This window comes from Tessaracoccus lubricantis (assembly GCF_039544535.1).
Classification (GTDB): Bacteria; Actinomycetota; Actinomycetes; order Propionibacteriales; family Propionibacteriaceae; genus Arachnia; species Arachnia lubricantis.
Genome location: NZ_BAABLV010000041.1, coordinates 57153 through 114206 on the forward strand (window position 1 = coordinate 57153; position 57054 = coordinate 114206).

General features: G+C 70.4%; 51 protein-coding genes, 1 tRNA gene and 1 pseudogene (2 of these 53 running past the window's edge). 17 read left to right on the forward strand and 36 right to left on the reverse strand.

Annotated elements, in window-relative coordinates:
- Positions 1 to 586 carry the 3' portion of an ATP-dependent helicase HrpB gene (gene hrpB / locus ABEA30_RS13825; protein WP_345583845.1) on the forward strand. The gene continues 1901 nt to the left of window position 1, outside the view, so 586 of the gene's 2487 nt are visible here — the last part of the coding sequence; its start codon lies off the left edge, out of view; its stop codon occupies positions 584 to 586.
- A gap of 380 nt (positions 587 to 966) precedes the next feature.
- On the opposite strand, the gene lepA is transcribed toward hrpB, so the two are convergent.
- Positions 967 to 2796, reverse strand: a complete 1830-nt coding sequence (gene lepA / locus ABEA30_RS13830) for a translation elongation factor 4 (protein WP_345583847.1) — start codon at positions 2794 to 2796, stop codon at positions 967 to 969.
- Positions 2797 to 3000: 204 nt separating this feature from the next.
- Between lepA and rpsT the strand changes: the two genes are divergently transcribed.
- Positions 3001 to 3261, forward strand: coding sequence for a 30S ribosomal protein S20 (gene rpsT / locus ABEA30_RS13835; RefSeq protein WP_345583849.1), 261 nt, complete (start codon positions 3001 to 3003; stop codon positions 3259 to 3261).
- 77 nt (positions 3262 to 3338) lie between these two features.
- On the opposite strand, the gene holA is transcribed toward rpsT, so the two are convergent.
- Entirely contained in the window at positions 3339 to 4307 is a 969-nt protein-coding gene (gene holA, locus ABEA30_RS13840) for a DNA polymerase III subunit delta (protein WP_345583851.1), read from the reverse strand.
- Positions 4308 to 4563: 256 nt separating this feature from the next.
- Between holA and ABEA30_RS13845 the strand changes: the two genes are divergently transcribed.
- Positions 4564 to 5562, forward strand: coding sequence for a Gfo/Idh/MocA family protein (locus tag ABEA30_RS13845; protein WP_345583853.1), 999 nt, complete (start codon positions 4564 to 4566; stop codon positions 5560 to 5562).
- Between the two features lie 105 nt (positions 5563 to 5667).
- On the opposite strand, the gene ABEA30_RS13850 is transcribed toward ABEA30_RS13845, so the two are convergent.
- The 4 genes from ABEA30_RS13850 to ABEA30_RS13865 all read right to left on the reverse strand — a co-directional run bounded on the left by ABEA30_RS13850 (position 5668) and on the right by ABEA30_RS13865 (position 12549).
- Positions 5668 to 7965 carry a ComEC/Rec2 family competence protein gene (locus tag ABEA30_RS13850; protein ID WP_345583855.1) on the reverse strand — a complete coding sequence of 766 codons (2298 nt, stop codon included), beginning with the start codon at positions 7963 to 7965 and terminating at the stop codon, positions 5668 to 5670.
- A gap of 78 nt (positions 7966 to 8043) precedes the next feature.
- Complete coding sequence (locus ABEA30_RS13855; RefSeq protein ID WP_345583857.1) at positions 8044 to 8997, reverse strand: ComEA family DNA-binding protein; 954 nt, start codon at positions 8995 to 8997, stop codon at positions 8044 to 8046.
- Positions 8998 to 9101: 104 nt separating this feature from the next.
- Complete coding sequence (leuS, locus tag ABEA30_RS13860; RefSeq protein WP_345583859.1) at positions 9102 to 11570, reverse strand: leucine--tRNA ligase; 2469 nt, start codon at positions 11568 to 11570, stop codon at positions 9102 to 9104.
- Positions 11571 to 11625: 55 nt separating this feature from the next.
- On the reverse strand, positions 11626 to 12549 hold the full coding sequence (locus ABEA30_RS13865; protein WP_345583861.1) for a carbohydrate kinase family protein: 924 nt from the start codon (positions 12547 to 12549) through the stop codon (positions 11626 to 11628).
- Between the two features lie 115 nt (positions 12550 to 12664).
- Here ABEA30_RS13865 and ABEA30_RS13870 point away from each other — a divergent pair, with 115 nt between their 5' ends.
- Together ABEA30_RS13870 and ABEA30_RS13875 are read left to right on the forward strand one after the other, a co-directional pair.
- A complete protein-coding gene (locus ABEA30_RS13870) occupies positions 12665 to 13567 on the forward strand; it encodes a DUF4192 domain-containing protein (protein ID WP_345583863.1) in 903 nt (300 codons plus the stop codon).
- 28 nt (positions 13568 to 13595) lie between these two features.
- Entirely contained in the window at positions 13596 to 14204 is a 609-nt protein-coding gene (locus ABEA30_RS13875) for a hypothetical protein (protein ID WP_345583865.1), read from the forward strand.
- A gap of 64 nt (positions 14205 to 14268) precedes the next feature.
- Here ABEA30_RS13875 and ABEA30_RS13880 read toward each other — a convergent pair whose 3' ends face one another.
- From ABEA30_RS13880 to ABEA30_RS13890, 3 genes are all read right to left on the reverse strand, one after another.
- Positions 14269 to 15489, reverse strand: coding sequence for a L,D-transpeptidase family protein (locus ABEA30_RS13880; RefSeq protein ID WP_345583866.1), 1221 nt, complete (start codon positions 15487 to 15489; stop codon positions 14269 to 14271).
- Between the two features lie 123 nt (positions 15490 to 15612).
- The gene (locus ABEA30_RS13885; protein ID WP_345583868.1) at positions 15613 to 16512 is read right to left on the reverse strand and encodes a 3-methyladenine DNA glycosylase; all 900 of its coding nucleotides are present in this window, start codon (positions 16510 to 16512) and stop codon (positions 15613 to 15615) included.
- Entirely contained in the window at positions 16509 to 17204 is a 696-nt protein-coding gene (locus ABEA30_RS13890; RefSeq protein ID WP_345583870.1) for a M48 family metallopeptidase, read from the reverse strand. Before ABEA30_RS13890 ends, ABEA30_RS13885 begins: the two co-directional genes overlap by 4 nt.
- A 159-nt stretch (positions 17205 to 17363) precedes the next feature.
- Between ABEA30_RS13890 and ABEA30_RS13895 the strand changes: the two genes are divergently transcribed.
- From ABEA30_RS13895 to ABEA30_RS13910, 4 genes are all read left to right on the forward strand, one after another.
- On the forward strand, positions 17364 to 18614 hold the full coding sequence (locus tag ABEA30_RS13895) for an inorganic phosphate transporter (protein ID WP_345583872.1): 1251 nt from the start codon (positions 17364 to 17366) through the stop codon (positions 18612 to 18614).
- On the forward strand, positions 18611 to 18901 hold the full coding sequence (locus ABEA30_RS13900) for a hypothetical protein (protein WP_345583874.1): 291 nt from the start codon (positions 18611 to 18613) through the stop codon (positions 18899 to 18901). Before ABEA30_RS13895 ends, ABEA30_RS13900 begins: the two co-directional genes overlap by 4 nt.
- Before the next feature lie 53 nt (positions 18902 to 18954).
- The gene (locus ABEA30_RS13905) at positions 18955 to 19860 is read left to right on the forward strand and encodes an SDR family oxidoreductase (RefSeq protein WP_345583876.1); all 906 of its coding nucleotides are present in this window, start codon (positions 18955 to 18957) and stop codon (positions 19858 to 19860) included.
- A 118-nt stretch (positions 19861 to 19978) separates the two neighbouring features.
- On the forward strand, positions 19979 to 21373 hold the full coding sequence (locus ABEA30_RS13910) for an FAD-binding oxidoreductase (RefSeq protein ID WP_345583878.1): 1395 nt from the start codon (positions 19979 to 19981) through the stop codon (positions 21371 to 21373).
- A gap of 66 nt (positions 21374 to 21439) precedes the next feature.
- Here ABEA30_RS13910 and trxA read toward each other — a convergent pair whose 3' ends face one another.
- A complete protein-coding gene (trxA, locus tag ABEA30_RS13915; protein WP_345583880.1) occupies positions 21440 to 21817 on the reverse strand; it encodes a thioredoxin in 378 nt (125 codons plus the stop codon).
- A gap of 108 nt (positions 21818 to 21925) precedes the next feature.
- Here trxA and ABEA30_RS13920 point away from each other — a divergent pair, with 108 nt between their 5' ends.
- Positions 21926 to 22672: a formylglycine-generating enzyme family protein gene (locus ABEA30_RS13920; protein ID WP_345584056.1), complete on the forward strand. Its 747-nt coding sequence runs from the start codon at positions 21926 to 21928 to the stop codon at positions 22670 to 22672.
- A gap of 141 nt (positions 22673 to 22813) precedes the next feature.
- On the opposite strand, the gene ABEA30_RS13925 is transcribed toward ABEA30_RS13920, so the two are convergent.
- From ABEA30_RS13925 to hemE, 8 genes and pseudogenes are all read right to left on the reverse strand, one after another.
- A tRNA-Ala gene (locus ABEA30_RS13925) sits at positions 22814 to 22886 on the reverse strand.
- A gap of 165 nt (positions 22887 to 23051) precedes the next feature.
- Positions 23052 to 24731, reverse strand: coding sequence for a hydroxymethylbilane synthase (hemC, locus tag ABEA30_RS13930; protein ID WP_345583881.1), 1680 nt, complete (start codon positions 24729 to 24731; stop codon positions 23052 to 23054).
- Between the two features lie 35 nt (positions 24732 to 24766).
- The gene (gene hemL / locus ABEA30_RS13935) at positions 24767 to 26050 is read right to left on the reverse strand and encodes a glutamate-1-semialdehyde 2,1-aminomutase (protein WP_345583882.1); all 1284 of its coding nucleotides are present in this window, start codon (positions 26048 to 26050) and stop codon (positions 24767 to 24769) included.
- On the reverse strand, positions 26038 to 26961 hold the full coding sequence (gene hemB, locus ABEA30_RS13940) for a porphobilinogen synthase (protein WP_345584058.1): 924 nt from the start codon (positions 26959 to 26961) through the stop codon (positions 26038 to 26040). The genes hemL and hemB overlap by 13 nt, the downstream gene beginning before the upstream one ends.
- A gap of 41 nt (positions 26962 to 27002) precedes the next feature.
- A complete protein-coding gene (locus ABEA30_RS13945; RefSeq protein WP_345584060.1) occupies positions 27003 to 27707 on the reverse strand; it encodes a uroporphyrinogen-III synthase in 705 nt (234 codons plus the stop codon).
- 45 nt (positions 27708 to 27752) lie between these two features.
- Positions 27753 to 28637, reverse strand: a pseudogene (gene hemC, locus ABEA30_RS13950) (hydroxymethylbilane synthase); the annotation flags it as partial.
- The gene (locus ABEA30_RS13955; RefSeq protein ID WP_345583884.1) at positions 28634 to 29923 is read right to left on the reverse strand and encodes a protoporphyrinogen/coproporphyrinogen oxidase; all 1290 of its coding nucleotides are present in this window, start codon (positions 29921 to 29923) and stop codon (positions 28634 to 28636) included. The gene ABEA30_RS13955 and the pseudogene hemC (ABEA30_RS13950), both read right to left, overlap by 4 nt.
- Positions 29920 to 30927: a uroporphyrinogen decarboxylase gene (gene hemE / locus ABEA30_RS13960; protein WP_345583886.1), complete on the reverse strand. Its 1008-nt coding sequence runs from the start codon at positions 30925 to 30927 to the stop codon at positions 29920 to 29922. The genes ABEA30_RS13955 and hemE overlap by 4 nt, the downstream gene beginning before the upstream one ends.
- A 57-nt stretch (positions 30928 to 30984) precedes the next feature.
- On the opposite strand from hemE, the gene ABEA30_RS13965 reads away from it, so the two are divergent.
- The 3 genes from ABEA30_RS13965 to hemQ are packed head-to-tail and all read left to right on the forward strand — an operon-like array spanning position 30985 to position 34015.
- Complete coding sequence (locus ABEA30_RS13965) at positions 30985 to 32253, forward strand: glutamyl-tRNA reductase (RefSeq protein WP_345584062.1); 1269 nt, start codon at positions 30985 to 30987, stop codon at positions 32251 to 32253.
- Complete coding sequence (locus tag ABEA30_RS13970) at positions 32250 to 33287, forward strand: ferrochelatase (RefSeq protein WP_345583888.1); 1038 nt, start codon at positions 32250 to 32252, stop codon at positions 33285 to 33287. Before ABEA30_RS13965 ends, ABEA30_RS13970 begins: the two co-directional genes overlap by 4 nt.
- Positions 33288 to 33301: 14 nt before the next feature.
- The gene (gene hemQ / locus ABEA30_RS13975; protein ID WP_345583890.1) at positions 33302 to 34015 is read left to right on the forward strand and encodes a hydrogen peroxide-dependent heme synthase; all 714 of its coding nucleotides are present in this window, start codon (positions 33302 to 33304) and stop codon (positions 34013 to 34015) included.
- Positions 34016 to 34021: 6 nt separating this feature from the next.
- On the opposite strand, the gene ABEA30_RS13980 is transcribed toward hemQ, so the two are convergent.
- From ABEA30_RS13980 to ABEA30_RS14030, 11 genes are all read right to left on the reverse strand, one after another.
- Positions 34022 to 34618, reverse strand: coding sequence for a histidine phosphatase family protein (locus ABEA30_RS13980; RefSeq protein ID WP_345583892.1), 597 nt, complete (start codon positions 34616 to 34618; stop codon positions 34022 to 34024).
- On the reverse strand, positions 34615 to 35001 hold the full coding sequence (rsfS, locus tag ABEA30_RS13985) for a ribosome silencing factor (protein ID WP_345583893.1): 387 nt from the start codon (positions 34999 to 35001) through the stop codon (positions 34615 to 34617). Before rsfS ends, ABEA30_RS13980 begins: the two co-directional genes overlap by 4 nt.
- Positions 34988 to 35656, reverse strand: a complete 669-nt coding sequence (nadD, locus tag ABEA30_RS13990; RefSeq protein WP_345583895.1) for a nicotinate-nucleotide adenylyltransferase — start codon at positions 35654 to 35656, stop codon at positions 34988 to 34990. Before nadD ends, rsfS begins: the two co-directional genes overlap by 14 nt.
- Positions 35653 to 35790: a hypothetical protein gene (locus tag ABEA30_RS13995; protein ID WP_345583896.1), complete on the reverse strand. Its 138-nt coding sequence runs from the start codon at positions 35788 to 35790 to the stop codon at positions 35653 to 35655. The genes nadD and ABEA30_RS13995 overlap by 4 nt, the downstream gene beginning before the upstream one ends.
- Before the next feature lie 44 nt (positions 35791 to 35834).
- Positions 35835 to 37076, reverse strand: coding sequence for a glutamate-5-semialdehyde dehydrogenase (locus tag ABEA30_RS14000; protein WP_345583898.1), 1242 nt, complete (start codon positions 37074 to 37076; stop codon positions 35835 to 35837).
- Positions 37077 to 37104: 28 nt separating this feature from the next.
- Positions 37105 to 37713, reverse strand: a complete 609-nt coding sequence (locus ABEA30_RS14005; RefSeq protein ID WP_345583899.1) for a SemiSWEET family sugar transporter — start codon at positions 37711 to 37713, stop codon at positions 37105 to 37107.
- A gap of 607 nt (positions 37714 to 38320) precedes the next feature.
- A complete protein-coding gene (proB, locus tag ABEA30_RS14010) occupies positions 38321 to 39421 on the reverse strand; it encodes a glutamate 5-kinase (RefSeq protein ID WP_345583901.1) in 1101 nt (366 codons plus the stop codon).
- The gene (obgE, locus tag ABEA30_RS14015; RefSeq protein ID WP_345583902.1) at positions 39411 to 40910 is read right to left on the reverse strand and encodes a GTPase ObgE; all 1500 of its coding nucleotides are present in this window, start codon (positions 40908 to 40910) and stop codon (positions 39411 to 39413) included. The genes proB and obgE overlap by 11 nt, the downstream gene beginning before the upstream one ends.
- A gap of 79 nt (positions 40911 to 40989) precedes the next feature.
- Entirely contained in the window at positions 40990 to 41241 is a 252-nt protein-coding gene (rpmA, locus tag ABEA30_RS14020; RefSeq protein ID WP_345583903.1) for a 50S ribosomal protein L27, read from the reverse strand.
- Between the two features lie 11 nt (positions 41242 to 41252).
- Entirely contained in the window at positions 41253 to 41561 is a 309-nt protein-coding gene (rplU, locus tag ABEA30_RS14025) for a 50S ribosomal protein L21 (RefSeq protein ID WP_345583904.1), read from the reverse strand.
- A gap of 123 nt (positions 41562 to 41684) precedes the next feature.
- Positions 41685 to 43361, reverse strand: coding sequence for a ribonuclease J (locus ABEA30_RS14030; protein WP_345583905.1), 1677 nt, complete (start codon positions 43359 to 43361; stop codon positions 41685 to 41687).
- 82 nt (positions 43362 to 43443) lie between these two features.
- On the opposite strand from ABEA30_RS14030, the gene ABEA30_RS14035 reads away from it, so the two are divergent.
- Positions 43444 to 43980: a GNAT family N-acetyltransferase gene (locus tag ABEA30_RS14035; RefSeq protein WP_345583906.1), complete on the forward strand. Its 537-nt coding sequence runs from the start codon at positions 43444 to 43446 to the stop codon at positions 43978 to 43980.
- On the opposite strand, the gene dapB is transcribed toward ABEA30_RS14035, so the two are convergent.
- Both dapB and ABEA30_RS14045 read right to left on the reverse strand, forming a co-directional pair.
- Positions 43981 to 44721, reverse strand: a complete 741-nt coding sequence (dapB, locus tag ABEA30_RS14040; RefSeq protein WP_345583908.1) for a 4-hydroxy-tetrahydrodipicolinate reductase — start codon at positions 44719 to 44721, stop codon at positions 43981 to 43983.
- Between the two features lie 132 nt (positions 44722 to 44853).
- Entirely contained in the window at positions 44854 to 47061 is a 2208-nt protein-coding gene (locus ABEA30_RS14045) for a polyribonucleotide nucleotidyltransferase (RefSeq protein ID WP_345583910.1), read from the reverse strand.
- Positions 47062 to 47310: 249 nt separating this feature from the next.
- On the opposite strand from ABEA30_RS14045, the gene ABEA30_RS14050 reads away from it, so the two are divergent.
- Entirely contained in the window at positions 47311 to 50658 is a 3348-nt protein-coding gene (locus tag ABEA30_RS14050; protein WP_345583912.1) for a bifunctional proline dehydrogenase/L-glutamate gamma-semialdehyde dehydrogenase, read from the forward strand.
- 72 nt (positions 50659 to 50730) lie between these two features.
- On the opposite strand, the gene rpsO is transcribed toward ABEA30_RS14050, so the two are convergent.
- Positions 50731 to 50994, reverse strand: coding sequence for a 30S ribosomal protein S15 (rpsO, locus tag ABEA30_RS14055; RefSeq protein ID WP_345583914.1), 264 nt, complete (start codon positions 50992 to 50994; stop codon positions 50731 to 50733).
- Positions 50995 to 51209: 215 nt separating this feature from the next.
- On the opposite strand from rpsO, the gene ABEA30_RS14060 reads away from it, so the two are divergent.
- Positions 51210 to 51689, forward strand: a complete 480-nt coding sequence (locus tag ABEA30_RS14060) for a GNAT family N-acetyltransferase (RefSeq protein WP_345583916.1) — start codon at positions 51210 to 51212, stop codon at positions 51687 to 51689.
- A 100-nt stretch (positions 51690 to 51789) separates the two neighbouring features.
- Positions 51790 to 52386, forward strand: coding sequence for a TetR/AcrR family transcriptional regulator (locus ABEA30_RS14065; protein WP_345583919.1), 597 nt, complete (start codon positions 51790 to 51792; stop codon positions 52384 to 52386).
- Here ABEA30_RS14065 and ABEA30_RS14070 read toward each other — a convergent pair.
- The 4 genes in view from ABEA30_RS14070 to infB are tightly spaced (at most 20 nt apart) and all read right to left on the reverse strand, a layout consistent with a single transcriptional unit that may run on beyond the window.
- Positions 52371 to 53279 carry a bifunctional riboflavin kinase/FAD synthetase gene (locus ABEA30_RS14070; RefSeq protein WP_386086197.1) on the reverse strand — a complete coding sequence of 303 codons (909 nt, stop codon included), beginning with the start codon at positions 53277 to 53279 and terminating at the stop codon, positions 52371 to 52373. The genes ABEA30_RS14065 and ABEA30_RS14070 overlap by 16 nt on opposite strands.
- Before the next feature lie 20 nt (positions 53280 to 53299).
- Complete coding sequence (gene truB / locus ABEA30_RS14075) at positions 53300 to 54178, reverse strand: tRNA pseudouridine(55) synthase TruB (RefSeq protein WP_345583923.1); 879 nt, start codon at positions 54176 to 54178, stop codon at positions 53300 to 53302.
- Entirely contained in the window at positions 54175 to 54621 is a 447-nt protein-coding gene (gene rbfA / locus ABEA30_RS14080; RefSeq protein ID WP_345583925.1) for a 30S ribosome-binding factor RbfA, read from the reverse strand. The genes truB and rbfA overlap by 4 nt, the downstream gene beginning before the upstream one ends.
- Positions 54621 to 57054, reverse strand: the 3' portion of a protein-coding gene (gene infB / locus ABEA30_RS14085) for a translation initiation factor IF-2 (RefSeq protein WP_345583927.1). 404 nt of this gene lie beyond the right edge of the window; only the last 2434 of its 2838 coding nucleotides appear in the window; its start codon lies beyond the right edge, outside the window — the gene reads right to left on this strand; its stop codon occupies positions 54621 to 54623. Before infB ends, rbfA begins: the two co-directional genes overlap by 1 nt.

Here is a 57054-nt window from a genome sequence, read left to right on the forward strand (position 1 = left end):
GCGCGGCCTCAGTGTCATCGGCTGGTCCGACGGCGCCGACGCCCTGCGACGGCGGCTCGCGCTGCTGCGCCGACATCTTGGCGAACCGTGGCCGGACGTCTCGGACGAAGCACTGCTGGGGCGGCTCGACGAATGGCTCGGGCCGGAGCTGGCGGAGGCCGCCCGTACCGGCCGGCTGTCGGGCATCAATCTCGCCCAGCCGTTGCGCCGGTTGGTGCCCTGGCAGGAGGCGGCGCGGCTCGACGAGCTCGCGCCGGAACGCCTGACCGTCCCCAGCGGGTCGAACATCCGCCTCGACTACCCGCCGCATGACGACGACGCCCCCGTCGTGTGTGCCGTGAAGCTCCAGGAGTGCTTCGGGCTGCCGGAGTCGCCGACGATCGCAGGGGGACGCGTCCGAATCCTGTTCCACCTGCTCTCCCCCGCCGGCCGCCCGCTGGCCGTCACCGACGACCTGGCCTCATTCTGGTCGGGCCCCTACGGGCAGGTGCGGGCCGAGATGCGGGGACGTTACCCGAAGCATCCGTGGCCGGAGGACCCGTGGACGGCACAGGCCACGGCGCGCACCAAGCGTCGCGCCCCCTGAGCCAGCCGCCCGCGGCTGGTCGAAGGGCCCCCGGCGTCTCAGCGGCCGGGCTTGGCGCCGCCGCACACGGGGCAAGAAGGACGCGAGTGTGACCCCCGCGCTTGCAGTGCGACGAGACGTTGACGGGAGCCGGTGTGGACTCTGAACTCGCGTCCTTCATGCCCCGTATGCGGCTTCATCGTCCGGGTCTCTCATGGCTTCGAGCCGAAACCGTGCCCACCCCCGGTGCCGGAGCGCCCAGCCCCGGGGTGCGCTCGTCTTCTGGTCACCGATTCCGGGCAACAACTACCTGAGCGCGGGCCGGGTCCGCCTCACACACTTGCGACCCCCCGTGACCGGCCGCCCCTTGAACCCTCGGCGGCCGACTTGGGGGTCGGGCTCTACTTCGCGTTGGACTCGCCGGTGGACAGCGCGGCGACGAAGGCCTCTTGCGGCACCTCGACGCGGCCCACCATCTTCATCCGCTTCTTGCCTTCCTTCTGCTTCTCGAGCAGCTTGCGCTTGCGGGAGATGTCGCCGCCGTAGCACTTGGCGAGGACGTCCTTGCGGATGGCGCGGATGGTTTCGCGGGCGATGACGCGGGAGCCGATCGCGGCCTGGATCGGTACCTCGAACTGCTGCCGCGGGATGAGTTCCTTGAGCTTCGACGCCATGGCGAGGCCGTAGGAGTAGGCCTTGTCCTTGTGCACGATCGCCGAGAACGCGTCGACCGGGTCGCCGTGCAGCAGGATGTCGACCTTCACGAGGTCGGCAACCTGTTCGCCGGCGGGTTCGTAGTCGAGCGACGCGTAGCCCTTCGTGCGCGACTTCAGGGCGTCGAAGAAGTCGAACACGATCTCGGCCAGCGGCAGCTGGTAACGCAGCTCGACGCGGTCCTCGCTGAGGTAGTCGAGTCCCAGCTGGACCCCACGTCGGTTCTGGCACAGCTCGATGATGGTGCCCAGGTATTCCGACGGCGTGAGGATGGTGCCGCGGACCACAGGCTCGTACACCTCTGAGATCTTGCCCGCGGGGTACTCCGACGGGTTGGTCACCGTGTGCTCCGAGCCGTCCTCCATCACGACGCGGTAGACGACGTTGGGGGCCGTCGAGATGAGCGACAGGTTGAATTCGCGTTCGAGGCGTTCCCGGACGATCTCCATGTGCAGCAGGCCGAGGAAGCCGATGCGGAAGCCGAAGCCGAGCGCGCCGGACGTCTCCGGCTCGTAGGTCAGGGCGGCGTCGTTGAGCTGGAGCTTCTCGAGGGCCTCGCGCAGCTCGTTGAACTCGTCGCCGTCGATGGGGTACAGACCGGCGTAGACCATCGGGTTGGGGTGCCGGTAGCCGCCGAGGTCCTGCGTGGCCGGCCGCGACTCCAGGGTGACGGTGTCGCCGACGCGGGACTGGCGCACGTCCTTCACGCCGGTGATGAGGTAGCCCACCTCGCCCACGCCGATGGCGTCGGACTTGACGGGCTCCGGCGAGATGACGCCCACCTCGAGCAGCTCGTGGGTGCCGTGGGTGGACATCATCCTGATGCGTTCACGGTGGTTGAGTTCTCCGTCGACCACTCGCACGTAGGTCACCACGCCGCGGTAGGTGTCGTAGACGGAGTCGAAGATGAGGGCACGTGCGGGCGCGGCTGCGTCGCCGACTGGGGCCGGGATCTGCTCGACGACCGCGTCGAGCAGCTCGGGCACTCCCGCGCCGGTCTTGCCGGAGACCTTCAACACGTCGTCGGGGTCGCAGCCGATGATGCCGGCCAGCTCCGCCGCGTACTTCTCCGGGTTGGCGTTGGGGAGGTCGATCTTGTTGAGCACGGGGATGATGTGCAGGTCAGCCTCGATGGCCAGGTACAGGTTGGCCAGCGTCTGGGCCTCGATGCCCTGCGCGGCGTCGACCAGCAGGATGGCGCCCTCGCAGGCCGCCAGCGAGCGCGACACCTCGTAGGTGAAGTCGACGTGGCCGGGGGTGTCGATCATGTTGAGGACGTATTCCTCGCCGTCCTTGGTCCACGGCATGCGCACTGCCTGCGACTTGATGGTGATGCCGCGTTCGCGCTCGATGTCCATGCGGTCGAGGTATTGGGCACGCATCTGCCGGTCGTCGACGACCTTCGTCAGCTGCAGCATGCGGTCTGCCAGGGTGGACTTGCCGTGGTCGATGTGCGCGATGATGCAGAAGTTCCGGATGATCTCCGGACGGGTCTTGCCAGGGCGGGGTGCGGGCATCAACATTCCTCGTTGGTGGGCAGGGACAGGCCATCCTCTCACGGAGTGCGACCCGATGGACAATGTTACCTGTGGGGGCCTGCGCGCCCGTCAGTCATCGGGCGCCCCGGATTTGGCGACGGGGGTGGGCCTCAGGTAAGGTTGATCGTCGCGTGCAAACGCATGACCGAGTACACCCCCTTTAATCCGTAAAGAGGCTGCCCAGTGGCGAACATCAAGTCCCAGATCAAGCGCAACAAGACCAACGAGATCGCTCGTCTCCGCAACAAGGCGGTCAAGTCCCAGCTGCGCACCCACATCCGCAACGTCCGCACCGCCGTCGCCGAGGGCGAGGCCGACAAGGCCGCCGAGCTCCTCGTCGTGGCGAACCGCGCGCTCGACCGCGCCGTGAGCAAGGGCGTCATCCACAAGAACCAGGCCGCGAACCGCAAGTCGAAGATCTCGCTCGCCGTCAACGCCATCTGATCCAGCACCACACCTGCTGCTGTTGATTCGCGACAGCGCCTTGGCCCTCGGTCGTCAAGGCGCTGTTTTGCGTACCGTCACCGACGACGCTGCTGCAGCACGCCGAGCACCATCCGCTCCAGCGCGAACGCCGCGTCGGTCGCGGCGCCCTTGACCTCTGCGTCACCACGCGCGATGAGCCGGATGGCCTCGGCCACCCCACCCACCTGCCACGTGGTGGAAGCCTTGGCGTAGTCCTTGAGCTTGAACGGCGGCACGCCGATCTCCCGCGCGAGGTCAGCGCCGCGCAACCGGCTGTTCTGCGCATCCAGGTACTTCGCCAGCCCCCTGAACGACCCCGCGAGCGCGCTGGTGATCAGCACCGGCGCCACCCCCGTCTCCAACGCCCAGCGCAGCCTCTCCATCGCGACGGTGGCGTTGCCGGCCACGACAGCATCCGCCACCGCGAAGCCGGAGACCTCGGCGCGCCCCGCGAAGTAGCGGCGCACAAGGGCTGCGTCGATCTCATTGGCACCCGAATCGGCGATGAGCTGGTCGATCGCGGAGGCCAGGGCGCGCAGGTCGTGACCGACGGCGGCCACCAGTTCCTCTGCGGCGTCCGGCTGCATCCGGATGCGCCGGCGCTTGGCCTCGGCGGTGACGAAGCCCGGCACCTCCCACGGCTTGAGGGCCGCCACGGTCTCGACGGGCACCTTGGCCTTCTTCAGCTTGTCGATGAGGCCCTTGCCCTTCACGCCGCCGGCGTGCAGCAGGATGAGGCACAGGTCCTCCGGAGGGTTCGAGGCGGCGGCCACGAGCTGGTCCACCACGGACGCGGGCGTGGAGCCCACGTCGTCGATGACGGCGATGGTGTGGCTCGAGAACAGCGAGCCGCCGATGACCTCGGACAGCATCGAATCCTCCAGCTCCGTGGCGGCGATCTCGTTGACGCCGGCGTCGGGCTGGGCCGCGAACGCCCGAGCCTTCGTCTCCGCCACGATGCGCTGGGCCAGCAGCTGTTCCGGCCCGGAAATGAGCAGGGCGGTACCGAACGGTGAGGAGGTCATGGGGTGATCCTGCCAGTTGGGCCCGACATTGTCGCGCCGCGGGCACCCGAATCTGGCACCTCCCCGCCGTCCCCTGAGCCGGGCGCCGCGAGGAACGAGCGCGCGCTCCCAACCAGTCCCCTGAGCCGGGCGCCGCGAGGAACGAGCGCGCGCTCCCAACCAGTCCCCTGAGCCGGCCGCCGCGAGGAACGAGCGCGCGTCCGGTCGAAGGGCAGCACTAGACTTTGCGTGTCCACTCAGTGAGGAGTTCCGTTCCATGAACCATCCCATCCGCTTCGGCATCCTCGGTGCTGCCGGCATCACGCCCCAGGCCCTCATCGCGCCCGCGCAGGGCAACCCAGACGTCGACCTGTTCGCCGTCGCAGCGCGGAACCGCGGCCGGGCGGAGGCGTTCGCGGCAGAGCACGGCATCGGGACGGTGCACGACTCCTATGAGGCGCTCCTGGCCGACCCGAACGTCGATGCCGTCTACATCCCGCTGCCCAACTCTGAACACGGGAAGTGGACGGTCGCGGCGCTGGAGGCGGGCAAGCACGTCCTGGTGGAGAAGCCGTTCGCCTCCAACGCCGAGGAGGCAGAAGCCGTGGCCACACGGGCGGCGGAGTCCGACCGCGTGGTGATGGAGGGCTTCCACTACCGCTACCACCGCCTGATGGCCGAGACGCTCAAGCTGATCGCCGACGGCGCCATCGGCGACGTCACCGAGGTCGAGGCGCACTTCGACATCCACCTCCCCGACCGCACCAACATCCGCTACATCCAGGACCTGGCCGGCGGTTCCACGATGGACCTGGGCTGCTACAGCCTCCACTTCGTGCGCAGCGTCGTGGGCGAGGAGCCCGAGATCGTCTCCGCCGAGGCCCGGCCCTCCGACGACCCCAGGCTCGACGAGGCGCTGAGCGCCGAGCTGCGGTTCCCCGGCGGGGTGACCGGCCGGATCTCCAGCTCACTGCTCGAGGACGAGGAACGCCAGAGCGGGCTCATCACCGGCACGAAGGGCGTCATCCAGGTCGAAGGCTTCGTCAAGCCGCAGGAGGGCAACAGCCTGACCCTGACCAACGACGAGGGCGTGACGACGGTGGAGGTGCCCGCCCTGCCCACGAGTTACGCGGCGCAGCTGGCGGTGTTCGTCGACGCGGTGCGCAACGGCACCCCGCTGATCACCGACCCGGCAGACTCCGTCGCGATGATGCGCGCGATCGACGCGATGTACCGCGCAGCAGGGCTCGAACCCCGCGCGACCACCGCTTCCTGAGGGTGATGCCGATCGGTTCCTGAGGGGATGCCGATCGGTTCCTGAGGGGATGCCGGTCGGTTCCTGAGGGGATCGTGAGCCCTGGCGAACATCCCACGAAGGACCTCACCCGCGCGACGTCCTGACCCCCAGCTGCCCGTCGCCCAGTGAGACGGCGATGGCGCCCTGGTTGTCGGTCCGGACCACCTGCATGCCAAGGGATCGCGCAAGGTCCAGCGCACTGACGCTCGGGTGTCCGTAGGAGTTGCCCTCGCCGGCGCTGGCCACGGCCAGCGCGGCCCGTGAGGCGGCGATGAAGCGTGGGTCCTGGCGCGACGAGCCGTGGTGGGGCAACTTCAGCACGTGGACGGCGAGGTCGATGGCGTGCTCCTCCGCCGCCCGGAGCGCCACGGCCTGTCCGGCGGGTTCGGTGTCCCCGGCGAGGAGGACACACAAGGCCCCGCTGGAGCCCACCCCCACCACTGACGCATCGTTCTCGGCTGAACCCTCGCCCTCCCCCTCCGGTACGGCGGCACCGGCCGGTTCCCATGCCGATACGCTCCGCCACGCGGCCGAGCCCACCTCGATGCGCTCGCCTGGGACGGCCGAGCGCAGTTCGGCGCCTGCTCGACCCGCCGCCTCGGCGAGCCAAGGCGGCGCCTCGCCAGCCCGGACCAGCACCGTCGAGGGCTGATAGCGCCTGATCAGTTCCTCGGCGCCTCCCACATGGTCCGAGTGGTAGTGCGTGAGCACCAGGAGGGGCACGGAGCGGACGTGGAGCGACTCCAGGCACGCGATGGTCGGTGCCGGCTCCGGGCCGGCGTCGACCACCACAGCGGCTCCCCCGCCCGCGTTGAGCACCGTGGCGTCACCTTGGCCGACGTCACAGAAGACTGCCTCCCACGGACCCGGCCACCCCACCTGGACGGGTCTGACGAAGGCCAGTGCCACGAAGAGGCCCACGAAGCCGACCCCTCCCCAGCGGAACCGCAGCACCCACAGGAGCACGACCGCAAGGGCCGCGGAGCCGATGGTCACCAGGACCACCCCGGCCGCCGACCCACTCCAGGCCCACGACGCAGCGGGCAGGACGGCGCCGAGCTCCGCCAGCCACAGGATGGGCTGCGCGCACCAACCCGCCAGCCAGCCGGGGCCGGCGGCCAGCCAAGGCAACGGACACAACAGCGCCGCCGCGAAGCCCAGCACCGTCGTCGGACCGACGAAGGGACCCGCCAGCACGTTGGTGAGCACGCCGACGACCGACACAGACTCGCTCAACCAGGTGATGATCGGCTGTGTCGCCAGCTGCGCCGCCAACGGCACCGCCAGCGCCTCCGCCGCCCACCGGGGAGCCCATCTCGACAGGGCCGAGACGAACAGCGGCCCGAGCAGCACGATGCCCGCACACGCCGCCACGGAGAGCGCGAAACCGATGGAGCGGGCCATCCAGGGGTCGAGCCACACCAGCCCCAGGACCGCGACGCACAGTGATCGGACGGTACGCCGACCGGCACCGACCCCGACCGCGGCCAGCGCGACCAAGCCCATGGCGGCGGCTCGGTGGACCGACGGTTCCTGCCCACAGATGAGGACGAACGCCGCCACACCGCCGACCGCCGCCGCCCTGACGGCCCATCCGCGCAGGCCGAGACCCCGCACCGCGGCCAGGACCACCCCCAGCATCAGCGTCAGGTTCGCACCCGAGACGGCCATCAGGTGCGTAAGCGCCGTCACCTGGAACTGTTCCCGCATCGTCGCGTCGACGGCAGAGGTGTCGCCGACGACGAGGGAAGGCACCAGCGCAGCCTGTCGCGGTGGCGAGTGGGCCACGGCATCGCGCAGCCCCTGCCGCATGGCGTTGACCGCACTGTCCACGACGTTCGGCCCGGCAACCCCGCCCCTGACCTCGCGGAGGCTGAGGACGGCCGCAGCGGCATCATCGGCTTCGGGTGCGGCGATCCTGGCCCGCACGTCATAGGTGGCGCCGGCCGTGAGCCCCAACAGTTCCTCGCCCAGCCCGCCCGAGGCCAGGATGACGACCGGAACCCTTGCCTCGACCCTGGTCTGCCTGGCCTCCGCCCACACCAGCTCCGCCCGCCCGACCACCACCCGCTCGGCCGGCTGGGGTTCGGCGAGTAGCCTCAACCGCACGGTGCCGACAGCCCCTGACTCCGCGAGTTCCGACAGTGGGGACGCATGGCGTTGCCAACTCTGCAGCCCGGACATCACCAGGGTGACCGAGAACGTGGCGATGACCATCGCGGTCCAGAGGTGCCGCGCCCGAAGTGCGACCACCGCGAGCAGGGCCAGGCCCATCAATACGGCTACCACCCCTCCGGCCTCGGGCCGCCACCCGGACGAACCCATCCACGCCGCCGCCCACGTCGCGACGGCGAGGGGCGCCAACCTCCAGTCATGACCCATGCCTTCCACTGTGGCCGGTGGCCCCCTCGATTTTCGACGAAGCCGGGCGGGTGTGGACAACCCCCACGCGGTGGCTTGTCAGCCGACCGTGACCAACGGCTGGAGCTTCTGAAACGTCTTGGGCCCGATTCCGCTGATCTCCTGGAGGTCCTCGACCGCGCTGAAGGGACCGCTCTCCTCCCGCCACGCGATGATCGCGCCTGCAGTCACCGGACCGATCCCCGGGAGGGCCTCCAGTTCGGCAGTAGTGGCGGTGTTGAGATTGACCAGCCCGCCGGCGCCGCTGCCACCCGCCGTGCCCGCGGCCGGAGGCTCAGCGCCGACGACCTCGCCCTTCGGCTCCCCCACGGTCCCGATGACGATCTGCATGCCATCGGTGACCTGGGCCGCGAGGTTCAGCGCAGCGGGGTCGGCGTCGGGTGCCAGGCCACCGGCGGCGAGGATCGCGTCCTGGACGATGGTGCCCTCGGGCAGCGACACGACGCCTGGCTCGACGACCGCACCGGCGACATGCACGCGGAGCATCACGACCGGCGGAGGGGGCGACGGCGGGGGCGGCGCCGCACTGACGGTGACGGGCTTCAGCGGCACCTCCGTCGCTGCGCTGCGGCCGAGGGCCGCCACCGCGACTCCGACGCCGCACAGGAGCAGGACGGCCACCACCACGAGGTGCTTCAGGGTGAGTCGCGGCCGTTCACGCGAGGGCTGCGGGTCAGGAGACTGAGGGGCCGCCAGGGGCGAGGTGGGCGGATCAGCTTGCGGGTCCTTCGACCAGCCACGGTGCTCGTCCCTCGCACGCGGCTGGCTCAGGAAACGATCTCCGGGCCCCGGCGCCTCGTCCCCCGCACGCGGCTGGCTCAGGAAACGATCTCCGGGCCCCGGCGCCTCGTCCCCCGCACGCGGCTGGCTCAGGAGGCGGGTCTCGTCCTCGACATCGGGCAGCGCACGGCGCGGCGCGCTCAGGGCCGGCCTGCCCGCGCTCACGTAGGCGAGCCGGGCGCGGGCCAACTCCTCCGCGTCGGTGTGCTGCATACCCCCATGGTGGTCAACGCACAGGGCCAGCCACCACAGATTCGCGGGCCTGTGGACAAGTCCATCGCGGGAGCCGGGCGCAGGGCGCCCGACTCAGCCGCGGATCACTTTCCGGGGACCAGGCTCAGCATCTTCGGCAGCCGCGCGATCACCTTGACCACCTCACGCCCGGCCAGCGAACGCTGCACCGCCTCGTCGGCGAGGGCCGCCGCCAGGGCGTCCTCCTCCGTGATGTCGGCGGGCACCTCGAGCTTGCCGCGGATCTTGCCCTGGATCTGCACCACCATCGTGACGGTGTCGTCGAGGGTCAACGCCGGGTCCGCCGTCGGCCACGTGCTGTTGGCGACCGACGGGGGCTGGCCCAGCAGCTCCCACATCTCCTCCGCCACGTAGGGCGACACGACGCTCAGGGCCTGAGCGACGAACTCGACGGCCTCACGGACGGCGGGGTCTGCCCCGCCGGCGCCGGAGTCGATGGTCTTGCGCGTGGCGTTGACCAGCTCCATGGTGCGGGCGACGGCCACGTTGAAGCGGCCACCGTCGAGCAGCTGGGTGATCTCGATGATCGCCTTGTGCGTGGCCTTGCGCAGCTGGGCATCGCCCTGCGAGTAGTCCACGCCGGGCTGGGAGGCGACGTCGGCGGCCAGCCGGTACGCGCGCTGCAGGAACTTCAGGCTGGAGCCGGGCGACACCTCCGCCCAGTCGATGTCGTCCTCCGGCGGGCCGGCGAAGATCATCGTGAGGCGTACCGCGTCGACGCCGAACTCGTCGATCTGCTTGCCCAGGTCCACGCCGTTGCCGAGCGACTTGCTCATGGCCTTGCCCTCGTTGATGACCTGGCCCTGGTTCAGCAGCCGCAGCATGGGCTCGTCGAACGAGACCAGGCCGAGGTCGCGCAGCACCTTCGAGAAGAAGCGCATGTACAGCAGGTGGAGGATGGCGTGCTCCACGCCGCCCACGTACTGTGCCACCGGCATCCACCGGGCCACGTCGTCGGGGTTGAACGGCCCCTCGGCGTAGCCGGGCGAGCAGTAGCGGAAGAAGTACCACGAGGAGTCGACGAACGTGTCCATCGTGTCGGTGTCGCGCTTGGCCGCGCCACCGCACGTGGGGCACGTGGTGTTGACCCAGTCGGTGGCCGACGCGAGCGGCGACGTGCCCTTCGGCGCCAACGCGGAGCCACGCAGGTCGGGCAGGCGCACCGGCAGCTGGTCGTCGGGAACCGGCACCTCGCCGCAGGTCTCGCAGTGGACCACCGGGATGGGGCAGCCCCAGAAGCGCTGGCGCGACAGCAACCAGTCGCGCAAGCGGAACTGCACGGTGCCGGTGCCCTTGCCCTCGGACTCGAGCCGTTCGACGATGCGCGCCACGCCGGAAGCCTTGTCCGTCAGGCCGTCCAGGATGCCGGAGTTGAGGTAGGCGCCGTCACCGACGGTGGCCACCCCGGTCTCCTCCGGGTTGGTGCCGTCGACGTCCAGGACCGTGCGCACGGGCAGCCCGAACTTGCGGGCGAAGTCGAGGTCGCGCTGGTCGTGCGCGGGCACGGCCATGATCGCTCCGGTCCCGTAGTCGGCCAACACGTAGTCGGCCGCCCAGATCGGCACCAGTTCGCCGTTGACGGGGTTGGTGGCGTGGACGCCGAGCCACACACCGGTCTTCTCGTTCTCGGTGGACTGGCGCTGGATCTCGGTGGTCTTCTTGACCTGCTCGAGGTAGGCCTCGAACGCGGGACGCTGCTCGCCGGTCACCAGTTCCTGGGCGAGTTCACCGTCGGGTGCCACCACCATGAAGGTGGCGCCGAACAGCGTGTCGGGGCGGGTGGTGAAGACGGTGATGGGCTGCTCGCGGCCCTCGACGGTGAAGTCGACGTGGGCGCCCTCGGAGCGGCCGATCCAGTTGCGCTGCATCGCCAGCACGTGGTCGGGCCAGCCGTCCTCGAGCAGCGGCATGTCGTCGAGCAACTGCTGGGCGTAGTCGGTGATCTTGAAGTACCACTGGTTGAGCTTGCGCTTGGTCACCTCGGACTTGCAGCGCTCACACCGGCCGTCGATGACCTGCTCGTTGGCCAGCACGGTCTGGTCCGTGGGGCACCAGTTGACGAACGAGTCCTTGCGGTAGGCCAGGCCACGCTCGTAGAAGCGGTTGAACAGCCATTGCGTCCAGCGGTAGTACTCCTCGTCGGAGGTGTGCAGGCGGCGCGACCAGTCGAGGCTCAGGCCGTAGCGCTTGAAGGAGCGCACCTGCGTCTCGATGTTGTTGTACGTCCAGGTGGCGGGGTGCGCGTCGGCCTTGATGGCCGCGTTCTCCGCGGGCAGGCCGAAGGAGTCCCAGCCGATGGGGTGCATGACGTCGAAACCGCGCAGTCGCCAGTAGCGCGACACCACGTCGCCCATGGCGTAGGCCTCGGCGTGGCCCATGTGGAGGTCGCCGGAGGGGTACGGGAACATGTCGAGGACGTAGCGACGCTCGCGGCTGCCGTCGTCGAGCGGCCGGAAGGTCTCGTCCTCCTCCCAGAACGCCTGCCACTTCTCCTGGGCCTGCACCTTGTCGTACTGCACAGCCTCTTGGCTCACGACTTCTCTCCTGATTGCACAACGAAAACCCGCGCCGAGACGGCGCGGGTACTCACTATATCGCCAGGAACGCGTCGACCTCTGCGGCGGTGGGGGGCTGGGCCCCCTTGCGGGTGCACACGATGGCGGCCGCGGCCGTGCCCCTGTCCAGGGCGCCCGCCACGTCGTCGGGATCTGCGGCATAGGCGGACAGGAAACCGGCCATGAAGGTGTCGCCGGCGCCGACGGTGTCGATGACGCCGACGGAGTGCCCGGGCACCCTGATGACCCGCCCGTCCGGCTTCACCGCGGCGGCGCCGTCGGGGCCCAGAGTGACGATGAACATGGCAAGGCCGAACTCCTCGGCCCACGCCTCGGCGTAGGCCAGCGGGTCGGAGTCGTCGTCGACCAGCCAGGCGATGTCCTCGTCACTGGCCTTGACGATGCCGCCGTTGCGGCCCACGGCGGTCATGAGGTCGGACACGAGCCCGAAGTACTCCGCGCGGTCAGGGAGCGTGGAGGGACGCACGTTGATGTCGAAGCTGACGGCCGCCTCGGTGCTGCGCACGAAGTCGAGGATGTGCTTGGCTCCGGGGCCGATCACGGAGCCGATGGAGCCGAAGTGCAACCAGTCCTCCGCCGCGATGACGGGGAACTCGTCCTTGCGCCAGTTGAAGTTCGACGTCTGGTCGAAGTGGAAGAAGTAGTTGGCCTTGCCCTCCGCGTCCAGGGAGACGACGGCCACCGAGGTCGCCTCGTCGGTGGCCACCGCCAGGTCCAGTTTCACGCCCGCGGTCGTCAGGTGGCTGCGGAGCTGCCTGCCGAACGAGTCGGTGCTTAGCCGCCCGAGGAACTCGACGTCCTCCCCCAGCTTCGCCAGGGCCGTGGCCGTGTTGAAGGGGCCGCCGCCCGAGCGGGCGATCCAGCGGCTCTCCGCCGGCGAGATCTGTTCCTCGGGCATCAGATCGATGAGGGCTTCCCCACACACCACGAAACGCATGCCCGCAATCTACGCCACCGCGACCTTTCGACGACTCGGCGACTCCCGAACCGAGTTGTCCACAACCCGATGCCTCCGTGGTGATTCCGGGGCGGCGCTGGCCAGAGTGGTGGCCATGACAACGATGCCTGTCCTCCGTGGCACCACCCGTGCCGATCTGCTCGCCCTCCCCTCCTTCATGTTCGGCTTCCACCCCCAGGACTCGGTGGTCCTGCTCGGCATGCAGGGCAAGGTGGTCTCCTTCTCCTGCCGCCTCGAGGCGCACTGGTTCCACCACCACTTCGAGCAGGTGGCCGAACAGATCCTCAACGCCGCGTCGCAACTCAGCGACGTCCGGTTCATCCTGATGGGCTACAGCCACGACGTGGACCTCGCCTGGGCCTCCGTCATGGAACTGGCCGACGTGTTGGGCCCGGAACGGGTCACCGAAGCCCTGGTCACCGACGGCACGCACTACTGGTCGTTGACCGACGACGAGGGCCCGGTGCAGTACGACTTCGACGCCAGCCCCGTGGCCGCGCACGCCGTCTACAACGGTGTCGTCATCCACGCCTCGAGGGAGGAGGCCGTCGCCCCCGTCCACCTCTGGGAGCCGGCGGAGCGTGGGGCCGTGGAGGCGGCGCTGGCGGCGGTAGCCGATCTCGACGAGGACGGCGCCATGGAGGAACTGGCCGGCCTCGCCGAGCAGCAGCCCCCCATCGAGGACCCCGACTCAGCGCTCAAGCTGGCGTGCCTGCTCCTCGACGCGGACCGGGCCGCCGCACTGTTGACCAGGCTCAACAGCACGACGGCGGAGGTGATCTGGCCCAACCTGCTCGCCGCCCGGCAACTCGCCCCCGTGTCCGCGCAACCGACGACGGTCGCGCTGCTGGGGATGGCCTCCTGGCTGGCCGGGCGCGGCGCGCAGGCCACGGCCTGCCTTGAACAGATGGCCACGCTCGACCCGGACAACCCGGTGGGGCAGGTGCTCTCCACGGTCCACCGCAACGGGATTTCGCCCCGCGTCTGGGACGAGTGAGTTTCCCCCGCCCAGTACGCTCTGCCTCATGAGCAACGCGCAGTGGCCAACGGCACCGCAGGGCAGGGATCCTCGGCAGCCGTTCGGACAGCCGCCGCAGGGCAGGGACCCGCGGCAGCCGTTCGGGCAGCAGCCGCCGACGCCACCCTCCCTCGAGGACCTGGAGCCGCCGAAGCGGTCCAACCGGGCCATGGTCGCCGTCCTCGGCGTGGTCGCGGTCATCGTGGCCATCGTGCTCGGCATGCAGTTCATCGGTGGGGCAGACCCGCAGGACGGGGCCAGCACGGCGCCCTCGGCCACAGCCGAGCCCAGCCCCGAGCGGACCGGCAACTTCATCCCCTTCGAGGGCAACGGCGACGGGATCTTCGAGATCGTCGGCTACTCGTGGGGCGCGGACCGGCTCAACGTCCGCCTCCGCGTCGAGGTGACACACGGCGACTACGCGTTCTCCGTCTTCGCGTTCACGAACGAGACCCGCGCCAGCTACGAACCGGTGGACCTGCGCGCCTTCAGCGCCCGCGAGGGCGAGCCGTTCGAGGGCAACGTGACGTTCCTCATGCCGCAGGCCGACGCCACCATCGTGCTCAGCACCCCGTCAGGGCGCGTCGCGCTGAACGCGCTGCCCATCAAGGGCTGATTGGGCCCCCATCCGCGCGCGTGGGCTCCTCGGACTCGCCCCTTGCTGTCTAGATCTGCGTCGATCATCCGACGTAGACCACCACCTTGTCCCCCTCCCTCGCGGCGTCGAACAGGGCCGCGACCGCAGCCTTGTCGCGCACGTTGACGCAGCCGTGGGAGGAACCGTTGTACCCGCGGGCGGCGAAGTCCGCGGAATAGTGCACGGCTTGGCCGCCGCTGAAGAACAGGGCGTAAGGCATGGGCGAGCCGTACAGCTTGCTCACGTGGTTGCGCGACTTCCACCCGACCGAGAAGGTGCCTTCTCGCGTGGGCGTCAGCTCCGACCCGAACCGCACGTCCATGGTCATCCTGATCTCGCCGTCGATGACCCAGGCCAGCTTGCGCTGGGTCTTGGAGATGCAGATGACCCGGCCCTGCAGGCAGCGGTCGTCGAGGGTCATCGGCGCATCGGACGGCGCGGCGACGACGTTGTTGAGCTCGTTGGCGGTGGGCGTGCGCGTCATCGACACGAGGCGGTCGAGCGTGCGCTGGTCCACCTCTCCGGTGACGGGGATCTCGCGCTTGGCCTGGAAGCCCTCGACGGCCTCGAGGGTCTTGGGGCCGAACTCGCCGTCGATCAGTTCGAAGTACCACTGGAGCTGCTTCAGCCTGGCCTGCAGGTCCTTGACCTGGTCTCCGGAGCTGCCGGTCTTCAACAGCGCGGGGCCGGGCGTGAGGATGTTGTGCATCTCGTCATGGGTCGGGGTCCGCGTCATGTCGACAAGTCGATCCCAGGTGGCCTGGTCGACCTCGCCGGTGGCGGGCAGGCCGCGCTTGACCTGGAAGCCCTCGACCGCGAGCCGCGTCGCGTCGCCGTACGAGCTGGTGATCTTCCCCGACCACCAGTTGAGCTGTAGGAGCCGGTGCTGGAGTTCGCGCACCTCGTCGGAGTCCTCGCCGGGCGCCATCAGCGGCGGCACCGTGGGCACCACCGTGGGCGTCTCGGAGGTCTGGGGCTCGGGTTCGGGCGTCTTCGACGGCTCCGGCGACGGCGACGGGCTCGCCGGCACCGGGTCGGGCGACTGCGTCGGTGTGGCGGGCGGTTCGGACGGGTCCCGTGGCTCCGGCGAGGTCGTGTTGACGACGGGTTCATCGACGACGGCGCCCGCACCCGGGTTGGCCACGGTGGGCGCCGCGGGCCCGGCCTGCGGGCCGAGCGCTGCGGGCGCGCAGGCGACGGAGAACAAACTCAGGGCGGCGGTGACGGCGACGCCGATGCGCCGGAGCCGGGGCACGGTGACCATGGTGAACCTCAGAGGGGGAAGAGGGGTTCGGACTCCTGAAGGATAAGCGGCGGCGGGGCGTGTGCCGGTGTGACACGCGAGACGACGAGGCATGGGGTGCTCCTGACGGGTGGTTGCTCACCCTTAGTACGCCTCGGCGTCCCCCTTGGTTTCGTCGGATGTGCGGGGACCTGTCATGGCCTCGATGGCCCGGAGGATCTCGCGCCTGATCGGCACTGCCCGTTCGGCGAAGGCTCGCTGCCTGCTGGCGTACTGCGCCCTGCCCTCGGCCGTCTCCACCTTGATGGGCGGGTATCCCCACTCCGTCAGGTCGTAGGCCGAGGCCTGCATGTCCACCTCGCGGATGTCGCGCGCCAGGAGGAACGCCTCGAACAGCACCTCCGAACCCACCGCCGGTGAGAGCTTGCCCGCCCAGCGGTACAGGTCCATGTTGACGTGGAGGCAGCCGGGCTGGTCGAGTTCGGGCTGTGTCTCCCGGGTGGGCTGCAACAGGTTGAGGGGCCGCGCGGGCCCGGTGAAGAAGCGGAAGGCGTCGAAGTGGGAGCAGCGGCAGCCCACCTCCTCGACGACGCGGGCAATCTCCTCCGGCTCGAAGCGCAGCTTCAGGTACGGATGCCGCGTCTCGCCCGGCTCGAGGCCGTAGACCATGGCCCATTCGTGCATCCCGAAACAGCCGAAGCGCGGCACCTTGGCCGCCGTCGCCGACAGCAACCGGTGCGCCGTCTCGACGGTGGCGCGTCGCTTCGCCAGGAACGCCGCAGCGTCCAGGGCCGTCACCGAGCCCTCCGTCGAGTAGAACGGCCGCCCCTCGAATGCGTGGGCGTCGCGCAGGCCGACCCCCACGCCTGGGTGCCACTGGGCGAGGTGGCCGGGCCTCAGGTTGTAGTAGTGGAACAGGAAGTCGTCGACGGGGTGCTTCAAGCCCCGGTCACGGCGCCACACCACCTGCGCCAACTCCGCCCGGACCCGCTCTTCATGAGCCGCGACGCTGGCCCGCCACTCCGCCGGGGCGAGCACTTTCACGGCTGGCCCCGCAACGCTGCGCGGCGCTGGCGCCAGTCCGGCATCAGCTCGTCCATGCCTGCGACGAAACGTGGGCCGTGCCCGCGCTCGACGAGGTGCATCAGTTCATGCACCACGACGTACTCCAGCGCGGTCTGGGGACGCTCGGCAAGGGCGGTGTTGATGGTGATGGCGGCTGTCCGCGTGTTGCAGGTGCCCCATCGCGACGTCATCCGGCGCAGCCTGAGCGACGCGTGCCTGCGCCCGACCAGCGGCTCCCACGCCGCGAACAGCCCCGGGACTACGGCCTGGAGTTCGCGCCGATGGAGGTTCTCCAGGCCACGACGCCGGGCCGCCTCATCGGGCCCGGACAGCACGAGGAGGTCGCCGTCGAGGCGTCCGCCCGCCCGGGGCGCATCCTCGACGCGCACCTCATGCCAACGGCCCCACAACCGGGCACGGCCCCCGTCGGCCAACGGTTCCTCCGGTGGGTGGGCGAGCCGTACCTGCTGTCGCGCCTTGAGCAGCCACTGCTCGTGGCTGCGGACGAATTCCTCCACGGTGCCCGGCGGCAATCCCAGGGGCACGGAGATCTTGACCACGCCGTCGGGCGGGGTGACCCGCATCCGCAGGCTTTTGATGGGCTTGTAGGTGACCTCGGCACGGACGCCGCCCACCTGGAGCAGTTCGGTGCGGTGACGTCGGGAGGCCATGGTCGACATCGTAGGTGCCCGGACGGCGCGTTCCGGAACCCGGCGCCACGACACCGAAAGTTCATGCAGCGTTCATCTGGCGCTTCGCCGCAACGCCGACGCTCGGGGATAAAGTGCCCCGCTTGCATCGGAGGGGGTGTGACGTTGCAGACTAGACGCGTGTCCCCCGAACTGATCGTCCTGGCGCTCGTCGTCGTCACCGCACTGGCCTTCGACTTCACCAACGGATTCCACGACACCGGCAACGCGATGGCCACGTCCATCGCCACCAAGGCCCTCACGCCGAAAGTCGCTGTCGCCCTGTCCGCCATCCTCAACCTCATCGGCGCCTTCCTCTCCGTGGAAGTGGCCCTGACGGTCACCAACGCCGTCGTCAACATCCAGGACGCCAGCGGCGCACCTCGGCCGGAACTCATCGGCGACGGCGGCATGTCGCTGTTGCTGATCATCCTCGCCGGCCTCGTGGGGGCAATCGTCTGGAACCTGCTCACCTGGCTGCTCGGCCTGCCGTCCAGTTCCTCCCATGCGCTGTTCGGCGGCCTGATCGGGGCCTCCATGGCCGGTCTCGGCGTCAGCGGCGTCAAGTGGGTCGGCGACGGCACCAAGCTCGACGGCGTCGTGGGCAAGGTGGTCCTGCCGGCCCTGATGTCGCCGATGATCGCCATCGCCGTCGCCTCGGTGGGCACCTGGCTCGTGTACCGCATCACCGCGGGTGTCGCCGACAAGTACCGCGAGAGCGGCTTCCGCTGGGGCCAGATCGGCTCCGCGTCGCTGGTCTCGCTCGCGCACGGCACCAACGACGCGCAGAAGACGATGGGCGTCATCACGCTGGCGCTGATCGCCACCGGCGCCTGGACGGACCTGAGCGCCGTCCCGTTCTGGGTGAAGTTCACCTGCGCGCTGGCCATCGCGCTGGGCACCTACCTCGGCGGATGGCGGATCATCCGCACGCTGGGCAAGGGCCTCGTCGAGATCAGCTCGCCGCAGGGCATGGCGGCCGAGTCGTCGTCGGCTGCGGTGATCCTCGCGTCCAGCCACCTCGGCTTCGCGCTGTCCACCACCCACGTGGCCACCGGCTCCATCCTCGGCTCGGGTGTCGGCAAGCGCGGCGCCAAGGTCAACTGGTCGATCGCCGGTCGGATGCTGATGGCGTGGGCCATCACGCTGCCCGCCGCGGGCGTCGTCGGCGCCGCAACGTGGTTCGTCGGGCACAGCCTCGGCGGCCTGTTCGGGGCCATCGTGATCTTCCTGGTCCTGCTGATCGCCGCCGGCTGGATGTACCTCCACTCCCAGAAGAGCCGGGTGGACCACAAGAACGTCAATGACGAATGGGTCGAGGGCGTCACCCAGCGCACGCTGCCGGAGCAGCCGGCGCACAAGTCCCGCCGCCGGATCAGGAGCAAGGCATGAACGTCATCTGGCTCGCCCTCGAAGGCGGGGGGCAGGTACTGCTCGCAGGACTGATCCTGGGTGCCGGCCTGCCGGCCATCTTCTCCCTCGGCATCCGCGCACTGTCCTACGGCGCGCACCAGAACGTCGACGACCACACGCCCCACCCGTTCGCGAAGGTCGTGGCCGGCCTCGCGTTCGGCATCGTGGTGCTGGCCATCGCCTTGGGCATCAGCGTCATCGTGTCGCACGGCATGGGCTACGAGCTCAGCTTCGCCAACATCTACCCCACGTTCGTCCCCCGGTAGTTCTACCCCTGAGGGGGTTTGGGTGCGCAGCCCCGCGAACAAGACTGGCAGGCATGACTGATCTGCATGCAATCAACAAGGCAGCTGAGGCAAAGACCATGGACGAGGGGGCCTTCCCCGCGCAGACCCAGCAACCTCCGGGCCTGACCAGCGAGATGACGCCCCTCCCAGACCACGGTGAGGAGGGCTGGGTCGGCCGCGACCGGCTCCACGGGCTCAAGGCGTTGATCACCGGTGGCGACTCGGGCATCGGCCGGGCGGTCGCCATCGCCTATGCCCGCGAGGGCGCAGACGTCGCCCTGAGCTACCTCCCCGAGGAAGAGTCCGACGCCCAGGACGTGAAGAAGGTGGTGGAGGAGGCCGGCCGCACCTGCGTGCTCGTCCCCGGCGACATCACCGAGGAGGCCATCGCCCGCAAGGTCGTCGACGACGCCGCTGGGCAGCTGGGTGGCCTGAACATCCTGGTCAACAACGCGGGGTTCCAGTGGGCCCGCCGGGAGGGGGGCCTTGCCGACCTCAAGACCGAGGAGATGGACCGCACCTTCAAGACCAACCTGTACGCCATGTTCTGGATGTCCCAGCAGGCGCTGCAGTACCTGGACAAGGGCGACTGCATCATCAACGTCAGCTCGATCCAGGCCTACGACCCGTCCGTGGACCTGATCGACTACGCCGCCACCAAGGCGGCGATCAACAACTGCACCGTCAACCTGGCGGCCGAACTGGGCCCGAAGGGGATCCGCGTGAACTCGGTGGCCCCCGGCCCGATCTGGACGCCGTTGCAGCCCGCCACGAAGAAGGCTGAGGACATGCCGAAGTTCGGGCTCAACACTCCCCTGGGCCGGCCCGGGCAGCCCTCCGAGATGGCCGGTGCGTTCGTCTTCCTGGCCAGCCCCCTCGAGGCCTCCTACGTGTCGGGAACCGTGCTGGGCGTCACGGGAGGCCGACCCGTCTTCTGACCGGGAGCGGGCCAAGGGTTGCGACACAGGTCCATTGTCCCGACTCCGCTGGGGTCCCATGCTGGGCACGTGGGGCGGATCACGCATGCCACGACGCACCCAGCATCAGGAGCACCCCATGTCCATCACCACCCGCTCAGGCGGCCCGGAAACCCTCCTCACCTCGTGCCACGGACCCGTCCACCACTTCGGCGACGACGGCTACGACGCTGCGTGCGCCAGCTGGAACCTGGCGTGGCAGCAGCGCCCCGCCGTCGTGGTACGCGCCGCCACCGAGGCGGATGTCGCCAAGGCGGTGGCTCATGCCGTGGCCAACGGCATGTCGGTGGCGGTGCAGAACACCGGCCACGGTGTGGTCAGGCCCGCCGACGAGGGCACTGTGCTCATCGTGATGAAGGACCTCGACTCGGTCCGTGTGGACCCGGCTGCGCGCACTGCGACGCTGGGCGGCGGCGCGACGTGGGCACCGGTGTTGGCGGCCGCACAGGAACACGGTCTGGCCCCGCTGCTGGGCTCCGCGCCGCACGTGGGCGCCGTCGGGTACAGCTTGGGTGGCGGCTTCGGTTGGCTGGCGCGCAGGCACGGGCTGGCCGTCGACACGATCCGCGCGTTGCGCGTGGCGCTCACGGATGGCCGGGTGGTCACGGCATCACCGCACGAGGAGCCAGAGCTCTTCTGGGCACTGTGCGGCACCGCCGGCAGCAGCTTGGGCGTCGTGGTGGAGATGACCATCGGCTTGGCCCCCGTTACCGAGGTATATGCCGGCAACCTCTTCTATCCCCTCGGAGCCGCTGACGAGGTGTTCGAGCGCTACCTCGACTGGTGCGAACGTGCGCCGGCGGAGTTGACCAGTGCGTTCACCAGCATGGCCTTCCCTCCCCTGGACATCGTGCCCGAGCCCCTGCGGGGCCAGGTCTTCGCGATCGTGCGTGGCTGTTACGCCGGCGCACCCGGTGACGCTGCGGGCGCCGGGCTCGTCGACGAATGGCGCGGGTGGCGCGAACCGATCATGGACACGTGGGGCCCGATGCCGTTCGCGCGGTGCGCCGAGATCTCCATGGACCCCGTCGACCCGCTACCGGCTGCCTCCAGCGGCCGGTGGCTGGCGCGGGCCGATGCGACGGTGGCGCAGGCCATGTTGCAGGCAGTGGTGGGCGGCGACGCGCCGTCGCCGATGCTGCTGGCAGAGATCCGGCACGGTGGCGCGGCGGTCAACCGGCCCAACACAGCCGTCAGCTTCGGGGGCCGCAGCGGGCAGTGGGTCATGGAGCTCGTGGGGTTGGTGGGGGCGCCCGAGGCGGCGGCCGACCTCAGCCGTCGCTTCGACGCCGCCTGGGAGCGGCTGGGCCCGCTGCTGGCACCGGTGCCCGGCTACCCGAACTTCGAGGAGGGCGAGGGCCGGGTGGCGATGACGCGGCATTCGTTCGATGCGGCTACCCTGCAGCGGCTAGCCGCGGCAAAGCGCCACTACGACCCCTCTGACGTCTTCCGCCACGGGCTCCAGCTGGGCTAGAGCCCAACGGCACAGACGCTTCGCGGGCACCCCCCCCGCCGTCGACAGGGCAGTGCCGGCGGGGGGTCATTCGACGACGGCTTCGGCCTTCTGCTTGGCGATCTCCGCGTGGACCTCATCCATGTCGAGCGCCTCGACGGCCTCGATGAGTTCCTCGAGCGCCGCACCGGGGAGCGCCCCGGCCTGCGAGAAGACGATCACGTTGTCACGGAACGCCATGAGGGTGGGGATTGACATGATCTCGAAGCCGGCGGCCAGTTCCCGCTGGGCCTCGGTGTCGACCTTGCCGAACACGATGTTGGGATGCTTCTCGGACGCGTCCTCGAAGATCGGCCCGAAGTGGCGGCAGGGACCGCACCAGGCAGCCCAGAAGTCGAGCAGCACGATGTCGTTGCCGTTGATCGTGGCCTCGAAGTTTTCCTTGGTGATCTCAATGGTTGCCATGACCCCATCATATACCCCCGAGGGTATCGCGGACGAATGCGTCGAGTACGCCAGCGACCGGAACGAGGCTGGCCGGTAGTCTGGGAGGTGTCTTTCCCCAGCCCTCAGATGATATCCGTGCCTGCCGGGTCGATCACGTTGCGGGATGCGAGAACCAAGACATCGCGGGTTGCGGAGTTGCGGGAGTTTCGCATCGCTTCCGCCCCGGTGACGTGGGGCTTGTATTCGCGGGTGCTGGGGGTGCGAGCGCCGGAGGCCGAGTATGCGGATGCGCCTGTGCACTCGGTGTCGTGGCTGAACGCCGTGAGTTGGTGCAATGCGCTCTCTGTCGAGGCGGGCCTCGCTCCGGCTTATGACGTTGGCGATGCCGGGGTGTTCTGGGATGTGAGTGCTGACGGGTTTCGGTTGCCGACGGAGGCGGAGTGGGAGTGGGCCTGCCGTGCAGGATCGACCGGCCCGCACTATGGCCCTCTCCCCGACGTTGCGTGGACGGACGCCGATGCCGTCACAGGCACACAGCGGGTCGGGCGGAAGCAGCCCAACGCTTGCGGCCTGTTCGACATGCTGGGCAACGTGTGGGAGTGGTGCTGGGATTACTCAGACCCGGCCCGGTACGCCGACTATCGCGTGTTGCGTGGCGGCGGGTGGGCGGATAGGCACTGGAGCGTTCGTGCGTCTGTGCGCCGTGGAAGCATGCCGGAAGCTCGACTCGATGACGTTGGCTTCCGCGTTGCCCAGGGGGTCGTGGGAGAGGCTGCCGATCATGCCGCGCAAGGCTGGTCACGGCAAGCCGATCAGGAGCGGGCGAAGATCGACGGCCTGGCTCCTTTCGGCTGGACGCCGCTACGCACATAGGCGTCGCCGGCACTGCCAAACCTTCTCCCGAAAATCGCTCGGCAACGTAGTTCCGGACAGCCGTGGTGAGTTGTCCACCAATGTGTTCGCTGACACATGAAAACCGGCGTCTGACCTAGTCAGACGCCGGTTTTCAAAAAGTGGAGCTAAGGGGATTCGAACCCCTGGCCTCTTCCATGCCATGGAAGCGCGCTACCAACTGCGCCATAGCCCCAGTGTCACTTTCGCGACTGCCGCCCGTGGCGACTCGAAGAACTTTAGCGCATGTCTCCGGTGAACTACAAATCGGGAGTTCTGTGCGCTCGCCGACCCTTCGACCAGCCGCGGACGGCTGGCTCAGGGGACGAATCCACCCTTTGACCAGCCGCCGGAGAGCGACTCAGGATGCTGAGCCGCGGGCCTTGTGCAGCTGGCGGGCGAGGTCCGCGATGCCGTAGGTGTCCTTCGACTTCGCAGTGGCGAACACCTCGACACCCTCTGCCCGGACGGCCTCGGCCGTTGCGTCGTCCCACGCGAGCACCCGCACGTCATCGCGGTGCCCGAGCTTCTTCGCGTACACGTGGGCCAGCGACGGCTGGCTCAGGAACACCGCGTCCCAGGCGCCGTCGTCCCAGCGGGTGCGCAACGCAGGGTCGATGTCCTCCACGTCTGCCATGGTGTAGAGCTCGCAGCGGTCCACGGTGTACCCCTTGGCCCGCAGGCCCGTCTCCAGCTTCGTGGACAACTGGTCGGCACACAGGATCACCACCCGCTGCTCCCCCTCGGCCGGCGGGAACACGTCCACCAGCTTGTTCGAGCTGGCGGTGCCCTCGGGGCCCAGGTCCACCTTGCGGCCGGCCTCCTCGATCGTGCGCTGAGTCGTGGAACCCATCGTCGCGATCTTCGTGCCCTGAGGGATGTCCCAGCCGCGTTCGCGCAACGCCCACACCGTCTGACCCGACGGGATGACCACCCAGTCGGCGTCGCCGATGATGTTGTCGGCAGGCAGGAGGTGCGCCTCCTGCAGCTGGACGCAGTCGACGCGCAGCTCATTCTCGCGCATCGTCTGGCTGATGCGCCCCTCCTGGCGGGGCAGCAGGACGCGGATGCGGTCGTCGTCCTCCGGCCCCTCGATGAAGAGCGAGTCGTCGGCATGGTCGGCGGTCATCTTGACCGTCTCGAGCGCCTCCGCGGTGATGAAGCGGTCTGCACGGCGGGCCTTCAGCGCCTCGGCGACGTTGTGGCCCGTGCGCTGGGCGTGGTACTCCGACGTGGGCAGGCCGATCTCGAGGACGGTGCGCTTGGTGCCGTCGATGGAGAAGATGCCGGCCTTGAGCCCGAGGATGCCACGGCGGGCAGCCAGGGCGCCGACCGGCGCCATGTACGTGGTGTTGAGGCCGGTGAGCACGGCCCGTTCGGCCTCGATGCAGATGCGGGTCTCGACGTCGTCCAGCTGCCGCACGGCCTCGTAGGTGTCGGTGTCATCGCGGCGGCACTCGAGGGCCAGTGCGCCCTGGCCGGGCGCGGGCAGGATCGGGAGGTACTCGGCCACCCGGTCCTCCACCTTGAGCGCGTGCACGCCGGCGGCGGAGACGACGACGGCGTCGAGGTCGCCGGGTTCCAGCCTGCGCAGGCGGTCCTGCAGCGTGCCGCCCACGTCGACGAAGGTGAGGTCGGGACGCAATGCGCGCAGTTGCGCGAGCCGCCGCAGCGACGTCACGCCGATGCGGGACCTCCGCGGCAGCGCAGCCAGCGGCACCCGACCCAGCGAGCACAGCGCGTCGCGGTGGTCGCCACGCTTCAGCACTGCTCCGAACGTGAGGTCCTCGGGCCGGTCGGACAGCGGCACGTCCTTGACCGAATGCATGACGACGTCCACGTCGCCGCTGCGCAACGACCGGCGCAACTCCTGGGCGAAGACGCCGAGGGAGTATCCCTCGGCCATGTGGATGGTGTCCTGGTGCTCCGTCGCCACCCGCACGATCTCGACTTCATGGCCCTGACCCCTGAACAGGTCGGCGACCATTTCGGAGCGGGCCAGCGCCAGTGCCGAGCCACGCGTTCCCAATCGAAGCTTCACGAAAGATCCTTCCGATGTGATTGGTGCTTAGCCTCTCATGAATGGGCGGCAGCCCGCGCCGCGCGGGGCAAGGCGTCCGTGATGCGGCCCATCGCCTCGTCGTCGTGCGCGGCGGACAGGAACCAGGCCTCGAAGGCGGACGGCGGCAAGGCGACGCCGTCGTCCAACAGGGCGTGGAAGAAGCGGGCGAACGCCTCGGTGTCCTGGTCCTTCGCGTCCTCGTAGTTGGCCACGGCCCCCTCGCGGAAGAACACCGAGAACAGGTTTCCCGCCGCCTGGATGGTGTGCGGCACCGACGCAGCGCCGAGCGCCTCGGCGACCGCCGCCTGGAGTTCGACCGAGCGACGGTCGACGTGGGCGTAGACCGCATCGTCGGCCAGGCGCAGGGTGGCGAAGCCGGCTGCCGTGGCGAGCGGGTTCCCCGAGAGCGTGCCTGCCTGGTACACCGGCCCCACGGGGGCGAGCAGCTGCATGACCTCCGCCCGGCCCGCGAGCGCGGCCAGCGGCATGCCGCCGCCGACGACCTTGCCGAAGGTCACGATGTCGGGTTGGTAGCCGCCCTCGAGCCCCAGCCAGCCACCGGGGCCGACACGGAAGCCGGTGAGCACCTCGTCGACGATCAGCAGCGCGCCATGCCGGGCGGTGAGCTCGCGCAGCGCGGCGTTGAAGCCCGGGGCGGGCGGGACGACGCCCATGTTGGCCGGGGCGGCCTCCGTGATGACTGCGGCGATCCGGTCCCCCGCCTCGTCGAAGACGCGGGTGAGGGCGTCGAGGTCGTTGTACTCGACGACGATGGTGTCGCCCGCCGCTGCGGCGGTGACACCGGCCGAGCCCGGCAGGCCCTGCGTCGCGACGCCGGAGCCGGCGGCGGCCAGGAGCGCGTCGGAGTGGCCGTGGTAGCAGCCGGCGAACTTGACGATCGCGTCTCGGCCGGTGGCGCCGCGGGCCAGACGGATGGCGGTCATCGTCGCCTCGGTGCCCGTGGACACGAACCGCACCTGCTCGGCGGCCGGGACCCGGGCGCGGATCGCCTCGGCCAGCTCGACCTCGGCGAGCGTCGGCGCACCGAACGACAGGCCGCGACCAGCGGCCGCGCGCACTGCTTCCACCACCTCGGGGTGGGCGTGGCCGAGGAGCGCGGGGCCCCAGGAACAGACGAGGTCCACGAAGTCGCGACCCGTCACGTCCACGACATGGGCGCCGCGCGCCTCCCTGATGAACACCGGATCACCGCCGACCGAGCCGAACGCCCGAACCGGCGACGACACGCCGCCGGGGATGATCTCCTTCGCCCGCGAGAACAGGGTCACTTCAGCCACGTCGCCAACTCCTCCGCCCAGTACGTGAGCACGATATCCGCACCGGCCCGCACGATCGCGGTCACCGATTCCGTCACCGCCGCGCGGCGGTCGATCCACCCCTGCCCGGCCGCTGCCTCGATCATGGCGTACTCGCCCGAGACCTGGTAGGCCGCCACCGGCACGTCCGACGCTGCCGCCACGTCGCTCAGCACGTCGAGGTAGTACCCCGCGGGCTTCACCATGACCATGTCGGCGCCCTCGGCGAGGTCGAGTTCGGCCTCACGGAGCCCTTCGCGGCGGTTCGCCGGGTCCTGCTGGTAGGTGCGGCGGTCACCTTGCAGCGACGAGGCGACTGCTTCACGGAACGGCCCGTAGAAGGCCGAGGCGTACTTGGCGGCGTAGGCGAGGATCGCGATGTCGTGCAGGCCCTGGCCGTCGAGCCCGGCCCGGATGTGTTCCACCTGCGCGTCCATCATCCCCGACGGCGACACCACGTGGGCGCCTGCCTCGACCTGGGCGATGGCCATCGAGACGTAGGCTGCCAGCGTCGCGTCGTTGTCGACGGTGCCCTCAGGCGTCAGGAAGCCGCAGTGGCCGTGCGTGGTGAACTCGTCGAGGCAGGTGTCGGCCATGATGACGGTGTCGTTGCCGAGGGCACCGCGCACGGCGCGCAGGCCGCGCTGCAGGATGCCGTCCTCGGCCCAGCCCTGGGTGCCCTGCTCGTCCTTGGCCGAATCCGCGGGCACGCCGAACAGCATGATGCCGCCCACCCCGGCGGCGACTGCGCGCTCCGCGGCGCCACCGATCTCGTCGACACCGTGCCGGCGCACGCCGGGCATCGAGGAGATGTCGCCGGGGGTGTCGGAGACGAACATCGGCAGCACCAGCTGCGAGGGACGTACCTCGACCTCCCGCACCAGGCGGCGCATCGCGGGCGTCGTGCGGAGTCTGCGTGGACGGAACTGGATCATCACTGTCCCTTCGGGAGGCTGGCAATGGCTCGGATGAGGCCGTCGGGGTCCTGCGTACGGGCTTCGGCCGAGACCTCGACACCCAGGTGGCGCAGCGCGGCGGCCGACGGCGGGCCGAACGCCACGACGCGCACCCCTTGTGGCCACCCCAGGAGCGCGTCCACGGCCCTGCCCATGGACCCGGCGAGGATGACCACCACGTCGAACAGGCAGCGGAGGTACTCGTTGCGGAGCTTGCCGGGCACCTCGTCCAGCGGCTCCATCGTATAGATCGCGAACTGGTCGACGGCGTAGCCCTTGCGGCGCAGTTCGTCTGCCAACACCGTCGACGACAGCGCGGACCCGGGGATCACCACCCGCCCGCTGCCCTCGGGCCACGCATCTGCCAGGGCGGCGGCGCTGGAGGCCCCGTCCGGCATGAGGTCGACCCGGATGCCACGCCCACGTGCGGCCTGCGCGGTGGCGGCACCGACGGCCGCCACCCGGGCACCATCGGGGATCCGCAGGCGCAACTCGTCGAGCACCTCGAGCGTCGCAGGTGAGGTGAGCGCGACCCAGTCGGCGGCGTCGAGGGTGCCCTCCGGCCGCAGCGTCACCCTGCGCTGCACCGGCTCGGCGACCACCTCGGCCCCCGCGGCGCGGAGGGCGCCCACGAGCGTGCCGGTGTCTGCCCGCGGCACGAAGATGCGCAGCCCGGCCAGCACGTCCTGCCCGCGCCACAGGGAGGAGTCGTCGTGCAGCTCGTGCAGGCGGGAGGGCCGGCTCGCAGTGAGTTCCGCCACCTCCTCGGCGCCGAGCTCCCGGAGCTCCTCCGCCGCGATCGTCCCGGCGCGCTCACTCAGGGTGACGCGGGCGGTCACCGACCTGCGGCCGTCCAGGGCGAACACACCGGCGTCGAGTTCGCCGTCGTGGCCGTGGGCGGCGATGGGGGCAGCGCAGCCGCCCCCCAGGTTCTCCAGCACGACCCGCTCGGCCTCAACTGCGACGCGGGTCGCGGCGTCCTCCAGGGCGGACAGCTCTGCGGCCACCGCCTCGTCGTCCTGACGACATTCCAGCGCCAGGGCGCCCTGCCCGGGCGCCGGCAGGATGTCGAGGTAGTCGGTGATGTGCTGCGTCATGCGCAGGCGTTCGAGGCCGGCTGCGGCGAGCACCACCGCGTCGAGGTCGTCGGCGTGCACGCGCGCCAGGCGGGTGCCGACGTTGCCCCGGATGTCGACGTAGAGCAGGTCCGGCCGCTGCGCCCGCAGCTGCGCGATCCGGCGCGGCGACCCGGTGCCGACGGTGGCCCCGGGCGGCAGTGCGGCCAAGGTGAGGCCGTCGCGCGCGCACAGGGCGTCACGGGCGTCTGCCCGCGCCGGGATGGCCGCGATCACGAGGCCGGGAACGGGCGCCGTCGGCAGGTCCTTCAGGGAGTGGACGGCGAAGTCACAGTCGCCAGCGAGGAGGGCCGTACGCAGCTCCGCCGCGAACACGCCCAGCCCGCCGACCTGGGTCAGGGAACCGCGCTCGACGTCTCCCACGGTGCGGATGCGCACCAGCTCGACCTCGTGCCCGCGGCTGCGCAGCGCGTCGGCCACCAGCTCCGACTGCGCCACGGCCAGCGCCGACCCCCGCGTCCCCAACCTCAGTCTCATCTCATCACCCTCTGCGTCCCGGCGACCACCGCAGCGATGCCGTTGCCGTCGAGCCACGCGCCGACCAGGTCGACGCCGGCCTCCAGCGCCGTCTCCACGATGAAGTCGCGGTTCGAGGCGTCGATTCGGGTGGGCATCGAGTCCCAGCCTACCGAGGCGAACCCCACCACATCGCGCTCCGCGATCCGCACCCCGACGAAGCGTGAGGCGTCGCGCAGGGCGTCGGCGCGGGTGGCCATGACGTGCTCCGGGTAGCTGAGGCGCAGCACGTGCTGCGGCCCAGCGGCCCACGGCCACTTCGCCGAGTAGTGCGTCAGCGCCCGGGCGTGCAGCGTGTCGTCGCGTTCGGCCAGCAGCACGCCCGAACCGACGGGGTGCTCGTCGAGCGCGGGGGTGGTGACCGCCAGCAGCGCCGAACGCGCGGTGCGCACCGGCGGCGACGCGATGTCGACGCCCAGGTGGCCCATCAGGACGCTGGCGGCAGCGGCGGGGGTGGCGACTACGACGCGGTCGACGTCGAGCACCTCGCCGTCGTGCAGCGACACCAGGAACCCCGAGCCACCCCTGCGCAGCGACACCACCGAGGCAGACGTGCGGGCGGTGCCGCCCGCGGCCTCGAAACGTCGTGCCAGGGCATCGATGAGCCGGAACATGCCGCCCACGGGCTGCTCGACGGCGGCGCTGCCCGGCCCCCGCACGTGCGCGACGGCGCCCAGCAGCGAACCCTCCGACGCGAGGGCGTCCAGCAGCGTCGGCGCGAACGCAGACAGCGCCATGCGGTCCGGCGACATGGAGTAGACGCCCTGAGCCACGGGCACCACCAGCTTGGCGAGCGCCCCCTCGCCCAGGCGTGCCCGCACGAGCTCGCCCACCGTGGTGGCGTCCGCGCCGACGGCCGGGCCCAGTGCAGCCTCGCCCGCGACGACGGCGGCCTCGTCCTCGGTGAGCACCGCGAGCGCCGGATCCGACAGGGAGCCGGGGATGCCCAGCACCCCCTCTGCCATCGGGAACGTGCCGTGGCGCCACCAGATGTGCGGCGTGCCCTGCGGCGGGGCCACCTCGAGCCCGAATTCGTCACACAACTGCCGCACGAGGCCGCCGCGCGTGGCGTAGGCCTCCGCGCCAGAGTCGACGTCGAGCGTGCCCAGCCGAACGGGCGAGATCATGCCGCCCAGGTGCGCGGCCGCCTCCCTGAGTTCGACGGAGTGGCCCGCCTCCTGCAGGCGCATGGCCGACAGGACCCCGGCGAGGCCGCCGCCGATCACCGCGACGCGGGAGCCGCTCACAGTTCGTGGATGAGGGCCACCAGGTCGGTGATCACCTCCGGGTCGGTGGTGGGCGGCACCCCGTGGCCCAGGTTCACGACGTGCGCCGGCGCCTGCCGGCCCCGCTCGACGACGTCGCGGGTGTGCGCCTCGAGCGCGTCCCAGCCGGCCGCCAGCATCGCGGGGTCGATGTTGCCCTGCAGCGGCACGCCCGGCACGAGCCAGGCGGCCTCGTCGAGCGGTGTGCGGTAGTCGATCCCGAGGGCCTCGACGCCGATCTCGGCCATGTCGGACAACAGGTGACGCGTGCCCACCCCGAAGTGGATCCGGGGCACCCGGCCCTGGACTGCCGCCATGACCTTGGCCGAGTGGCGCTGGACCCGGTCGACGTAGTCGGCGCGGCTGAGCGCGCCGGCCCACGAGTCGAACAGTTGCACCGCGCGGGCACCGGCGTCGACCTGCACGTTGAGGAACTGGCCGGAGAGTTCGGCAGCCCAGTCGAGCAGCCGGTGCCACGCGGCCGGGTCGGCATGCATCATCGCGCGGGCCTCGAGATGGTCGCGCGAGCCGCGGCCCTCCACCAGGTACGCCGCCAGCGTGAACGGCGCGCCGGCGAAACCGATGAGCGGCGTGCGCTCCCCCAGCTCCGCCACCACCAGGCGGACGGCCTCCGTGATGGCCGAGGCATCCTCGATCCTGTGCGCGACGATGCGGTCGACGTCTGCGGCCGTGCGCACCGGGTTCTCGATCACCGGCCCGATGCCCGCCTTGATGTCGACGTCGACCCCCGCCAGCACCAGGGGGGTCATGATGTCGGAGAAGAAGATGGCGGCGTCGACCTTGTGGCGCCGCACCGGCTGCAACGTGATCTCAGCCGCCAGCTCGGGCTTGAGGCACGCCTCGAGGATGGTCGTGCCCTTGCGGGCCGCCTTGTATTCGGGGAGTGAGCGGCCGGCCTGGCGCATGAACCAGACGGGGAGCTGCTCGGGACGGTGGCCACCCAGGGCGGAAAGCAGTGAACTCATGGTGGCCCCGATTCTGCCCTATCGGCCAAAAGTGGTTGAATGAGGCCCACTGTGACAATGCGTGTCTTCTCCATCCAGCACAACAGGCAGGGCCTGTCCGAGGTCGAGCGCATCGCCGCCGACATCGACGGCGTGGTCGACCGGCTGCGCAACGTGCCCGAAATCACAGGAGCGGTGGTGCTGAGCACCTGCAACCGCGTCGAGGTGGTCCTCGACACCACCGGCGAGGCCGCCCCCGGCCACCTCCGGGCCGCCCTCAACGAGCACTTCGACACCCCTCCCGCCTGGGACCTCTACCTCGGCGAGGCGGCGTTGGGCCATGTGTTCCGCGTCGCCGCCGGCCTCGACTCGATGGTGGTCGGCGAACGCGAGATCGCCGGCCAGCTGCGCCGCGCGCTCATGGACGCCCAGGACCTCGGCCACACGTCGCTGCCCCTCAACATCGCCGTCGAGGAGGCGCTCAAGACCTCCCGCCGCATCGCCCGCGAGACCAGCCTCGAGGGTGCCGGCCGCTCCGTCGTCAGCGCCGGCCTGGACCTCATCGACCTGCCCGACTGGTCGTCGGCGCGCGTGCTCATCGTCGGCACCGGCTCCTACGCCGGCGCCGTCGTCGCCGCGCTGCGCTCCCGCGGCGTCACGCACCTGACGGTGCACTCGGCCAGCGGGCGCGGCGCGGACTTCGCCGAGAGCCACGGCCTCGGCCACATCCAGTCGCTCACCGACGGGCTCGGCTCCGCCGACCTGGTCGTGACGTGCCGCGGCCGCGGCACCTACGCCATCACGCCGGCAGACGTGACGGCCCCCATCCCGTTCCTGGACCTGTCGCTGAAGCGCGACGTGGACCCCGCCGTCGCCCTGCTGCAGGGCGTGCAGGTGGTCGACCTCGCCGCCATCCAGCAGGCCGTCGGCTCCGGCATCGCCGAGGACACCAGGCGCGCGCAGTCCATGGTCAACGAGGGCATCGCCGAGGCGCTCACCAAGCTGCGTGCCCGCGTCGTCGACCCCGCAGTGGTTGGCCTGCGCGAGGCCGTGATGGGCCTGGTCGACGACGAGGTCACCCGCCTGCCCAACCGGCCGTTGACGCACGACGACGCCGCCCTCGCGCTGCGCCGCCTCGCCACCCGCCTGCTGCACATCCCGTCGACGCGCGCCAAGCTCGCCGCCGAACGAGGGCGCACCGATGAATACCTCAACGCCATGGCGGAGCTCTACGGCATCGGCGAGACGCCCGGCATCGACGCCGACGCACTCGAGGACGACTCGTGCCCGGTGACCAGCCTGGCCGTGACGGACCTCGACTCAACCCTCGACAGGGAGGCCATGTGACCCTCGCGCCCTACAGCGCTGTGCTGTTCGCCTCGTACGGCGGACCGAACGAACCCGACGACGTCCTGCCGTTCATGCGCAACGCCACGGCTGGGCGCAACATCCCCGACGAGCGGCTCCTCGAGGTCTCGGAGCACTACATGCTCTTCGGCGGCCGGTCCCCCATCAACGAACTCAACGCGGCCCTGATGGACGCCGTGCGGGCAGAGCTGGCCCGGCGCGGCGTGGACGTGCCGGTGGTGATCGGCAACCGCAACTGGGAGCCCTACCTGGGCGACACCGTCGACGACCTCGTCGCTGCCGGCCACCGGCAGGTCATCGCGTTGGCGACGTCCGCCTACCGCTCGTACTCCAGCTGCCGCCAGTACTGCGAGGACCTCGACGGTGCCCGCAGCGGCAAGGACATCGCGATCGACAAGATCGACCCCTTCGCCGAGACGCCCGAGTTCGTGGCCGCCAACGCCCGCGCCGTCGTCGACGGTGTGCGCGCCCTCCGCGAGCGGGTCCAAGGTGAGTTGCGCGTGCTGTTCGTCACGCACTCGATCCCGCTGACGATGAACCAGGCCTCCTACACCGGCGAGCCGGACAGCCGCTATGACGCGCAGCACCTGCGCGTGGCGGAGGCCGTCGCCAGGGAGGCGTCCGAGGCCCTGGGCGAGGCCCTGACCTGGGAGCTGACGTACTGCTCCCGCTCCGGCGCACCTCACATCCCGTGGCTCGAACCCGACGTCAACGACCGCCTCGAGGAGGTGGCCGGCGAGGACGTCGACGGCGTGCTCGCCGTGCCGTTCGGGTTCATCAACGACCACATGGAGGTCGCCTACGACCTCGACACGGAGGCCAAGGCCACCGCCGAGCGCCTGGGCCTGCCCTACGTGCGCGCGGCCACCGTCGGCACCGATCCGGGCTTCGTGGCGATGCTGGTGGACAAGCTCCTCCACCGCGCCGCCGTCGCCCGCGGCGAAGCCGAGGACACCACGATCTGTCAGTTCTCCACCGGGCGGTGCTGCCTGCCCCGCCCCGCAACCCACTGAGGAAGGCATCGCCAATGACCAAGCACCCCGGCCGTGACGAGCGCGATCAGCAGGACGTCGACCTGGAGGCCATCAACCAGCAGTCGCTGTACGCCATGTACTCGGTGTTCGAGCTGGCCGCTCCGCTACCCGCCGACGTGGACCTGACGTCGTGCGAGCAGAAGCTCGCCGACGCGGGCGTCACCGTGCGCGGCTTCTACGACGTCGGCGGTTTCCGCGCAGACGCCGACCTCATGGTGTGGATGCTCTCGGACGACCCGCGCAAGCTGCAGGCCGCCTACCACGCGCTGCGCCGCAGCGCGCTGGGCGACTTCCTCTCCCCCGTGTGGTCGGTCGTCGCCGTGCACCGCCCCTCGGAGTTCAACCGGGCGCACGTGCCCAGCTGCTTCGCCGGTTTCGCGCCGCGGCCGTGGCTGACGGTCTACCCGTTCGTGCGCAGCTACGACTGGTACTACCTCGACGGCGAGCACCGCTCGAAGATGCTGATGGAGCACGGCATGGCCGGGCGGGAGTACCCCGACGTCGTCGCCTCGACGCTGTCGGCCTTCGCGCTGGGCGACTACGAGTGGATCCTGGCGTTCGAGGCCGACGAGTTGCACCGGCTCACCGACGCGATGCGCCACCAGCGCGGCGTCGAGGCCCGCCTGCACGTGCGTGAGGAGACGCCGTTCTTCACCGGCCCGCGCGTCGCCCTGGCCGAGTGGATCGAGCGCCAGCCCCGCGTCTGACCCCGGTCAGCCGACGTTGTGCGCCAGCAGGCGCCACGCGCCGTGGCTGTAGCCCAGCTCCGAGTGGTGGGCGTTGGTGAGGCTGCCGAGCACGCGGCCCTCCACGCCGAGCAGCGAGTGCAGCACGCGGTTCAGGAAGAGGCCGTGCGACACCACCAGCACGGAGCCGCCGTCGTGTCGCTCGGCGATCTCCAGCACCGCCGGGCGGCCGCGCTCCACCACCTCGGCGAGCGTCTCGCCCTCGGGTGAGCGGCGGAAGTCGACGCCGTCGGCGTACTTGGCCTCGTAGTCGGGCATCAGGGCGTGGACCTCTGCCCACGTCAGCCCGGCCCACGAGCCGACGTTGATCTCCATCAGCCGCTCGTCCATCACGAGCTCCGCCTCAGGCCGCGCGATGCGGGCGGTCTCCACCGCCCGGCTCAGCGGAGAGGTGTGGACGGCGTCGAAGTGGTACGTGGCCAGACGCTCCCGCGCGGCCTCGGCCTGTCGTCGGCCCTTCTCGTTCAGCGGGACGTCGGCATGGCCCTGGAAGCGTCCCTGCGCGTTGTGGTCCGTCTCGCCGTGCCGCAGGAGCACCAGGCGGGTGGCGTGCGAGAAGGTCACAGCTCCTCGTCGGCGTCCTCGGCCAGGTCGAGCTCGAGCGGGATCTGCGGGCAGTCCTTCCAGAGCCGCTCGAGGTTGTACAGGAGGCGTTCCTCGGTGTGCTGGGCGTGGACGACGAAGTCGATGTAGTCCAGCAGCACCCAGCGGTTCTCCCTGTCCCCCTCGCGGCGCACCGGCTTGCGGCCGACCTTGAGGAGTGCCTCCTCCACCCCGTCGACGATGGCGCCGACCTGGCGCTCGTTGTTGGCCGAGGCGATGAGGAACACGTCGGTGATCGACAGCTGCTCCGACACGTCGAACGCGACGATCTTGTGGCCCTTCTTGTCTGCCGCGGCCTGGGCGGCGATGCGGACGGGCTCGAGCACGTCGTCAGGAACGGTCATCAGGAACTCCTGTCATGGGGGCCGGGTAGAGCCCCCGCTTGGCGATGTACTGCACGATACCGTCCGGCACGAGGTACCAGATCGGCTGGTGCGCGCGCACCCGGTCGCGGCAGTCGGTCGACGAGATGGCCAGGGCGGGCACCTCGAGCAACGTGACGGAGCTCTCGGGCAGGTGGCGCAGGTCGTCCTTCGTCATCGGCACGCCCGGCCGGGTCACGCCGACGAAGTGGGCAAGGTCGAACAACTGCTCGGCGCCGCGCCAGGTGAGGATCTGGCGCAGCGCGTCGGCACCGGTGATGAAGAACAGGTCGGTGTTGTCGCCCCGCTCCTCGCGCAGGTCCCGCAGGGTGTCGACGGTGTAGGTGTCGCCCTCGCGGTCGATGTCGACCCGCGAGACGGAGAACCGTGGGTTCGACGCCGTCGCGATGACCGTCATCAGGTAGCGGTCCTCCGCGAGGGAGACCTGGCGGTGGCGCTTCTGCCACGGCACGCCCGTGGGGACGAACACCACCTCGTCCAGCTCGAACTGTGCGGCGACCTCCGACGCGGCCACGAGGTGGCCGTGGTGGATGGGGTCGAACGTGCCGCCCATGACGCCGAGGCGCCAGCGGCGCGGGCGCTGCAGCCGCGCCTCACCGAGTTCGGTCGAGGTCACCGGCTGTTGGGCCGTCCCGAGCCGAAGCCGACCAGCCAGACGACGATGCCGACCAGGACGAACAGCACGATGGCACCCATCACCCAGCTGGGCACGAGCGGGGACTCGGCAGCGGTCTCCAGAAGAAAGTTCATGGCAGGGGATCCTAGCAATCAGTGGTGGCGGACGGGGTGGTTCGTCAGGCCCGGACCTGGCCGGCGCCCTCGATGACGTACTTGGAGCTGGTCATCTCCGGCAGGCCCATGGGGCCGCGGGCGTGGAGCTTCTGGGTGGAGATGCCGATCTCGGCGCCGAAGCCGAACTCGCCGCCGTCGACGAACCGGCTCGACGCGTTGACCAGCACCGCGGCCGCGTCGACCTCGGCGGCGAAGCGCTCCGCCGAGGTGCGCGAGCCGGTCACGATGGTCTCGGAGTGGCCGGTGGTGTGGGTGCGGATGTGCTCGAGGGCCTCGTCGATGGAGTCGACGACCTTGGCCGCCAGGTCCAGCGTGAGGTACTCGGCGTCGTACTCGTCGGCCTTGGCGGCCACGACCGTGTCGGAGTACGACCGGGTGGCGTCGTCGCCGTGGACCGTGACGCCCGCCCCGCCGAGCGCCTCCAGCGCGCGGGGCAGGAAGCGGTCTGCGATGTCCTTGTGCACCAGGAGCGTCTCGGCGGCGTTGCACACCGACGGGCGCTGGGTCTTGGCGTTCAGCAGGATGGTGACGGCCTGCTCGACGTCGGCGTCGGCGTCGACGAACACGTGGCAGTTGCCGGTGCCGGTCTCGATCACCGGGACGGTGGAGCCATCGACGACCGCCTGGATGAGCCCTGCCCCGCCCCGCGGGATGAGCACGTCGACGAGGCCGCGGGCCCGCATCAGCTCGCCGGTGACCTCGCGGCCACCCTCGACGAGGTGCACGGCATCGGGCGTGACACCGGCGTCGGTCAGCCCACGGCGCAGGGCCTCGGCGGTCACGCGGTTGGTGTTGAGGGCCGACGACGAGCCGCGCAGCAGCGCGGCGTTGCCGGACTTGAGGCAGATGCCTGCCGCATCGGCGGTGACGTTGGGGCGGGCCTCGTAGATGATGCCGACGACGCCGAACGGCACCCGCACCTGCCGGACGGACACGCCGTTGGGCAGCTTCCAGCCGCGCACGACGTCGCCGACGGGGTCGGGCAGCGCTGCGAGGTCGCGCAGGCCCTGCACCATGCCGGCGATGCGCGCCGGCGTGAGGCTGAGGCGGTCGACGATCGACTCCTCGGTGCCTGCGCTGCGGGCGGATGCGACGTCCACCTCGTTGGCTGCCAGCAGCTCCGCCTCGGCGGCGGCCAGGGCATCTGCCATGGCGTGGAGCGCCTTGTCCTTCTGGGCCCGGTTCAGCGTGGCGAGCTCGACGGACGCGCGGCGGGCAGCGATGGCCTGATCACGAAACTCCATGGCGGGAGTCTAGGCCAGCGCGCGGCACTCAGGAGACGGCGACCACGGCCGTGCCGGTGCGCGCGCGAAGGCGCCGGTAGAGGTAGACCGACAGGTTCGCGATGCAGGAGACCGTCATCCCGCCGGCGCAGATGATCAGCGCCCAGTCCGGCTTGACCACCCCGAAGCCGAACCACATGGCCTGCACCACGAGCAGGATCGCGAGGTAGCTGCCCGAGACGCCCTCGACGTGCGGGGCCGTGACGAGTTCCCGCAGCTGCGCGAACTGGCCCACCAGCTGCGGGACCACGACGGCGAATCCGAAGAAGACGGGGCCCAGCCACAGGTTCAGGCCCGACAGGGCGAGGGCCGCCACCAGCGGCAGGACGAGGTTGCGGGCGACGGGTTGGCGACGGTCACGCAGCACGAAGATGACGATGGCCAACGACGCCAGCGTGAGCAGCACGTTCGGCGCCTGCATCTGCGGCGACTGCGACAGGAAGCCGTGCACCGCCCACGCCGCGGTGGCGCCGGTGACGAGCTGCCACAGCGTCAGGGACACGCCCGCGCTGGTCTGCGACCGGAGGATCCGCACCAGCTGGGGAATGCTCGACGAAACACCCAGCGCCGCTGCGGACCAGCCGAAGACCTCAATCACGGGGCCAGCTTAAGTGGCGGCGTCAAACAAGACCAATCGCCCTTCGTGGGATGTTCGCCAGGGCTCACGATCCCCTCAGGAACCGCCCTTCGTGGGATGTTCGCCAGGGGCTCACGATCCCCTCAGGAACCGCCCTTCGTGGGATGTTCGCCAGGGCTCACGATCCCCTCAGGAACCGCCCTTCGTGGGATGTTCCCCAGGGCTCACGATCCCCTCAGGAACCGCCCTTCGTGGGATGTTCGCCAGAGCTCACGATCCCCTCAGGAACCCCCCTTCGTGGGATGTTCGCCAACCGGTTCCTGAGGGGCGCCAGCGACGAAGGAGCGGTTCCTGAGGGGCGCTAGCGACGAAGGAGCCGGCGCCCACGAAGGACCAGCGCCCACGAAGGACCGGGCCAGGGCTCACGATCCCCTCAGGAACCCCCCTTCGTGGGATGTTCGCCAGGGCTCACGATCCCCTCATGAACCCCCCTTCGTGGGATGTTCGCCAGGGCTCACGATCCCCTCATGAACCCCCCTTCGTGGGATGTTCGCCAGGGGCTCACGATCCCCTCAGGAACCGCCCTTCGTGGGATGTTCGCCAGGGCTCACGATCCCCTCAGGAACCGCTAATCCGTGAGGATCATCACGTCGCGGTGCACGGCGGGCCGCTGGTTGGTGTGCCCGGCCTCGTTGCTGCTGTGCCCGGCCTCCGAGGCCAGCTCCGCGCTGGAGTAGCCGGCGAAGCCGCGACCGAGCGGCTCGTTGTCCGGCCCGATGATCTCGACCGGCTCACCCTCGGCGAAGGTGCCCTTCACCTCGCGCACGCCCGCAGGCAGCAGCGAGGCCTTGGTGTCGAGCAGGGCGCGCCTGGCCCCAGCGTCGACGTGCAGCCAGCCCCTCGGCTCTGCGGCGAACGCCAGCCACAGCAGGCGCCGGGGGCGTCGCTTCTTGCGCGCGGGGAAGTACGTCCCCACGTCCTCGCCCGCCAGCGCCCGCTCCAGGTCGTTGGCGTGGCCGAGCACCACGCTGACACCGGCCTGGGTGGCGATGTCGGCCGCCTGCAGCTTCGTCTGCATGCCGCCTGTGCCCACGCGCGAGCCCAGGCGTGACGTGTCGACCTTCAACTCGGCGACGTCCTCGACGACGGCGAGCTTCTCCGCCCCGGGGGTGTCCGGGTGCGCCGTGTACAGGCCGTCCACGTCGCTGAGCAGCACCAGCGCGTCTGCGCGCACGAGGTGGGCGACGAGCGCCGCCAGCCGGTCGTTGTCGCCGAAGCGGATCTCGTGCGTGGCGACGGTGTCGTTCTCGTTGATGATCGGCACCACGTCGAGGCGGAACAGCCGCGAGATGGTGTTGAGCGCGTTGCGGTACGTCTTGGGCCGCAGCACGTCCTCGACGGTCAGCAACAGCTGCGCCACCTTGACGCCGTGCTCGGCGAACGCGTCGGAGTAGTGCCGGATGAGCAGCCCCATGCCGACGGCGGCCGCCGCCTGCTGCGTCTCCAGGTCACGCGGCCGACGCCGCAGCCCCAGCGGGGCCAGGGCCGCCGCGATGGCGCCGGAGGTGACCAGCACCACCCGCACGCCCCTGCCGTGCAGTGCGGAGAGCGCCTCCGCGAGCCGGGCGATGCGCTCATGGTCGAGGTGGCCGTCGGGCAGGGTCAGTGACGACGACCCCACCTTGACGACGACACGCTTCGCTTGGGAGACCGCAGTCCTATTCGTCATCCTCGCCCTCGGGGTCCATGCCTGTGATGGCGTAATCCACGCCTGCCTTCGCGGCATGGTACTCCGCATCGAGGCGACGGCGCCGCAGCACCGAGGGCCGTTCCGTTTCCAGCCGGGTGTCCTCGCCGCGGCGGCCGAGGGTCTCCGCGCCGATGTCGATCTGCGGGGCGAAGTCGAAGACCACGGGGTTGTTCCCGCTGCCGATCGCGACGGCGTCGCCTGCCTCGGCACCCATCTCGAGCAGCTTGCTCTCGACGCCCAACCGGTTGAGCCGGTCCGCGAGGTAGCCCACGGCCTCGGCGTTGTTGAAGTCGGTCTGGCGGATCCAGCGCTCGGGCTTGTCACCCTTGACGCGCCAGACGAAGCCGCCCTCGCCGTCGCCCTTCTTGGCAATCGTGAACTCCTCGACGGCGCCCCGCCTGCGCGCGACGGGCTCGGGCCGCAGCACCTTCACGGGCGCGGCCGGCTCCGGCAGCGACGCGCGGCGGGCGGCGACGACCTCGGCCATCGTGAACTTCAGCGCGTTGAGCCCCTCCCCCGTCTTCGTCGAGATCTCGAAGATCGGCATGCCCAGCTTCTCCAGCTCGGGCCGCGAGATCTCCGCCAGGTCAGGGGCGTCGGGCAGGTCCATCTTGTTGAGGGCGATCAACCGCACGCGGTCCTCGAGGCCGCCGTGGGCCGCCAGTTCGCCCTCGATGACCTCGAGGTCGGTGAGCGGGTCGCGGCCGGGCTCGTAGGTGCCCAGGTCGATGACGTGCACGATCGCCTGGCAGCGCTCGATGTGGCGCAGGAAGTCGAAGCCCAGCCCACGCCCCTCCGAGGCGCCCTCGATCAGGCCGGGCACGTCGGCGACGGTGTAGGTGACGTCACCGGCCACCACCACGCCCAGGTTGGGCACCAACGTCGTGAAGGGGTAGTCGGCGATCTTGGGCCGCGCGCGCGAGATGGCGGCGATCAGCGACGACTTGCCGGCCGAGGGGAACCCGACGAGGCCGACGTCTGCGACGACCTTGAGCTCGAGCTGGACGAGGCGTTCCTCGCCCTCCTCGCCCAGCAGCGCGAACCCGGGGGCCTTCCGCGCCGCAGTGGCGAGCGCCGCATTGCCGAGGCCGCCCTTGCCGCCCTGGGCGACCACGAACTGGGCGCCCGGTTCGGTGAGGTCCGCGAGGATCTCGCCGGTCTCGGCGTCGGTGACGATGGTGCCGCTGGGCACGTCGAGGACGATGTCGCCGGCCTTGGCGCCGTGCTGGTTGTCCCCCCTGCCGGGCTCGCCGTTGGCCGCCTTGCGCAGCGACTGGCGGTGGTAGTCCACGAGCGTCGACAGGGAGTCGTCGACGCGGAAGATCACCGAGCCGCCGTCACCCCCGTTGCCGCCGTCGGGGCCGCCGAGGGGCTTGAACTTCTCGCGGTGCACGGACGCGCAGCCGTGGCCGCCGTTGCCGGCCTGCACGGTGAACTTGACGCGATCAACGAATGAGGGGATAGCCATAACGCTCCGAGTCTACTTGCCGGGATGCACGAAGGGCCCGCTCCGAACGGAGCGGGCCCTCAGGCGCTGTTCAGTGGTGTCAGACGGTGACGACGTTGACCACGCGGCGACCGCGCTTCACGCCGAACTCGACCTGGCCCTGCACGAGGGCGAACAGGGTGTCGTCGGAGCCACGGCCGACGCCGTCGCCCGGGTGGAAGTGGGTGCCGCGCTGACGGACGATGATCTCGCCCGCGCCGACAACCTGACCGCCGAAGCGCTTCACGCCGAGGCGCTGGGCGTTCGAGTCACGACCGTTGCGCGTCGAGGACGCGCCCTTCTTGTGTGCCATGTGATGTCTCCTCAGGCCTTGATGTCGGTGACCTTGACCTGGGTGTACCGCTGGCGGTGACCCTGGCGCTTCTTGTAGCCGGTCTTGTTCTTGTACTTCATGATCCGGATCTTCGGACCCTTGGACTCGCCGACGACCTCGGCGGTGACGGCCGCCTTGCCGAGCTTCTTGGCGTCGGAGGTGATCTTGTCGCCGTCGACCAGCAGCAGCGGCTGCAGGGTGACGGTACCGCCGACCTCTTCGGACACCAGGTCGATGTCCAGGACGTCGCCAACAGCAACCTTGTGCTGACGACCACCGTTGCGCACGATCGCGTACACGACTGACCTACCTTCTTGGTTTCTGACAAAGTTCATGGGTGCCCAGCCTGGACGAACCCAGGGGGCAAAGCACCGATGGACTACTTTACGCGGTGCCCACTGACAGGTCAAACCGGGCGGGGATCACGTGGTGACGACCACCGGCACGATCATCGGGCGGCGCCGCAGCCGGCGCGAGACCCACTGCCCCACCGCGCGGCGGGTGATCTGCTGGAGACGCTGCGTGTCGTCGACGCCGTCGCGCAGCGCGTCGAGCAGCGCCTCCTCGACGCGGGCCCGGGCCTCGTCGAACGCGCTGGCGTCTTCCGCCAGGCCGCGGAACTGGATCTCCGGCCCCGACACGATGGTGTTGTTGTGCATGTCGACGACGGTGATGACCGAGACGAAGCCCTCCTCGCCGAGGATGCGGCGGTCCATGATCGACTCCGAGATGTCACCCACCGTCGAGCCGTCGACGAAGATGTAGCTGGCGTCGACGGTGCCGACCTTCCTCGCCACGCCGTTCTTCAGGTCGACGACGTCGCCGTCGCCGATCACGATGACGTTGCTCTTCGGCACGCCGGTGGATTCGGCGAGCTTGCCGTTGGCGATGAGGTGGCGCACCTCACCGTGGACGGGCATGACGTTCTTCGGCCGCAGGATGTTGTAGCAGTAGAGCAGTTCACCGGCCGAGGCGTGCCCGGAGACGTGCACCATGGCATTGCCCTTGTGGACCACGGTGGCGCCCAGCTTGGCGAGCCCGTTGATCACGCGGTAGACCGAGTTCTCGTTGCCCGGGATCAGCGAACTGGCGAGCAGGACGGTGTCCCCGGTGCCCACCTCGACGACGGGGTGGTCCCGGTTCGCGATCCGGCTGAGCGCCGCGAGGGGTTCGCCCTGCGAGCCCGTGGAGATGATGACGACCTTGTCATCGGGGTACTTGTCGATGTCCTTGAGCTCGATGAGGGTGCCGGCGGGCACCTTGAGGTAGCCCAGGTCGCGCGCCGTCGACATGTTGCGCACCATGGAGCGGCCCACGTACACGACCTTGCGGTCATGCTTGACGGCCATGTCCATGACCTGCTGGATGCGGTGCACGTGCGAGGCGAAGCTCGCCACGATCAGCTTGCCCTTCGCCCCCTCGAACACGCGCTGCATGGCCGGCTCGATGTCCTTCTCGTGCGCGGTGAACCCCGGCGTCTCGGCGTTGGTGGAGTCCACCAGGAAGAGGTCGACGCCCTCCTCCCCCAGGCGGGCGAAGCCGCGCAGGTCGGTGATGCGGCCGTCGAGCGGCAGCTGGTCCATCTTGAAGTCGCCGGTGTGCAGGACGGTGCCGCCCTTGGTGCGGATCGCGACGGCCAACGCGTCCGGGATGGAGTGGTTGACGGCGAGGAACTCGAACTCGTAGTTGCCGATCTCGAGGATGTCGCCCTCCTCCACCGCGTCGAGCTCGAACTCGCGGATGCGGTGCTCGCGCAGCTTCGCGGCGACGAACGCCAAGGTCAGCCTGGAGCCGTAGACGGGGATGTCGCTGCGGCGCTTGAGGAGGTAGGGCACCGCCCCGATGTGGTCCTCGTGCCCGTGGGTGAGCACCAGCGCCACGATGTCGTCGAGCCTGTCGTTGAGGTAGTCGAGCGCCGGGAGGATGAGGTCGACGCCGGGGTGGTCGTCCTCCGGGAACAGCACGCCACAGTCGACGATGGCGATCTGCCCGTCGATCTCGAAGGCCGTCATGTTGCGGCCGACGTCACCCAAGCCTCCGAGCGGGATCACGCGCAGCGTGCCGGGGGCCAGTTTCGGGGGTGTCTTCACGTCGGTCATGGACCACCACCCTAGTGGACTGCCCCCGCTCGCGACAGACGTCGCGGAGCCCCGACCATGCGAGGGGCATAGGATGGCGCGCATGTCTGCCATCGACACCGTGCGCCTCGCGCTCCCCCAGGAAGCCGTCGACATCGCCCGCATCCAGCGGCGCGCCTGGACCGACGGCGGAGTGCTCTCCGCGGCGGCCGGCGAGGTCAGCGCGGATGAGGCGACCCGGGCGTGGCACGAGGCCATCGTCAAGCCGCCGCTCGCGCACCTGCGCGTGCTCGTGGCCATCGGGCAGCCCGGCGTGGTGGGCTTCGCGGTGACGGGGCCCTCGGGGGACCCCGACCGTGAGCCGACCGACGGCTACATCGCGGAGTTCGTCGTCGACCCCAAGCACCGTGGCCAGGGCCACGGCTCCCGGCTGATCAACGCCGCCGTCGACACGTTGCGCAAGGACGGCTACGGCGTGGCCACCATCTGGGTGCCGTCGGCCGACGACGGCCTGCGCCAGTTCCTCAACGGTTGCGGCTGGGCGCCGGACGGGGCACACCAGCGCGTCGGTGTCGGCGAGGACGAGTCAGCCTCAGTCAAGCTGCTGCGCTTCCACACCGACATCTCCGACGCCGGCTGATCAGAGGCCGAGGACCTCCTCCATCTCGAGCGTCAGGCCGGGGTTGGCCAGCACGTAGCGCACGGCCTCCAGCACGCCGGGCATGAACGAGATGCGGTCGAAGGAGTCGTGGCGGATCGTCAGCGTCTCGCCCGTCTCACCGAACAGGACCTCCTGGTGCGCCACGAGCCCCTGGAGACGCACGCCGTGCACGTGGATGCCCTCGACGACTGCGCCGCGCGCGCCGTCGTCATGCACGGTGGCGTCCGGCACGTCCTCCAGCCCCGCCTGGGCCCGGGCGGCCGCGATCCGGCGCGCGGTGGTGCGCGAGGTGCCCGACGGCGCGTCGGCCTTGTTCGGGTGGTGCAGCTCCACGATCTCGGCCGACGGGTAGAACGGGGCCGCCATGGCGGCGAACTTCATCATCAGTACGGCGCCGATGGAGAAGTTGGAGGCGATGAGCACCCCGACGCCGGGATGCTGCTCGACGAGCGCGCGGACCTCGGCCACCCGCTCCTCGGTGAAGCCCGTGGTGCCGATCACCATGTGGATGTCGCGCTCCAGGCACCACCGGATGTTGTCCATGACGGCGTCGGGATGGGTGAAGTCGACCACCACCTCCGCGCGGCCGACCTGGGCGCGGTCCTCGTTGATGTCGACGCCGCCGGACGTCGTCATGTCCTCGGCACGGTTGACCGCGCGGACGACCTCGCTCCCCATCTTCCCACTGACACCGAAGATTCCGACTCGGATCTGTCGCATGATGACCTCTCACTCAGGGCTGTCACCACCATCCAAGCAGAGGATTTGTCCGGACGACCAGCCCGCCAGCGGGTGGGACGACGAAGGGGCGGGTCCCGTGCGGACCCGCCCCTCTGAAGGCCGTGGCGAACGTCAGGCGTCCGCCGCCTCCTCGTCCTCACCCTCGATGACCGGGGCCAGCGAGAGCTTGCCGCGGTCGTCGATCTCGGAGATCTCCACCTGCAGCTTCTGGCCGACCGACAGCACGTCCTCGACGTCCTCGACGCGCTTGCCACCGGCCAGCGCGCGCAGCTTCGAGATGTGCAGCAGGCCGTCCTTGCCCGGCATCAGCGACACGAACGCGCCGAACGAGGTCAGCTTGACGACGGTGCCCAGGTAGCGCTCGCCCTTCTCCGGCATGTGCGGGTTGGCGATCGCGTTGATCTGGGCGACGGCGGCCTCCGCGGCCTCACCGGTCTCGGCGCCGACGTACACGGTGCCGTCGTCCTCGATCGCGATGTTCGCGCCGGTGTCCTCCTGGATCTGGTTGATGATCTTGCCCTTGGGGCCGATCACCTCACCGATCTTGTCCACCGGGATGCGCAGCGAGATGATGCGCGGCGCGTAGGGGCTCATCTCGTCCGGCACGTCGATGGCCTCGCTCATGACGTCGAGCAGCGTGTGGCGGGCGTCGCGGGCCTGGAGCAGGGCCTTCTGCAGCTCGACGGCGGGGATGCCGTTGAGCTTGGTGTCCAGCTGCAGCGCGGTGACGAAGTCACGCGTGCCGGCCACCTTGAAGTCCATGTCGCCCAGCGCGTCCTCGGCGCCCAGGATGTCGGTCAGCGCGACGTACTTGGTCTCGCCGTCGACGTCCTCGCTCATGAGGCCCATGGCGATGCCTGCGACGGCGGCCTTGAGCGGCACACCGGCGTTCAGCAGCGACAGGGTCGAGGCGCACACCGAGCCCATCGACGTGGAGCCGTTGGAGCCGAGGGCCTCGGAGACCTGGCGGATGGCGTACGGGAACTCGGAGCGGGTGGGCAGCACCGGGATGAGCGCCCGCTCGGCGAGGGCACCGTGGCCGACCTCACGACGCTTGGGCGAACCCACGCGGCCGGTCTCACCGGTGGAGTAGGGCGGGAAGTTGTAGTTGTGCATGTAGCGCTTGGTCGACTCCGGCGACAGCGTGTCGATCTTCTGCTCCATGTCGAGCATGTTCAGCGTGGAGACGCCCAGGATCTGGGTCTCGCCACGCTGGAACAGTGCCGAACCGTGCACGCGCGGGATCACGGCGACCTCGGCAGACAGCTCGCGGATGTCGCCGGGGCCACGGCCGTCGATGCGGACGTGGTCGGTCAGGGTGCGGTGGCGAACGATGCTCTTGGTCAGCGACTTCAGCGCTGCCGAGACCTCGTTGAGGCGGTCGGCGAAGCGCTCGGCGAGCTGCTCTTGCACGTCCTGGCGGATGGCGTGCGTGGCGTCGTCGCGCTCCTGCTTGCCTGCGATCTGCATGGCCTGGGCCACGCGATCCTTGGCGAGCTCCTCGACGGCTGCGTAGACGTCCTCCTCGTAGTCGCGGAAGACCGGGAAGTCGTAGGTCTCCTTCGGCAGCTTGGCAGCCAGCTCGGACTGTGCGTCGCACAGCGCCTTGATGAACGGCTTGGCAGCCTCGAGGCCCTGCCCGACGATCTCCTCGTTCGGGGCGGTCTTCCCGGCCCGGACGAGTTCCCAGGTGGCCTCGGTGCCGCCGGCCTCGACCATCATGATGGCCACGTCGCCGTCGGCCAGCACGCGGCCGGCCACGACCATCTGGAAGGTCGACTTGTTGACCTGCTCGACGGTGGGGAAACCGACCCACTCGTCGTCGATGAGCGCGACGCGCACGCCGCCGATGGGGCCCGAGAACGGCAGGCCGGCCAGCTGGGTCGACATGGACGCGGCGTTGATGGCCACGACGTCGTAGTGGACGGCCGGGTTGAGCGACAGGACGGTCACGATGACCTGGACCTCGTTGCGCAGGCCCTTCACGAACGCGGGGCGCAGCGGACGGTCGATCAGGCGGGCGGCCAGGATGGCGGCCTCACCGGGACGACCCTCGCGACGGAAGAACGAGCCGGGGATGCGGCCCGCGGCGTACATCCGCTCCTCGATGTCGACGGTGAGCGGGAAGAAGTCGATGGCGTCGCGCGGGGTCTTCTGCGCGGTGGTGGCCGACAGCAACATGGTGTCGCCGTCGAGGTAGACCGCGGCCGAGCCGTCAGCCTGCTGGGCGAGGGCGCCGGCCTCGAAACGGATGGTGTGCTTGCCGTGCGCGCCGTTGTCGATGACGGCCTCGGCGAATTCAATGCCTGGTCCTTCCACGGACAGGCTCCTTTCATGTGTGCTGCCGCCCGCACTCATGGCGGAGGTCCCGCCGCGTCCGCCGGTCTTCGATCGAGGCTCGCGGGGGTGTTTCGGCACCCGAGAACCACTACCGAGGACCAGACTGACACCCGGCTGGGCGGCAACTGTTCTGCATTGTTATGAAGTTGTCATCCGACAGTTTAGCCGTCGGGGCGCGAGATGGGCGGATTCGACGCGGCGCCCCCTGCCGCCTTGCCACAATGAGGCATGTCCACACCGTTGCCCCCGCCCCTCGTCGAGGCGGCCATCACCACTGCGCGACGATGGGCTGACGAGGCCCGTCGCCACCCCGAACCACGAACGGCCACCCTGCTGGGTGACGCCTTGAAGGACCCGGGAGGGCTGCGCTTCACGCTGGACTTCGTCGACGGCGTGCTGAGGCCCGAGGACCCTGCCGTCGCGGCGCGCAACCTGGCGGAGATCGCCCGGCGCCCCGCGCGCTTCCTCCCGTCACCGCTGCGGCTGGGGATGCGCGCGGTGGCCCCCCTGGCACGGCCCGCGCTCGGCGTGGTGCGCCGCGGCTTCGCGGCGGTCGTGGGCGACCTCGTCGTCGACTTCGGCCGGTCGCTCGGCCCCGCGCTGGCCCGCCTGCGCAGGGGCGGCGCCGACCTCAACGTGAACCTGCTCGGCGAGGCGGTGCTGGGTGAGCGGCACACCGCCAGCCGGTTGCGCCGCACGATGGAACTGGTCGAGCGCGACGACGTCGACTACGTGTCGATCAAGGTCTCCTCGGTGCTCGGCCCGCACGCCCCCTTCGCGCACCGCGCCACCGTCGACGAGGCCGTGGCCAGGCTCCGGCCGCTGTTCACCCTCGCCAGGGAGCGCGAGACGTTCGTCAACCTCGACATGGAGGAGTACCGCGACCTGCACCTCACCCTCGACGTGTTCCGCGCCCTCCTCTCCGAACCTGCGCTGCGCGGCGTCCGCGCCGGGGTGGCGGTCCAGACGTACCTGAAGGAGTCGCTGCTGCTGTTGGCCGAACTCGACGACCTGGCCCGTGACCACGTGGCTGCAGGGGGCCACCCCGTCAAGGTCCGCCTGGTGAAGGGCGCCAACCTGGCGATGGAGCGCGTGGGCGCCGAACTGCGGGGCTGGGACAACCCGATCTGGGGCTCCAAGGAGGAGACCGACGCCAGCTACCTGCGCGCACTCGACTTCTGCCTCACCCCGGAGCGCACGCAGCGCCTGCACACCGGGGCCGCCAGCCACAACGTCTACACCCTCGCCGCGGCCTGGGAGATGGCCAGGGCCCGCGGCGTCACCGATGCGCTCGACATCGAGATGCTCTCGGGGATGGCCAGCCCGTTGCAGCGGGTGCTGCTCGACGAGGTGGGCCGGCTGCGCCTCTACGTGCCGGTCGTCCCGCGCGCCGAGTACGACGCGGCCATCGCCTACCTCGTGCGGCGCCTCGAGGAGAACGCCGCCCCCGAGAACTTCATGTCCGGCGCCGTGGGGCTGGGGCACGACCCGGACTTCCTCGACCTGGAGGAGTCGCGCTTCCGCGCCGCCCTCACCCACGTCACCGACCCCACGCCAGGCAGCTGGGCAACCCAGGAGCGACGCCCGGCCACCAACGGGTTCGCCAACGCGCAGGACACCAACCCCGCGCTCCTGGCCAACCAGCACTGGGCGGCGGCGATCCACGACCGGCTGCCGGCGCCCGAACTGGGACGCCGGATCCTCGAGGACCACCTCGTCGACGACGACGCGGCGGTCGACGCCCTGCTGGAACGCGGCCGGGCCGCCGGCGAGGCCTGGGCCGCCCGGCCCCTGGCTGAACGGGTGGCCGCGCTCCACCGGCTGGCCACCGAGCTGGAGGCGTTGCGGGCCGACCTCATCGCGGTGGCTGGCGACGAGGTGGGCAAGCTGATCGACCAGGCCGACGTCGAGGTGTCCGAGGCGGTCGACTTCGCCAACTACTACGCCTTCCTCGCGCAGGAACAGGTGCAGGGCGCCGAGCACGTGCCGCCCTGCCTCACGACGGTGGCTCCCCCGTGGAACTTCCCGATCGCGATCCCGCTGGGTGGGGTCGCCGCTGCGCTCGCCGCCGGTTCCGCCGCCATCCTCAAGCCCGCCCCACCAGCCCGCCGCACGGCCGCGCTGCTCGCGGAGGGGTGCTGGCGCGCCGGCCTGCCGGCAGACCTGGTGCAGCTGGCGATCGTGGACGACGGCCCCGTCAGCAAGCGGCTGATCACCGATCCCCGAGTCGACCTCGTGGTCCTCACCGGGGCGGCGGAGACGGCGGAGTTGTTCCGGTCCTGGCGCCCGTCGCTGCCGCTGCTGGCGGAGACCTCAGGCAAGAACGCGCTGGTCATCACGCCGTCGGCCGACCTCGATTTGGCGGCCGCCGACCTCGCGAACTCCGCCTTCGGCCACGCCGGCCAGAAGTGCTCGGCGGCCTCCCTGGGCATCCTCGTGGGCTCTGTGGCACGCTCCAGGCGGTTCCGCAGCCAGCTGCTCGACGCGGTGCGCTCCCTCAAGGTGGCGTGGCCGACGGCACCGGCCGCGCAGATGGGCCCCCTCACCGAGCCGGCCGGCGACAAGCTCCTGAGGGGACTGACCCGGCTGGAGCCCGGGCAGCGCTGGCTGCTCGAGCCCAGGCAGCTGGACGGCCGCCTGTGGCGCCCCGGCATCCGCGACGGCGTGCTCCCGGGCAGCGAGTACCACCGGGTGGAGTACTTCGGGCCGGTGCTCGGGCTGATGGCAGCGCGCGACCTCGACGAGGCCATCGCCTGGCAGAACGGCACCGAGTTCGGGCTCACCGCCGGCCTGCACAGCCTCGACCCGGACGAGGTCTCGCACTGGATCGAGCGCGTCGAAGCCGGCAACGCGTACGTGAACCGCTCGATCACGGGTGCCATCGTGCGGCGCCAACCGTTCGGGGGCTGGAAGCGGTCGGCCGTCGGCGCGGGCGGCAAGGCCGGCGGCCCCAACTACCTGATGGCCTTCGGGCGCTGGCACGCCCACCCCTCCGAGGCTGCAGGTTCGCCGCCCCACCATGCCGTGTCGACCCCGGCACTGGCGCGGCTGCTGCGGGCCGCCGAGGACATCGAGGGCGTCGACCTCGGCGCGCTGGGGGCCGCCGTCGCCTCCGACGAGGAGGCCGCCAGGACCGTCTTCGGCGTGCCGCACGACCCGTCCGCGCTCACCGTCGAGGTCAACGCGCTGCGCTACCGGCCGGTGCCCGTGACGGTGCGCGTGGAGGACGCCGAGCTGACCGCGGTGCTGCGTGAGGCATCGGCAGCGTTGGCCGCCGGCTCCCCCGCGACGTTCTCGTTCGACGCGGACTCCCCCGCCGCATCGGCGCTCAGCGGCGCCGGGTTCGCCGTCGAGACGCGGGCGGCCGCCGACTTCGACCGCGCGGCCAGGGGGCGCGTCCGGCTCCTGGGGTCCCGCGACCTGCTCGCCGCGGTAGGCGGGTCGATCGACGTGAGCGTGTACGACGGCGCCACGATGCTGCCGGGACGGCTGGCCCTGCTGCCCTACGTGCGGGAGCAGGCGGTGTCGATCACCAACCACCGCTTCGGTCACCCCACCCACGTGGTGCGCCCCTGACGACCGAGGAGCAGCCCGGGAACGCAGAAGGGGCCGCCAAGCGAACTGCTTGGCGGCCCCCTCCGGGTGGATTCAGCGACGCAGGCCGAGGCGTGCGATCAGCGCACGGTAGTGCTCGATGTCCTGCTTGGCCACGTAGTTGAGCAGACGGCGGCGCTGGCCGACCATCAGCATCAGGCCACGACGGCTGTGGTGATCGCCCTTGTGCTCCTTGAGGTGCTCGGTGAGGTGAGCAATCCGCTTGGTCAGCAGAGCGATCTGCACATCGGGCGAACCGGTGTCGCCAGGCGTGGTCGCGTACTCTTCGATGATCTTCTTCTTCGTATCAGCGTCCATGTGGGACTCCTCTCGGTTCGCTGCACGGCGCCCCAGCTGCGGGTGCTGTCGGGGCTCTTACGAGGCCGTGGCCGATCTACGGCAACCGAGCTACCTTAGCACCGCTCCCGCGTGAGAAACTAATCCGTACAGGGCGCCCAGCCCTGGCCCCCGGCAGTGCCGCCCCCATCGTCGCGCTAGGGTGGAGGGGTCGTCACGATCGCAAAGGAGCCCTCATGGCCGTCACCGTACGCCGAGTCGAAGCAGCAGACCTGGAGTACCTGCGCGAGCACGAGGCGCGCCCCGAGCTGGGCCTGGTCGACGAACTGTTCGCCGCCCAGGAGGCCGGCGACCTGATCTTCGCCGTCGCCATCGACGACGGCACGCCGGTCGGCACTGCGGTGCTGGATCTGAAGTCCGAGGAGATCCCCCCGGAACTGCGCAACATGTGGGTCTACCCGCACGCCCGCCGTCGGGGCGCCGGCCGGGCGCTCAGTTCGTGGCTCGAGGACCAGGCCCGTGAGGCGAACTACGACGCCGTGTTCCTCGCGGTCGACCCCAACAACGAGAAGGCCGTGCCGCTGTACGTCTCGCTCGAGTACCACCCCACCGGCGAGCACATCTTCGTCGAGGAGCACACCGAGCAGCAGGTCGAGGAGGGCGTCGAGGCCAGCACGCACTACGCCATCTACAAGAAGTCGCTCACCGCGCGCTGACCGACGGCGACACTGGCAGACCCCGGAGCCCGGCCCCTGCGGTCCTCAACTATGGTTGACCGAACCGGATGCATCGACACGACAGGGGGATGACAGGGAGATGGCGCGCCCGAGGGTTCACGACGAGGCACTCGCTGAGGTCCTCCTGGAGGAGGCGACCAGGATCGTCGGCCTCGAGGGTCCGGAATCCCTCAGCCTGCGCCGGATCACGCATTCCGCCGGTACGTCCACCTCGGCGATCTACTCGCTCTACGGCTCGCGCGACGCCCTGCTCGACGCCGTCTACCAACGGGCCATCACCAGCTTCGCGCAGGCCACCGTCGTCCGCGCGACTGACCGGCCGCTGGTGGACCTCTTCACGATGGGCTTGCTCTACCGCCGCTGGGCGCTGAAACACACCCACATGTACCCCGTGATGTTCGGCCGTCGGCACGCCGACTCCCCCGCCGAGATCCGCGAGCGCACCCGCCCGACCGTCGAGCCGCTGCTCGAGTGCGTCGGGCGCTGCATCGAGGCGAACCTCCTCCGCGGCGACCCGCACGAGATCGTCACGCACCTGTGGGCCACGGTGCACGGCTTCGTCGCGTTGGAGCTCGACGGGCTCATGACGCATTCGCTGCTGGCCGACGCCAGCGAGGACCGCGGGCCCGCGTTCGAGACGCTGCTGCGGGCCTCCGTCTGCTACTGGCGCGTCTGACCCAGGGCGCTGCGGGTCGCCTCGACGTCTGCGCCCATCTGTTCGATGAGGGCCTCGATGCCGTCGAAGCGCACCTGGCCGCGCAGCCGGTCGACGAAGTCGACGGCGATCTCCGAGCCGTAGAGCTCCAGGTCCGTGCGGTCCAGGACGTAGCTCTCCACCCGCCGGTCGGAGCCGTCGAACGTGGGGTTGGTGCCCACCGAGATGGCCGCCGGCATGGGCTCGGCCCCCGGCTGGTCCAGCACGGTGACCCACCCGGCGTACACCCCGTCTGCGGGCACCGCCATGTCACGCGGCACGGTGAGGTTCGCAGTGGGGTAGCCCAGTTCTCGCCCGCGCTGGTCCCCCACGACCACGACGCCACGGAACCGGAACGGCCGGCCCAGGTGCTGGGCCGCCGTGGCGACGTCACCCTCGCCCAGCAGCGACCGGATGCTCGTGGAGCACGACACCTCGTCGTCGACGGTGGTCAAGGGCAGGGGCAGCACCTCGAAGCGGCCCTCCCCCAGTTCAGCCAGCGTGCTCACGTCCCCGGAGGCCCGGTGGCCGAAGCGGAAGTTCTCACCCACCACGACACGGACGGGGTGGAGGGGCGCCAGGAAGCGCTCGACGAACTCGGCGGGCGAGAGGTTGGCGACCTCCTCGTTGAACTGGATCACGCGCACCTCGTGGGCACCGGCCTGCTTGAGCAGGTCGATGCGCGAGCGGAGGTCGCTCAGGAGCTTGGGCGCCTTGTCCGGGCGCAGCACCGTCACCGGGTGCGGCCAGAAGGTCAGGACCACCAGCGGATGGGCGACGTCTCGGGTGGCCTCGGCGAGCACCTGTTGGTGCCCGGTGTGCACGCCGTCGAAGTTGCCGATCACGACCACGGATTCAGTCACGGGAGTCTCCACATCGCCTAAATCTGGCACGCTCACACCAACACCGCAACCGGCCTGGAGCCATCCCCGTCCGGTTGGTAGAGCGCCAGCAGGTCTCCGTCGGGGCCGATCACACCGGTGGGGTTGGCCGGCACGGGCCGCTGGAGGGGGCGGCCGTAGCCGACGTCGCGGGCCTCGTCCTCGGTGAGCTCGACCACCGGGAAGCTGAGCCGAGCGGCCTGCGCCATGCTCATGAGGGCGGGCGCCTCGTCGCCCAGCGGCACGGCGTCGTCGATCGAGTAACCACCGATGCGCGTGCGACGCAGGGCCGTCAGGTGGCCGCCCACGCCGAGCGCCTCGCCCAGGTCTCGGGCGATCGCGCGGATGTAGGTGCCCGACGAGCACTCCACGTCGATGTCGACGTCGAGGTACGTGCCCGACGGCCGCACGCCGAGGACGTCCAGCCGGGCCACGGTCACGGGCCGGGCGGGGAGTTCGACCGACTCGCCCGCGCGGACGCGGGCATGGGCCCGCTTCCCGTCCACCTTGATGGCGGAGACGGCGCTGGGCCGTTGCAGGATGTCACCCCGCAGCGGCACGAGCGCAGCCTCGAGCTGTTCGCGGGTCACGACGGAGGCGTCCGCGACGTCGGTGAGGTCGCCGTCGGCGTCATCGCTGTGCGAGGACTGGCCCAGCCGCACGGTGGCCAGGTACCGCTTGTCGTGCAGGGCCAGGTGGCCCAGCAGGCGGGTGGCGCGGTTGACGCCGAGGATCAGCACGCCCGTGGCCATCGGGTCGAGCGTGCCGGCGTGGCCGATCTTCCGGGTGCCCAGGAGACGGCGCAACCGGCCGACCACTTGGTGCGAGGTGACCCCCGACTCCTTGTCGATGATCACCACGCCCGAGGTGGCGGCCGGTTGTGCGTTGCTCACTCTTCGTCGGCGGCTTCGTCCGAGGCCTCGCGCGGCTTGCGGTAGGGGTCCGCCTCGCCGGCGAACTCCTTGCCCGCAGCAGCGGCGGCCGCGGCCGCGTCGCTGGCCTGCACCTGGGCCAGGAGGTCCTCGATGTGCCGCGCCGAGTCCGGCGTGGCGTCGAGGACGAACTCCAGCGTGGGCGTGAACTTCATGCCCAACTGCTGGCCCACGGTGGAGCGCAGCATGCCCTTGGCCGATTCCAGCGCCGCGGCGCTGCCCGCACGGTCCTCGTCGTCGCCGAGCACGGTGTAGAAGGCGGTGGCCTCCCGGTTGTCGCCGGTCAGCCGCACCTCCGTGATCGTGACGAAGCCCAGACGGGGGTCCTTCACACGCCGGTCGATCGTCGAGGCCAGGATGACCTTGATCTGGTCGGCGAGCTTGGCGTTACGGGGTCCGACCATCACTCACGCTCCACTTCCACCATCTCGAACGTCTCGATGACGTCACCGATCTTGATGTCGCTGTAGGTGAGCGTGATGCCGCACTCGAAGCCCTCGCGGACCTCAGTGGCGTCGTCCTTCTCACGGCGCAGCGACGCGATCGACGTCTCCGAGATGACCACGCCGTCGCGCAGCAGGCGGGCCTTGGCGTTGCGCTTGATGGTGCCGTCGGTGACCATGCAACCGGCGATGTTGCCGAACTTGGAGGAACGGAAGACCTCGCGGATCTCCGCCTGGCCTCGCACCTCCTCCTTGTAGATCGGCTTGAGCATGCCCTTGAGCGCGGCCTCGATCTCGTCGATGGCCGAGTAGATCACCGAGTAGAAGCGGATGTCGACGTTCTCGCGGTCCGCCATCTGGGCTGCGTGCGGCGTGGGCCGCACGTTGAAGCCGATGATGACGGCCTTGGACGCCGCGGCCAGCGACACGTTGGTCTCGGTGATGGCACCGACACCGCGGTCGATGACACGCAGCGAGACCTCTTCGCCGACCTCGATGCCGCTGAGCGCGTCCTCGAGGGCCTCCACCGAACCGGCGCCGTCGCCCTTGAGGATGAGCAGCAGTTCCTGCGTCTCGCCCTTCTCGAGCTGCTCGAACAGCTGGTCGAGCGTCTTGCGACGGCCGGACTTGGCCTGCTGGGCGGCGCGCATGCGTGCCTCACGCTTGTCGGCGATCTGGCGGGCCATGCGGTCGTCGTCGACGACCAGGAAGTTGTCGCCTGCGCCGGGGACCGACGTCAGGCCGAGCACCTGGACGGGCATCGACGGCGGGGCCTCGGTGAGGTTCTCACCCTGGTCGTTGATCAGCGCACGGACGCGGCCGTGTGCCGAGCCCGCGACGATCGAGTCGCCGATGCGCAGCGTGCCGCGGTGCACCAGGACGGTGGCCACGGGGCCGCGGCCCTTGTCGAGGTGCGCTTCGATCGCGACGCCCTGGGCCGGCATGTCCGGGTTGGCGCGCAGGTCGAGCGCGGCATCCGCGGTCAGCACGATGGCCTCGAGCAGTTCCGGCAGGCCCTGGCGGGTGGCGGCGGACACGTCGACGAACTGGGTGTCGCCGCCGTACTCCTCCGGCACCAGGCCGAACTCGGACAGCTGGCCACGAACGCGCGTGGGGTCAGCGGTCTCCTTGTCGATCTTGTTGACGGCCACGACGATCGGGACGTCGGCAGCCTGGGCGTGGTTGAGCGCCTCGATGGTCTGCGGCATCACGCCGTCGTCGGCAGCCACCACGAGCACCGCGATGTCGGTCGACTTGGCACCACGGGCACGCATGGCGGTGAACGCCTCGTGACCGGGGGTGTCGATGAACGTGATGCGGCGGTCCTGGTCGTCGACCTCGGTCTCGACCTGGTAGGCGCCGATGGCCTGGGTGATGCCACCGGCCTCACCCGCCACGACGTTGGCGTGGCGCAGCGAGTCGAGCAGGCGGGTCTTGCCGTGGTCGACGTGGCCCATGACGGTCACGACCGGCGGGCGGGCCTCCAGGTCGTCCTCGTCGCCGAGGTCCTCGCCGAACTCCAGGTCGAAGCTCTCGAGCAGCTCGCGGTCCTCGTCCTCGGGCGAGACGACCTCGATGTTGTAGTCGAGCTCGGCGCCCAACACCTCGAGCGTGTCGTCGGCGACCGACTGCGTGGCGGTCACCATCTCACCCAGGTGGAACAGCACCTGCACGAGCGAGGCCGCGTCCACGCCGATCTTCTCGGCGAGGTCCGTCAGCGAGGCGCCACGACGGAGGCGGACGGTCTGGCCGTCGCCCTTGCGGACGCGCACGCCGCCGATCGCCGGCGCCTCCATCTGGTCGAACTCTTGCCTGCGCTGCTTCTTCGACTTGCGACGGCGGCCTGCGCCACCGCCACGACCGAAGGCACCCTGCGTGCCGCCACGGCCGCGGCCTGCGCCACCACCGCGACCGCCACCGCCGCCGGGGCCACCGCCCATCGGGCCGGAGCCGAACGCCGGAGCGCCGCCGCCAGCACCCGGACGACCCGGAGCGCCTGCGCCGGGACGACCACGGCCGGGGCCACCGGCAGCACCGCGACCGCGGCCGCCTGCGCGCCCGAGCGTCGGGTTCGCCTGCTTCGGCATCATGGCGGGGTTGGGGCGGGGCATGCCGGGAAGGCCGCCCGTGCCGCCGGGACGCGGCATCGAGGGCAGGCCGCCGGTGCCACCCGGACGCGGGGCGCCGCCCTCACGACGCGGTGCGCCGTCGGGACGAGGGCGACGCTGCTGCGTGCCCATGCCCTGTGCGGGAGCGAACGGGTTGTTGCCGGGCCGCGGCGCGGCGGGCTTGCGCGGGCCGGGAGCCGGGGCCTGGGGACGCGGTGCGGGGGCACCGGGCTTGGGTGCGCCGGGGCGCGCCGCCGGGGGGGCCGGCTGCTTCGGGGCAGCGGGT

Excerpts from the sequence above, each read along its gene's own strand:
- lepA (WP_345583847.1), bottom strand. The coding sequence starts at position 2,796 with ATGCCCGCACCCCGCCCTGGCAAGACCCGTCCGGAGATCATCCGGAAC.
- holA (WP_345583851.1), bottom strand. The coding sequence starts at position 4,307 with ATGACCTCCTCACCGTTCGGTACCGCCCTGCTCATTTCCGGGCCGGAA.
- ABEA30_RS13845 (WP_345583853.1), top strand. The coding sequence starts at position 4,564 with ATGAACCATCCCATCCGCTTCGGCATCCTCGGTGCTGCCGGCATCACG.
- ABEA30_RS13850 (WP_345583855.1), bottom strand. The coding sequence starts at position 7,965 with ATGGGTCATGACTGGAGGTTGGCGCCCCTCGCCGTCGCGACGTGGGCG.
- ABEA30_RS13855 (WP_345583857.1), bottom strand. The coding sequence starts at position 8,997 with ATGCAGCACACCGACGCGGAGGAGTTGGCCCGCGCCCGGCTCGCCTAC.
- ABEA30_RS13865 (WP_345583861.1), bottom strand. The coding sequence starts at position 12,549 with ATGCGTTTCGTGGTGTGTGGGGAAGCCCTCATCGATCTGATGCCCGAG.
- ABEA30_RS13870 (WP_345583863.1), top strand. The coding sequence starts at position 12,665 with ATGACAACGATGCCTGTCCTCCGTGGCACCACCCGTGCCGATCTGCTC.
- ABEA30_RS13875 (WP_345583865.1), top strand. The coding sequence starts at position 13,596 with ATGAGCAACGCGCAGTGGCCAACGGCACCGCAGGGCAGGGATCCTCGG.
- ABEA30_RS13880 (WP_345583866.1), bottom strand. The coding sequence starts at position 15,489 with ATGGTCACCGTGCCCCGGCTCCGGCGCATCGGCGTCGCCGTCACCGCC.
- ABEA30_RS13890 (WP_345583870.1), bottom strand. The coding sequence starts at position 17,204 with ATGGCCTCCCGACGTCACCGCACCGAACTGCTCCAGGTGGGCGGCGTC.
- ABEA30_RS13900 (WP_345583874.1), top strand. The coding sequence starts at position 18,611 with ATGAACGTCATCTGGCTCGCCCTCGAAGGCGGGGGGCAGGTACTGCTC.
- ABEA30_RS13905 (WP_345583876.1), top strand. The coding sequence starts at position 18,955 with ATGACTGATCTGCATGCAATCAACAAGGCAGCTGAGGCAAAGACCATG.
- ABEA30_RS13910 (WP_345583878.1), top strand. The coding sequence starts at position 19,979 with ATGTCCATCACCACCCGCTCAGGCGGCCCGGAAACCCTCCTCACCTCG.
- trxA (WP_345583880.1), bottom strand. The coding sequence starts at position 21,817 with ATGGCAACCATTGAGATCACCAAGGAAAACTTCGAGGCCACGATCAAC.
- ABEA30_RS13920 (WP_345584056.1), top strand. The coding sequence starts at position 21,926 with ATGATATCCGTGCCTGCCGGGTCGATCACGTTGCGGGATGCGAGAACC.
- hemB (WP_345584058.1), bottom strand. The coding sequence starts at position 26,961 with ATGCGCCGCCTGGTGCGGGAGGTCGAGGTACGTCCCTCGCAGCTGGTG.
- hemE (WP_345583886.1), bottom strand. The coding sequence starts at position 30,927 with ATGAGTTCACTGCTTTCCGCCCTGGGTGGCCACCGTCCCGAGCAGCTC.
- ABEA30_RS13965 (WP_345584062.1), top strand. The coding sequence starts at position 30,985 with ATGCGTGTCTTCTCCATCCAGCACAACAGGCAGGGCCTGTCCGAGGTC.
- hemQ (WP_345583890.1), top strand. The coding sequence starts at position 33,302 with ATGACCAAGCACCCCGGCCGTGACGAGCGCGATCAGCAGGACGTCGAC.
- rsfS (WP_345583893.1), bottom strand. The coding sequence starts at position 35,001 with ATGACCGTTCCTGACGACGTGCTCGAGCCCGTCCGCATCGCCGCCCAG.
- ABEA30_RS13995 (WP_345583896.1), bottom strand. The coding sequence starts at position 35,790 with ATGAACTTTCTTCTGGAGACCGCTGCCGAGTCCCCGCTCGTGCCCAGC.
- ABEA30_RS14000 (WP_345583898.1), bottom strand. The coding sequence starts at position 37,076 with ATGGAGTTTCGTGATCAGGCCATCGCTGCCCGCCGCGCGTCCGTCGAG.
- proB (WP_345583901.1), bottom strand. The coding sequence starts at position 39,421 with ATGACGAATAGGACTGCGGTCTCCCAAGCGAAGCGTGTCGTCGTCAAG.
- obgE (WP_345583902.1), bottom strand. The coding sequence starts at position 40,910 with ATGGCTATCCCCTCATTCGTTGATCGCGTCAAGTTCACCGTGCAGGCC.
- rpmA (WP_345583903.1), bottom strand. The coding sequence starts at position 41,241 with ATGGCACACAAGAAGGGCGCGTCCTCGACGCGCAACGGTCGTGACTCG.
- ABEA30_RS14030 (WP_345583905.1), bottom strand. The coding sequence starts at position 43,361 with ATGACCGACGTGAAGACACCCCCGAAACTGGCCCCCGGCACGCTGCGC.
- ABEA30_RS14035 (WP_345583906.1), top strand. The coding sequence starts at position 43,444 with ATGTCTGCCATCGACACCGTGCGCCTCGCGCTCCCCCAGGAAGCCGTC.
- dapB (WP_345583908.1), bottom strand. The coding sequence starts at position 44,721 with ATGCGACAGATCCGAGTCGGAATCTTCGGTGTCAGTGGGAAGATGGGG.
- ABEA30_RS14050 (WP_345583912.1), top strand. The coding sequence starts at position 47,311 with ATGTCCACACCGTTGCCCCCGCCCCTCGTCGAGGCGGCCATCACCACT.
- rpsO (WP_345583914.1), bottom strand. The coding sequence starts at position 50,994 with ATGGACGCTGATACGAAGAAGAAGATCATCGAAGAGTACGCGACCACG.
- ABEA30_RS14060 (WP_345583916.1), top strand. The coding sequence starts at position 51,210 with ATGGCCGTCACCGTACGCCGAGTCGAAGCAGCAGACCTGGAGTACCTG.
- ABEA30_RS14065 (WP_345583919.1), top strand. The coding sequence starts at position 51,790 with ATGGCGCGCCCGAGGGTTCACGACGAGGCACTCGCTGAGGTCCTCCTG.
- rbfA (WP_345583925.1), bottom strand. The coding sequence starts at position 54,621 with ATGGTCGGACCCCGTAACGCCAAGCTCGCCGACCAGATCAAGGTCATC.